The sequence below is a fragment of the Reinekea marinisedimentorum genome (assembly GCF_004341165.1).
Taxonomy (GTDB): domain Bacteria; phylum Pseudomonadota; class Gammaproteobacteria; order Pseudomonadales; family Natronospirillaceae; genus Reinekea; species Reinekea marinisedimentorum.
Map to the genome: position 1 here is coordinate 1 of NZ_SLZR01000019.1, position 56,204 is coordinate 56,204.

The 56,204-nt window shown below is 51.6% G+C and carries 58 protein-coding genes; 28 read left to right on the forward strand and 30 right to left on the reverse strand.

The features are described from left to right. Nucleotides 1-298: 298 nt before the first annotated feature. Both BCF53_RS16205 and BCF53_RS16210 read right to left on the reverse strand, forming a co-directional pair. Nucleotides 299-1,273: a calcium/sodium antiporter gene (locus BCF53_RS16205; protein WP_132703269.1), complete on the reverse strand. Its 975-nt coding sequence runs from the start codon at nt 1,271-1,273 to the stop codon at nt 299-301. A gap of 215 nt (nt 1,274-1,488) precedes the next feature. Further along, complete coding sequence (locus BCF53_RS16210) at nt 1,489-1,836, reverse strand: DUF3316 domain-containing protein (protein ID WP_132703271.1); 348 nt, start codon at nt 1,834-1,836, stop codon at nt 1,489-1,491. A 505-nt stretch (nt 1,837-2,341) separates the two neighbouring features. Here BCF53_RS16210 and msuE point away from each other — a divergent pair. Next, on the forward strand, nt 2,342-2,881 hold the full coding sequence (gene msuE / locus BCF53_RS16215) for an FMN reductase (protein WP_132703273.1): 540 nt from the start codon (nt 2,342-2,344) through the stop codon (nt 2,879-2,881). Nucleotides 2,882-2,929: 48 nt separating this feature from the next. Here the strand turns inward: msuE and BCF53_RS16220 are convergent, their stop codons facing one another. From BCF53_RS16220 to BCF53_RS16235, 4 genes are all read right to left on the reverse strand, one after another. Next, a complete protein-coding gene (locus BCF53_RS16220; protein ID WP_132703275.1) occupies nt 2,930-3,292 on the reverse strand; it encodes a hypothetical protein in 363 nt (120 codons plus the stop codon). Nucleotides 3,293-3,403: 111 nt separating this feature from the next. After that, a complete protein-coding gene (gene puuE / locus BCF53_RS16225; RefSeq protein ID WP_132703277.1) occupies nt 3,404-4,318 on the reverse strand; it encodes an allantoinase PuuE in 915 nt (304 codons plus the stop codon). 108 nt (nt 4,319-4,426) lie between these two features. Continuing rightward, nucleotides 4,427-5,434, reverse strand: a complete 1,008-nt coding sequence (locus BCF53_RS16230) for a CobW family GTP-binding protein (protein ID WP_132703279.1) — start codon at nt 5,432-5,434, stop codon at nt 4,427-4,429. A 248-nt stretch (nt 5,435-5,682) separates the two neighbouring features. Then, nucleotides 5,683-6,570 (reverse strand): LysR family transcriptional regulator, encoded by an 888-nt coding sequence (locus BCF53_RS16235; protein WP_132703281.1) that lies wholly within the window; start codon nt 6,568-6,570, stop codon nt 5,683-5,685. 115 nt (nt 6,571-6,685) lie between these two features. Between BCF53_RS16235 and BCF53_RS16240 the strand changes: the two genes are divergently transcribed. Together BCF53_RS16240 and BCF53_RS16245 are read left to right on the forward strand one after the other, a co-directional pair. Continuing rightward, nucleotides 6,686-7,423 carry an SDR family oxidoreductase gene (locus BCF53_RS16240; protein WP_132703283.1) on the forward strand — a complete coding sequence of 246 codons (738 nt, stop codon included), beginning with the start codon at nt 6,686-6,688 and terminating at the stop codon, nt 7,421-7,423. A 68-nt stretch (nt 7,424-7,491) separates the two neighbouring features. Beyond that, nucleotides 7,492-7,992, forward strand: a complete 501-nt coding sequence (locus BCF53_RS16245; protein ID WP_132703285.1) for a GNAT family N-acetyltransferase — start codon at nt 7,492-7,494, stop codon at nt 7,990-7,992. A 16-nt stretch (nt 7,993-8,008) separates the two neighbouring features. Here the strand turns inward: BCF53_RS16245 and BCF53_RS16250 are convergent, their stop codons facing one another. From BCF53_RS16250 to BCF53_RS16260, 3 genes are read right to left on the reverse strand one after another with little or no spacing between them, the layout of a single operon-like run. Next, complete coding sequence (locus BCF53_RS16250; RefSeq protein WP_132703287.1) at nt 8,009-8,812, reverse strand: ABC transporter permease; 804 nt, start codon at nt 8,810-8,812, stop codon at nt 8,009-8,011. Nucleotides 8,813-8,815: 3 nt separating this feature from the next. After that, a complete protein-coding gene (locus BCF53_RS16255) occupies nt 8,816-9,622 on the reverse strand; it encodes an ABC transporter permease (protein WP_132703289.1) in 807 nt (268 codons plus the stop codon). Continuing rightward, a complete protein-coding gene (locus BCF53_RS16260) occupies nt 9,606-10,589 on the reverse strand; it encodes an ABC transporter ATP-binding protein (protein WP_132703291.1) in 984 nt (327 codons plus the stop codon). Before BCF53_RS16260 ends, BCF53_RS16255 begins: the two co-directional genes overlap by 17 nt. A gap of 242 nt (nt 10,590-10,831) precedes the next feature. Here BCF53_RS16260 and BCF53_RS16265 point away from each other — a divergent pair, with 242 nt between their 5' ends. The 6 genes from BCF53_RS16265 (at nt 10,832) to BCF53_RS16290 (ending at nt 18,484) form a co-directional block, all read left to right on the forward strand. Further along, complete coding sequence (locus BCF53_RS16265; RefSeq protein ID WP_132703293.1) at nt 10,832-12,040, forward strand: M48 family metallopeptidase; 1,209 nt, start codon at nt 10,832-10,834, stop codon at nt 12,038-12,040. Beyond that, nucleotides 12,033-12,740: a TIGR00266 family protein gene (locus tag BCF53_RS16270; RefSeq protein ID WP_243645851.1), complete on the forward strand. Its 708-nt coding sequence runs from the start codon at nt 12,033-12,035 to the stop codon at nt 12,738-12,740. Before BCF53_RS16265 ends, BCF53_RS16270 begins: the two co-directional genes overlap by 8 nt. A gap of 15 nt (nt 12,741-12,755) precedes the next feature. Further along, on the forward strand, nt 12,756-13,439 hold the full coding sequence (locus BCF53_RS16275) for a TIGR00266 family protein (RefSeq protein ID WP_132703297.1): 684 nt from the start codon (nt 12,756-12,758) through the stop codon (nt 13,437-13,439). Between the two features lie 12 nt (nt 13,440-13,451). Beyond that, nucleotides 13,452-14,456: a TIGR00266 family protein gene (locus BCF53_RS16280; protein WP_132703299.1), complete on the forward strand. Its 1,005-nt coding sequence runs from the start codon at nt 13,452-13,454 to the stop codon at nt 14,454-14,456. Between the two features lie 307 nt (nt 14,457-14,763). Next, nucleotides 14,764-15,147 (forward strand): PAS domain-containing protein, encoded by a 384-nt coding sequence (locus BCF53_RS16285; RefSeq protein ID WP_132703301.1) that lies wholly within the window; start codon nt 14,764-14,766, stop codon nt 15,145-15,147. Nucleotides 15,148-15,343: 196 nt separating this feature from the next. Further along, a complete protein-coding gene (locus BCF53_RS16290; protein ID WP_165901953.1) occupies nt 15,344-18,484 on the forward strand; it encodes a DUF748 domain-containing protein in 3,141 nt (1,046 codons plus the stop codon). Between the two features lie 14 nt (nt 18,485-18,498). On the opposite strand, the gene BCF53_RS16295 is transcribed toward BCF53_RS16290, so the two are convergent. After that, nucleotides 18,499-21,714 (reverse strand): transporter substrate-binding domain-containing protein, encoded by a 3,216-nt coding sequence (locus BCF53_RS16295; RefSeq protein WP_165901954.1) that lies wholly within the window; start codon nt 21,712-21,714, stop codon nt 18,499-18,501. Nucleotides 21,715-21,895: 181 nt separating this feature from the next. On the opposite strand from BCF53_RS16295, the gene BCF53_RS16300 reads away from it, so the two are divergent. The 3 genes from BCF53_RS16300 to BCF53_RS16310 all read left to right on the forward strand — a co-directional run bounded on the left by BCF53_RS16300 (nt 21,896) and on the right by BCF53_RS16310 (nt 24,462). Then, a complete protein-coding gene (locus tag BCF53_RS16300) occupies nt 21,896-22,744 on the forward strand; it encodes a DNA ligase (RefSeq protein ID WP_132703307.1) in 849 nt (282 codons plus the stop codon). A 76-nt stretch (nt 22,745-22,820) separates the two neighbouring features. Next, the gene (locus BCF53_RS16305) at nt 22,821-23,717 is read left to right on the forward strand and encodes an SDR family oxidoreductase (protein ID WP_165901955.1); all 897 of its coding nucleotides are present in this window, start codon (nt 22,821-22,823) and stop codon (nt 23,715-23,717) included. Nucleotides 23,718-23,793: 76 nt separating this feature from the next. After that, the gene (locus tag BCF53_RS16310; protein WP_132703311.1) at nt 23,794-24,462 is read left to right on the forward strand and encodes a flagellar brake protein; all 669 of its coding nucleotides are present in this window, start codon (nt 23,794-23,796) and stop codon (nt 24,460-24,462) included. Here the strand turns inward: BCF53_RS16310 and BCF53_RS16315 are convergent. Continuing rightward, the gene (locus tag BCF53_RS16315) at nt 24,459-25,427 is read right to left on the reverse strand and encodes a polyprenyl synthetase family protein (protein ID WP_132703313.1); all 969 of its coding nucleotides are present in this window, start codon (nt 25,425-25,427) and stop codon (nt 24,459-24,461) included. The genes BCF53_RS16310 and BCF53_RS16315 overlap by 4 nt on opposite strands. A 230-nt stretch (nt 25,428-25,657) precedes the next feature. On the opposite strand from BCF53_RS16315, the gene rplU reads away from it, so the two are divergent. The 5 genes from rplU to BCF53_RS16340 all read left to right on the forward strand — a co-directional run bounded on the left by rplU (nt 25,658) and on the right by BCF53_RS16340 (nt 29,480). Continuing rightward, a complete protein-coding gene (gene rplU / locus BCF53_RS16320; RefSeq protein ID WP_132703315.1) occupies nt 25,658-25,969 on the forward strand; it encodes a 50S ribosomal protein L21 in 312 nt (103 codons plus the stop codon). A gap of 13 nt (nt 25,970-25,982) precedes the next feature. Beyond that, a complete protein-coding gene (gene rpmA, locus BCF53_RS16325) occupies nt 25,983-26,237 on the forward strand; it encodes a 50S ribosomal protein L27 (RefSeq protein WP_132703317.1) in 255 nt (84 codons plus the stop codon). A gap of 186 nt (nt 26,238-26,423) precedes the next feature. After that, a complete protein-coding gene (gene cgtA / locus BCF53_RS16330) occupies nt 26,424-27,623 on the forward strand; it encodes an Obg family GTPase CgtA (protein ID WP_132703319.1) in 1,200 nt (399 codons plus the stop codon). Between the two features lie 105 nt (nt 27,624-27,728). Then, nucleotides 27,729-28,853 carry a glutamate 5-kinase gene (gene proB / locus BCF53_RS16335; RefSeq protein ID WP_243645852.1) on the forward strand — a complete coding sequence of 375 codons (1,125 nt, stop codon included), beginning with the start codon at nt 27,729-27,731 and terminating at the stop codon, nt 28,851-28,853. A gap of 39 nt (nt 28,854-28,892) precedes the next feature. Beyond that, on the forward strand, nt 28,893-29,480 hold the full coding sequence (locus tag BCF53_RS16340) for a DNA-3-methyladenine glycosylase I (protein WP_132703321.1): 588 nt from the start codon (nt 28,893-28,895) through the stop codon (nt 29,478-29,480). A 44-nt stretch (nt 29,481-29,524) separates the two neighbouring features. On the opposite strand, the gene BCF53_RS16345 is transcribed toward BCF53_RS16340, so the two are convergent. From BCF53_RS16345 to miaB, 4 genes are all read right to left on the reverse strand, one after another. Then, a complete protein-coding gene (locus BCF53_RS16345; protein ID WP_132703323.1) occupies nt 29,525-30,382 on the reverse strand; it encodes an HlyC/CorC family transporter in 858 nt (285 codons plus the stop codon). A gap of 13 nt (nt 30,383-30,395) precedes the next feature. Beyond that, a complete protein-coding gene (gene ybeY, locus BCF53_RS16350; RefSeq protein ID WP_132703325.1) occupies nt 30,396-30,866 on the reverse strand; it encodes an rRNA maturation RNase YbeY in 471 nt (156 codons plus the stop codon). Next, nucleotides 30,863-31,873, reverse strand: coding sequence for a PhoH family protein (locus BCF53_RS16355; protein WP_243645853.1), 1,011 nt, complete (start codon nt 31,871-31,873; stop codon nt 30,863-30,865). Before BCF53_RS16355 ends, ybeY begins: the two co-directional genes overlap by 4 nt. Before the next feature lie 128 nt (nt 31,874-32,001). Next, the gene (gene miaB, locus BCF53_RS16360) at nt 32,002-33,360 is read right to left on the reverse strand and encodes a tRNA (N6-isopentenyl adenosine(37)-C2)-methylthiotransferase MiaB (RefSeq protein WP_132703327.1); all 1,359 of its coding nucleotides are present in this window, start codon (nt 33,358-33,360) and stop codon (nt 32,002-32,004) included. A gap of 147 nt (nt 33,361-33,507) precedes the next feature. Between miaB and BCF53_RS16365 the strand changes: the two genes are divergently transcribed. From BCF53_RS16365 to BCF53_RS16385, 5 genes are all read left to right on the forward strand, one after another. Then, complete coding sequence (locus BCF53_RS16365) at nt 33,508-33,834, forward strand: DUF1820 family protein (protein ID WP_132703329.1); 327 nt, start codon at nt 33,508-33,510, stop codon at nt 33,832-33,834. A gap of 511 nt (nt 33,835-34,345) precedes the next feature. Next, the gene (locus BCF53_RS16370) at nt 34,346-35,161 is read left to right on the forward strand and encodes a glucosaminidase domain-containing protein (RefSeq protein WP_132703331.1); all 816 of its coding nucleotides are present in this window, start codon (nt 34,346-34,348) and stop codon (nt 35,159-35,161) included. Nucleotides 35,162-35,251: 90 nt separating this feature from the next. Beyond that, nucleotides 35,252-35,863 carry a riboflavin synthase subunit alpha gene (locus BCF53_RS16375; protein ID WP_132703333.1) on the forward strand — a complete coding sequence of 204 codons (612 nt, stop codon included), beginning with the start codon at nt 35,252-35,254 and terminating at the stop codon, nt 35,861-35,863. Next, nucleotides 35,863-36,345, forward strand: coding sequence for a GNAT family N-acetyltransferase (locus tag BCF53_RS16380; RefSeq protein WP_207902761.1), 483 nt, complete (start codon nt 35,863-35,865; stop codon nt 36,343-36,345). The genes BCF53_RS16375 and BCF53_RS16380 overlap by 1 nt, the downstream gene beginning before the upstream one ends. Before the next feature lie 47 nt (nt 36,346-36,392). Then, nucleotides 36,393-39,179, forward strand: a complete 2,787-nt coding sequence (locus BCF53_RS16385; protein ID WP_132703335.1) for an FAD-binding and (Fe-S)-binding domain-containing protein — start codon at nt 36,393-36,395, stop codon at nt 39,177-39,179. Nucleotides 39,180-39,200: 21 nt separating this feature from the next. Here the strand turns inward: BCF53_RS16385 and yjgA are convergent, their stop codons facing one another. The 12 genes from yjgA to BCF53_RS16445 all read right to left on the reverse strand — a co-directional run bounded on the left by yjgA (nt 39,201) and on the right by BCF53_RS16445 (nt 48,554). Next, nucleotides 39,201-39,728 (reverse strand): ribosome biogenesis factor YjgA, encoded by a 528-nt coding sequence (yjgA, locus tag BCF53_RS16390; RefSeq protein WP_132703337.1) that lies wholly within the window; start codon nt 39,726-39,728, stop codon nt 39,201-39,203. Between the two features lie 11 nt (nt 39,729-39,739). Further along, complete coding sequence (mgtE, locus tag BCF53_RS16395) at nt 39,740-41,098, reverse strand: magnesium transporter (RefSeq protein ID WP_132703339.1); 1,359 nt, start codon at nt 41,096-41,098, stop codon at nt 39,740-39,742. A 32-nt stretch (nt 41,099-41,130) separates the two neighbouring features. Further along, a complete protein-coding gene (locus tag BCF53_RS16400; RefSeq protein ID WP_132703341.1) occupies nt 41,131-41,400 on the reverse strand; it encodes an HPr family phosphocarrier protein in 270 nt (89 codons plus the stop codon). Then, entirely contained in the window at nt 41,397-42,269 is an 873-nt protein-coding gene (rapZ, locus tag BCF53_RS16405) for an RNase adapter RapZ (protein WP_132703343.1), read from the reverse strand. The genes BCF53_RS16400 and rapZ overlap by 4 nt, the downstream gene beginning before the upstream one ends. 23 nt (nt 42,270-42,292) lie before the next feature. After that, the gene (locus BCF53_RS16410) at nt 42,293-42,745 is read right to left on the reverse strand and encodes a PTS sugar transporter subunit IIA (protein ID WP_132703345.1); all 453 of its coding nucleotides are present in this window, start codon (nt 42,743-42,745) and stop codon (nt 42,293-42,295) included. Between the two features lie 7 nt (nt 42,746-42,752). Then, nucleotides 42,753-43,052, reverse strand: coding sequence for a ribosome hibernation-promoting factor, HPF/YfiA family (gene hpf / locus BCF53_RS16415; protein WP_132703347.1), 300 nt, complete (start codon nt 43,050-43,052; stop codon nt 42,753-42,755). Between the two features lie 184 nt (nt 43,053-43,236). Further along, nucleotides 43,237-44,742 (reverse strand): RNA polymerase factor sigma-54, encoded by a 1,506-nt coding sequence (locus BCF53_RS16420; RefSeq protein WP_132703349.1) that lies wholly within the window; start codon nt 44,740-44,742, stop codon nt 43,237-43,239. 47 nt (nt 44,743-44,789) lie between these two features. Further along, a complete protein-coding gene (gene lptB, locus BCF53_RS16425) occupies nt 44,790-45,515 on the reverse strand; it encodes an LPS export ABC transporter ATP-binding protein (protein WP_132703351.1) in 726 nt (241 codons plus the stop codon). Further along, nucleotides 45,516-46,043 (reverse strand): lipopolysaccharide transport periplasmic protein LptA, encoded by a 528-nt coding sequence (lptA, locus tag BCF53_RS16430; protein ID WP_132703353.1) that lies wholly within the window; start codon nt 46,041-46,043, stop codon nt 45,516-45,518. Continuing rightward, a complete protein-coding gene (gene lptC / locus BCF53_RS16435) occupies nt 46,030-46,593 on the reverse strand; it encodes an LPS export ABC transporter periplasmic protein LptC (protein ID WP_132703355.1) in 564 nt (187 codons plus the stop codon). The genes lptA and lptC overlap by 14 nt, the downstream gene beginning before the upstream one ends. Further along, complete coding sequence (locus tag BCF53_RS16440; protein WP_132703357.1) at nt 46,593-47,558, reverse strand: KpsF/GutQ family sugar-phosphate isomerase; 966 nt, start codon at nt 47,556-47,558, stop codon at nt 46,593-46,595. Before BCF53_RS16440 ends, lptC begins: the two co-directional genes overlap by 1 nt. Nucleotides 47,559-47,588: 30 nt before the next feature. After that, the gene (locus BCF53_RS16445) at nt 47,589-48,554 is read right to left on the reverse strand and encodes a calcium/sodium antiporter (protein WP_132703359.1); all 966 of its coding nucleotides are present in this window, start codon (nt 48,552-48,554) and stop codon (nt 47,589-47,591) included. Between the two features lie 167 nt (nt 48,555-48,721). Here BCF53_RS16445 and BCF53_RS16450 point away from each other — a divergent pair, with 167 nt between their 5' ends. From BCF53_RS16450 to hisC, 5 genes are all read left to right on the forward strand, one after another. After that, nucleotides 48,722-48,952, forward strand: a complete 231-nt coding sequence (locus tag BCF53_RS16450) for a BolA family protein (protein ID WP_132703361.1) — start codon at nt 48,722-48,724, stop codon at nt 48,950-48,952. Nucleotides 48,953-48,962: 10 nt separating this feature from the next. Further along, complete coding sequence (gene murA / locus BCF53_RS16455; RefSeq protein ID WP_132703363.1) at nt 48,963-50,225, forward strand: UDP-N-acetylglucosamine 1-carboxyvinyltransferase; 1,263 nt, start codon at nt 48,963-48,965, stop codon at nt 50,223-50,225. Between the two features lie 64 nt (nt 50,226-50,289). Next, the gene (gene hisG, locus BCF53_RS16460; RefSeq protein WP_132703365.1) at nt 50,290-50,940 is read left to right on the forward strand and encodes an ATP phosphoribosyltransferase; all 651 of its coding nucleotides are present in this window, start codon (nt 50,290-50,292) and stop codon (nt 50,938-50,940) included. A 26-nt stretch (nt 50,941-50,966) separates the two neighbouring features. After that, nucleotides 50,967-52,274, forward strand: coding sequence for a histidinol dehydrogenase (gene hisD, locus BCF53_RS16465; protein ID WP_132703367.1), 1,308 nt, complete (start codon nt 50,967-50,969; stop codon nt 52,272-52,274). Then, nucleotides 52,267-53,370, forward strand: coding sequence for a histidinol-phosphate transaminase (gene hisC / locus BCF53_RS16470; RefSeq protein WP_132703369.1), 1,104 nt, complete (start codon nt 52,267-52,269; stop codon nt 53,368-53,370). The genes hisD and hisC overlap by 8 nt, the downstream gene beginning before the upstream one ends. 95 nt (nt 53,371-53,465) lie before the next feature. On the opposite strand, the gene BCF53_RS16475 is transcribed toward hisC, so the two are convergent. Further along, nucleotides 53,466-54,542 (reverse strand): S1C family serine protease, encoded by a 1,077-nt coding sequence (locus tag BCF53_RS16475; RefSeq protein ID WP_132703371.1) that lies wholly within the window; start codon nt 54,540-54,542, stop codon nt 53,466-53,468. Between the two features lie 38 nt (nt 54,543-54,580). On the opposite strand from BCF53_RS16475, the gene BCF53_RS16480 reads away from it, so the two are divergent. Continuing rightward, the gene (locus BCF53_RS16480; RefSeq protein WP_132703373.1) at nt 54,581-55,330 is read left to right on the forward strand and encodes a Nif3-like dinuclear metal center hexameric protein; all 750 of its coding nucleotides are present in this window, start codon (nt 54,581-54,583) and stop codon (nt 55,328-55,330) included. Nucleotides 55,331-55,339: 9 nt separating this feature from the next. Here BCF53_RS16480 and BCF53_RS16485 read toward each other — a convergent pair whose 3' ends face one another. Both BCF53_RS16485 and BCF53_RS16490 read right to left on the reverse strand, forming a co-directional pair. Continuing rightward, a complete protein-coding gene (locus BCF53_RS16485; RefSeq protein WP_132703375.1) occupies nt 55,340-55,675 on the reverse strand; it encodes a hypothetical protein in 336 nt (111 codons plus the stop codon). 10 nt (nt 55,676-55,685) lie between these two features. Further along, nucleotides 55,686-56,153, reverse strand: coding sequence for a Z-ring associated ZapG family protein (locus BCF53_RS16490; RefSeq protein ID WP_132703377.1), 468 nt, complete (start codon nt 56,151-56,153; stop codon nt 55,686-55,688). Nucleotides 56,154-56,204 lie beyond the last annotated feature (51 nt).

Genomic DNA, 56,204 nt, shown 5'->3' on the forward strand with positions numbered 1-56,204 from the left:
GGTCGTTATCAGAAATATGTAGTGGCGATGATGTTCTCATGCGGCCATTGTACTACAATCTTTTTAATTACTTAACTTTCCGCATGGCCCACTAGCCTATCCCACAAAAAATAAAGCCAGGCCGAGCCTAACGCTGAAACGTCGCCCTGCGCGGTCACACAAAGGACCTTCAAATATCTGACCAATTGCCATGACAAAAAAGTAAATGCTCACGGTAACGGTAATGGCAACTACAAAAACGACGATGCCACCACTAAGGTTGTATATGCAACAAAATTCAGATCCATTAAGAACACCTCTACGCCGAAAGCGCTGTTCTAATCAGCCAGGCGCTATAGCCAATATAAACCAGAACCAGTAGGGCACCTTCAGCCCGGTTAATTCGCCCGTGGCGCCCTCTGAAACCGTAGCCCAGCAAAAATAGTGACAGGGTTAATAGCCCCATGACAGCCATATCCCGTGAAAGGGTTTCCGGAGCAACCGCATAGGGGTGAATCGCACCGGAAATACCGACAACGGCCAGCGTATTGAACAGGTTAGAGCCCAGCACGTTGCCCAGTGCAATATCGTGCTCTCCCTTGCGTGCAGCGATCACTGAAGAGGCCATTTCCGGCAGCGATGTGCCCACGGCAATAATGGTTAAACCGATGATCATATCGCTAACACCAAGCTGCTGAGCAATGCTAACGGCGCCCCATACCAGTATGCGGGAGGAAACGATGAGCGCTACCAGGCCAGCAATTAGCCAGAAGAGCGCGGTTTTCAGCGGCATCGGGCTTTGAGCCGTTTCAGCTTCTATCTCAATGGCCAAAGGGTCGCTCTTTTGCTGCAGACCCTGAACGATGGTCCAGGCCATTAAACCGCAGAACACCAGCAGCAACGCCAGTGCATCCAGCTGAGATAATTCAAGATCTGCCAACAGCGCAATACTGCCGACCGTGATCAGCATCAGTATCGGCAGCTCTTTGCGCAGAATTGATGAATGAACGATGATCGGGCTGATCAACGCCGTGACCCCGAGTATCAGTGCAATATTGGCGATGTTAGAGCCGTAGGCATTACCCAGTGCTATGCCAGGGTTACCGCCCAGCGCGGCCAATACCGAAACCACGATTTCCGGTGCCGAGGTGCCAAAGCCCACAATCAGCATGCCTATTAACAGGGGCGGCATCCCGAAAGTCCGTGCCGTGGCGGTTGCGCCTTCTACAAAGCGATCTGCACTCCAAACCAAAAGCCCAAGGCCTGCGATTAATGCAGTAAATGCCCATACCATTGTTGAAAGACCTTATTCAAAGTGAACCTTTACAGGCGGCCGGGACGGCCGATTTCTGTGACGGAATTTGAACGTAAAACCGTTGGTTTACAAGAGGGGCAGGGAAATAAAAAAGTAAGAGTCTGTGAGCGGGGAGTAGGGAGCAGTTATAGGATCACGGCTCCTGCAAGGCTCTTAGTCGAGGTTTGCTGGAGCTGTGAGTATTTAGGTGTCAATTAGTCGTTTTTGTTAGTTTCATAGTGGAAGTCTACATCGACTGTTGCACGGTAAACGATGTTGTTACGGCCCAGTGCGAACTCTTCTACGGTCACTTCGGCATCGTCCAGAGCGATATCGCGTACCACACCTTCACCGTAAAGCTTCAGAGTTTGTTTCAGCTCGCCTTTAGATGCTGAATCTACCTGGTCAATAACATCGAAACCTGCGTTGTAAGCTTCAGCGGCAGTGCTGTAGGAATCTGTGTAAAGCGTCGTACTTTGGGTTTTAACAGTACCGGCAGTTGCAGCGGCGCTGATAAGAAGAGCGGCAGTTAAAGCAGTAGAGAATTGAGCAATCTTTTTCATGGTTAAATCCTTAATGTGACTAACGTCATATCTGTTTGTTTAGTGATGATTAAACAGCGCTGATCAATGTGTTGAATTGAGTTCAGTTGCTGCCTCATCGGGACCACTAAAGAATGCGTCTGCTACCGCTTAACCACCAGTAAAACAATATTAATCGTTATTTTTTGGTATTTATTGAGTTGCCTGAGGCACTTTTGGTCATCTGGGGGGATGACCCACTCTACACAGATCTAATGGCTGTCAGCCATCTGAATACGGGGTCTCCGGGGGAGTTTCGAGCATGTGTTTAAAATCGGAATTTATGTTTTTTTATAAGTTTATGAGCCAAAATTTAGAATCGCTGATAAGTTTTGATAGAAACTTTAGGCTGATTCGCTGGAAATTCTCATTGAATAGAGCTCGAATGATTCGTTGAAAATAATTTAGGCTCATGTCGCCTCAGATTATGCTCCGTTTGGGTGGCATATTTTCTGCAAATTAGCCCGGTTCACAGAGGAGAAATTTAATGTCAAAACTGAAAGTCGTCATCCTGAATGGCAGTATGCAGCAACCTTCACGCACCCATGTGCTGTGTCAGGCCTTGTTTGACGAGCTTGCGGAACACCTGCCCGGCGCCGATTTGCATTGGGTAGAAATCTCACAAATTGGCCGCTCTTTGGGCGCTTGCCTACAACGCCAGGAACTGCCGCGTGAAATTGAGGCGGATTTACAGGCCATCGAAAATGCCGATTTGCTGATTGCTGCCAGCCCGGTTTACCGCGCAACCTTTACCGGTCTATTCAAGCACCTGGTCGATTTCTTGGGTATGACCGCGCTGGTCAACAAGCCGGTTCTGTTAGCGGCGACCGGTGGCAGCCCGCTGCACGGCCTGATGCTGGATCACCAAATGCGCCCGCTGTTTGCGATGATGCAGGCGCTGACCCTGCCGATTGGCGTTTATGCTACCGAGTCGGATTTTTCTGGCGATTACGAGTTAGCCAGCAGCGCGGCAAAAGACAGAGTGAAATTGGCGGTGGAAATGGCGCTGCCGAACATTTCGCGCTAAGGGCAGGGCTGCCGGCTGTGTGGCAGCACAGAGCATCTGGAATAAGAATTAGGATTCAAGGCCGAGGTAATGAGCAATTTCAAACATATCCGGCCTGCCTTCTTCATAACCGAAATAGCAGACATCCTGATAGGCTTCGCCTTCAATCTGGCCGACCACAAATTCACACTGGTGCGTTTTTGCCAGTGAGTACAGAAAGTTCAGCGGTTCTTTCAGCTTCTGTGTTTTGGAGATGCTGATCTCATAACCCACTTCATAATCACGCTGCGTTCTCGACGGTGTTTCCGTTTCAATGCCTCTGAGCACCGTTGTTACCGTGGTTTTCGGCTCGGCCCAGGCGGCCAGCTCTTTATGGATGGCACTGAAGAGATCTTCAATTTCGTCGTGTTCTGCAAAAAAGTAAACGTTCAATGGTGGGCCCTGAATTGTTGGAATTAAGTGTGGCTCATAATTATAGCGCGGTCGTGACAGGCCGGGTATCGGCCTTGTCACTGCAAATGCCGCGTCACTGAGCTGTGCTCGTCAGCCCTTGCTGACAGGCGGGAAATTCCGGTGCCAATGCTCAGCAATATCAATACGCCGGCAAAGCCAGACATCATCAAAGCCTTTCACATAATCGAGGAAGCGCTTCAGCGCCATGGCTCGTCCGGGTCGGCCAACCAGCCGGCAATGCAGGCCAATGCTGAGCATCTTAGGTGTATCCGCGCCTTCTTCACGCAGAAAATCCACGCTGTCTTTCAGGTAGTTAAAGAACTGGTCGCCGGCATTAAAGCCTTGCGGTGTGGCAAAGCGCATGTCGTTGCTGTCCAGCGTATAGGGGATGGTTAGCAATGGTTCGTCGAAGTCGTAGCACCAGTAGGGCAGATCGTCGGCGTAGGAATCGGCGTGGTATTTAAAGCCGCCTGCTTCTGCAACAAGTTGACGGGTGTAGGGGCTGTCTCTTCCGGTATACCAGCCCAGTGGCCGGCTGCCGGTGACCCGTTCATGAATGGCGATGGCTTCTTGCATCAGGGCGCGTTCCTGCTCGATGGGCATATCCTGATAGTGCAGCCACTTCAGGCCGTGGCTGGCGACCTCCCAGTCGGCATCCAGCATGGCTTGTACCGCATCCGGGTTGCGTTCTAACGCTTTGGCCACGCCATAAACAGTTACAGGAATGTCGCGTTCGGTGAACAGCCGGTGCAAGCGCCAGAACCCCGCGCGGCTGCCGTATTCGTAGATTGATTCCATGCTCATGTGGCGCTGGCCCTCATAGGCCTCGGCACCGACGATCTCAGAAAGGAACTTTTCAGAGGCGGCGTCGCCATCGAGTACGCAGTTTTCGCCACCCTCTTCATAATTGATGACGAATTGCACGGCCAGCTTTGCGCCATTAGGCCATTGCGGGTCGGGTGGGTTTGCGCCGTAGCCGATAAAGTCGCGGGTGTTTTTGCTCATCATTCAGTACCGTGAGTAACAGAGGGAATAGCAGTTATCTAATCACCCACGGCTGTGATGTACAAACCCGGGGGGTTAAATCGGGCTCGTATTTCTGTAGGAGGCTGGCTATTCAATGAGGCAGGTGAGCAGCTCTTCTTCCCAGTATTCAGATTCTTCATCGCTGATAATTTCAATACGGCTTTCAGAATATTCATCGAGCGCTGTTTCGGTAATACCATCCCGGGTTTTGTTGTAGCTGTAAATGCCTTCCGTGGTGATAAAGACCGCCTTTAAGCGTTCAACATCCGGGCTGGCGACGAACTGACGAACCTTAAATAAACTGAAGTGTTTTTCAGGCGTAAAACGCCAGCCGATGCTGACATAGCCTTCACCTTCATTGACGGCTTTGATGAAGCCGGATTCGGGGAATTTCTTTTCACTGGCCAACGGGCGCGGGTCTGCGTGGTGATGATGGTGAGCGTGGTGATTCACAATCGGCGAGCGGGTGCTGCCCTGAAGCTGTTCAGGCTCAATAACACCAAATTCGCCAAAGATGACCTCGGTGCCGGCAGCGGCTTTTTTGGCAACGTATTCGATCAGCTGTTGCTTGTCTTCAGGTTGGTATAAATCGGCCTTATTGCCCAGCACAATATCGGCAATCGCTATCTGCTGATTAAAGGTTGTGTTGGTGGTGTAGCGCGCGTCAGCAAGCCTGCGGGCATCGACCAGGGTTAAGGTTTTTTGAATATCCAGAATGCCCTGATAGTGTTCGTCGGATAAAACCTGCAACACTTCCTTGGGGTGACCTAAGCCGGTGGGCTCAATTAACAGGCGGTCGGGCCGGGCCTTTTTCAGCAATTCGTTGAGGGCTATTTGCATGGGTAAACCAGCGGCGCAGCACATGCAGCCACCGGGGACTTCGGAAATGAAAATACCGTTCGCCTCGGTTGCCTGCCCCTTCATAATGGAGCCATCTACACCGATTTCACCGAACTCATTAACCAGCACGGCCCAGCTTTCTTGCCCGGGTTTATTCTTCAGCAGGTTTAATATGGCCGTAGTTTTACCCACACCCAGAAAGCCTGTAATGATGTTGGTAGGCACTTGCGAAAGTGGTGCAGCTGTGTGATTCATTTAAACATACCCTTATCTGGTGAGGTGCCGGCGGGTTCACTCTGTGTGCAGGCGCGGTTAGTTTGCTCAGGTCTTATTAATAGGTCCGCTTTTCATGGCTTCAATGGTTGAATCGCAATGCGCGCCCGTAGCGGGTATTTCCACGCTGTTTAAAGATTGCCATGTTGCCCAACCAGTATTTTAGCTCTTATTAATCCGTATTCAGCGTAAATATCCAGGGGCTTAATCTCTGCAGCTTTTGCTGGTGGTTAAACTGCCGAAAACCGCTCAACCAGCCAGTCAACAAACACGCGCGTACGCGATGAAAGCTGTCGGTTGTGGGTCATCAGCGCCGAAACCGGCATCGGCGGTGGTGGTGTTTGCGGCAGTATTTCCAGCAGCTGTTTCTGCTGCAGCTGCTGCTCTATGCGGTAGCGCGGAACCTGAATAATGCCCAGGCCAGCCAGTGCCGCACCGGTGTACAGGTCGGCGCCGTTCACAATCAGGCTGGCGGGTAGGGTGACTTCGGTGAGTTGCTGATTCACCCGGAAATCGAGAGTTGTCTGTTCGCCGTTGCCGTGCGGGTTATAGGCGATGGCGCGGTGGTTCGCGAGTTGCTCAAGAGTTTTCGGTGTGCCGTTGGTTTCAAGGTAATCCGGGCTTGCCACCGTTACCTGGGGCATGTACGCCAATGGCCGGGCGATGAGGGTGGAATCGTGCAGGGTGCCGGCACGCAGTACACAATCGACGCCTTCGCGCACTAAGTCGATGAGCCGGTCGTCTTCTCCGATGTGCAGGCGAATGTTGGGGTAGCGGCGGGTAAAGTCCCCAAGGTAGGGGGTGACAAAGTGACTGGCCAGCGTGCCCTGCAGGTTGACCCGCAACAAGCCACTCGGGTTCTTTTCCAGAAAGGTGCGCTCGGTGTCTTCCACGTCGCTGAGTATCTGCAAACAGCGCCGGTAAAAATATTGGCCTTCCTGCGTTACCCGCACCTGCCGGGTGGTGCGCTCAAGCAGGCGGCAGTTCAGCCGGGCTTCGAGGCGCTTGATCATGTTGGTCACGGTTGCCCGGGGCATCTGCAGGTCATCAGCGGCCAGCGTAAAACTGCTGCGCTCTGCGACCCGCACAAACACCTGCATTTCCTGAAAACGATCCATGCTTGGCCTATTGTTGTTGAAAATGAAACAGTGATGATTACTTTATCGTAATTATTAATGATTAGTGAAATATTAATCTGGCCTTCCATCAATCAATCCTCTGTAAGGAAGGCTTATGAATAACGCAAAACCTGTGGCAATTGTGACCGGTGCATCACGCGGTATAGGGGCAGAAATAGCGCTGCGCCTGGCGAATGATGGCTACGCGGTGGTTGTGAACTATCAAACCAACAGCCAGCAAGCAGAACAGCTGGTGGCCGAGATTATCCGCAAGGATGGCCTGGCGTTGGCTGTACAGGCGGATGTATCTAGCCTGCCGGATGTAAAGCGGCTGTTTGAAGAAACCAAAGCGCGCCTGGGCCGCATCGACGTTCTGATCAATAATGCGGGTGTTTTGCAGGTAGTGCCGTTTGCGCAAACGTCGGCAGAGCAACTGGCGCGTACCTTTGAGATAAACACCTACGGCAGCTTTTTAACCATGCAGCAGGCCGGTGAGTATCTGCAAACGGGCGGGCGTATTATCAATGTTTCCAGTACCACACTGGCGTTGAACATGCCGGGTTACGCCCTGTACAACGGCTCTAAAGCCGCGGTGGAAGCCTTTACCCGGGTGCTCGCCAAGGAATTACGCGGCAAGGAAATTACCGTCAATGCAGTCGCCCCCGGACCCGTGGCGACGGAATTATTCCTGAAGGGTAAAACCGAGGAGCAGATTGCCCAGTTTGCCAAAATGCCTCCGCTGGAGCGATTGGGCCAACCCGAGGATATTGCGAATGTGGTGGCCTTTTTATGTTCCGAGCAGGGCGGTTGGGTGAATGGCCAGGTGCTCAGGGCGAATGGCGGGATTGGTTAAATAATCAGCCGCTGGACAAGCGAAGGTCAGCGCGTGTCTAATCTGGTCTGAATAACAGAGAGGCCGTAATGAAGCTAACGATTCGAATGGTACAGACTTCAGATGCTCAGGGTATCTTGGATATCATTAATCCTATAATTGAAGATGGGTGCTATACGGTCTTAGACCAACCCTTTACCTTGCAACAGGAAGTTGATTTCATTGATGGCTTTGATGAACGCGGGGTATTCAACATTGGTATCGATGAAAGCAGGGGTGTGATTGCTGGTTTCCAGAATGTTGAACCTTTTGCCGCCTTTACAAGTGCATTTGATCATGTCGGTATTATAGGTACCTTTGTCAGCAGAAATTACCGGCGGAAAGGTGTTGCTAGCCAATTGTTTGAAGAAACATTTAGCAGCGCCAGATTAAATGGTTATGAAAAACTGTTTGCGTACGTCAGGTCAGACAACCCCAATGCTCTTGCAATATACGAAAAGCATGGATTTAAAACTATTGGCACGGCTAAAAAACAGGCAAAAGTAAACGGTCATTATATAGATGAAGTGTTTATTGAAAAACTTCTCTAGGGCATTCGCCCCCGTTTTAATTCCCGGTACTTTTATAAAACTGCAGGCTGTAACGCCAGTACAGCATGGCCAAGCCAAACAGTGCAAAGCCAACCGCTGGGGCGATGTACATATACAAGGCCGGGAACTCTGCCATATCTGTTTTATGCAGTAAAAACTGCGATGGAAAGTAATTTACGAAGGCAAATGGCACGATGTATATCAGCAGGATTTTTATTGAAGCGTGGAAAATACTGATCGGGTAGCCGGCAAACTTTCGGGTATTCCAGTACAAAATTTGGCGCAGGTTTGAAACGCTGATAAAGGTAAAACTCAATGATGCCATCAGCAGGAAAATGGCGGCCTGAATAAGGACGCCGCCGATGATCGCCAGCGCGCAGTACGTAATATTTATTGCGCTCCAGCTAACGTTTACCTGAAATGCAGAATAGAGGAACAGTAACAGACCTAAACTGCCGTGGCCGATGGCCGCAAACCAATCAACCTTTGCCACAATAATCTGGAAAATAAGACCGCGCGGCCGCAACAGGTAGCGGTCGAATGAGCCGATTCTGACCAGCCCTTCAAAATCGCGCAGGCCGGTAAAAAACAGTATGAACAAGCCATAGGTGAAGAAAATATAGCTGTACAGAAACAGCAGCTCGTACATTTCCCAGCCGTTAATTGAACCAAAGCGCAACAGCATAAAATAGATGACGGCAATGGTAGCGCCCTCGCGCAGAAATACGGCAAGCGACACCAGAATAGCGTTCAGCTTGTACTGAAAGCGTTCTTTGATTGTCAGTACAGAGTAGTGTTTAAACAGACTCAACCATTCCATTATTCAGCCTCCCTGAACGACGATACGCTGTTTACCCATAGACCACAGCAGGTGACTGATGCCCAACATGGCGATAATCCAGAGCAGTTGCTGGGTAAAGTAGATGCCGGCTTCGGCCGGAGGAATGTCGCCCAGATACAGCCGGGTGGGAATAAAGTAAATAGCGCCAAAGGGGGTGTAGCTGACAAAGCTGGCTATTTTTTCCGGCAAAAACCAGATGGGGATGACGGCACCGGAAAGTACGGTGATCAGCACATTTTTAATGGTGGACAGGCTCCAGACATTCATGACCCAGAACGATAAAAACTGCACAATGGAACTGAGCATCCACAATACGCCAAAGCCCAGTGAAATGCTGATTAAAAACAGCAAAAACGGCAGCACACCCGCGGGTGGAAGAACATCGGTTGCGAGGCTGAAGATGATAACCGCCGGTAAGAAGTTCGATAATATCCGGAAGGTAATTTCACCCAGTGCCTCAGCCAGTAATTGCAGGCGGAAGCTGACCGGCTTCAGCAGCGTAAAAGAAATAGAGCCATCCTTAATCAGCTTAGAAACCGCCTGGTCATTAATAAAGTATGCATTCGATAAGCCCTGGCCGATGACAATGGTGGTAATGACCATGGGCAGGCTGATGCCTTCAACGCTGGCATTGCCGCCGTAGAGTGTTTGCCAGATCAGGCAGGCGATAAACAACTGAATGCAGGTGTTCAGCAAACCCAGAACGTAGTCGAATTTATACACCAGCTTGCTTAGAAAAATGGTTTTGGTGTACATCAGGTACACGCTAAAATTAAATTCCTTTTTCATAAATTTCCCGAATAATTTGCTCAATACCCTGCTCGGTAATGCTGATGTCTAAAACGGCATGCTCTGCCAGCAGCGCCTGCACCAGGTCTTTCACGGCGACCTGGTCACTGGAGAAAGAAAACTCAATCACGTGGTTTGGCTTGAGTTTTTGGCTGACGCCGGGAATGCTGTATACGCAGGCAGGGGATTCAAACTGAACAATCAGCTTTTTTTCGTTACCGAACGTGCTTTTTATACCCTCAACGGTACCGTCATAAAGTTTTCGGCCCTTGTCGATAATGATCAGCCGTTGGCAAACCTGTTCAATATCCTGCATATCGTGGGTTGTGAAGATAACGGTCACCTGCATCTCACGATTGAGGTAGCGGACAAACTCGCGGATTTTTTCTTTCGCCACCACATCCAGGCCAATGGTAGGCTCATCAAAGAACACCAGCTCGGGCTTATGCAGCAGCGAGGCGGCGATATCTGCACGCATTCTTTGGCCTAAAGAAAGTTGACGAACGGGTTGTTCGATAAAGCCCGACATATCCAGAATGTCGGTGAACTGCTCGAGTGTCTGGTTAAATTGCTGATCGGGTATCTGATAGATTTTTTGCAGTAAATAGAAGCTATCGAGCACGGGTAAATCCCACGACAGCTGAGACTTCTGCCCAAAAACGGCGCCTATTTTCGCGACATACTGCTTACGGTCTTTTTGCGGGTGAACCCCTAATGCCGTAATAGAACCCTCGGTTGGGGCCAGAATGCCGGTCAGCATCTTGATGGTCGTGGATTTGCCCGCGCCGTTAGCACCAATAAAACCAACAGCATCGCCGCGGTTAATGCGGAAGCTGATGTCAGAAACCGCCTGCTTGTATTCAAATTTCGGAACAATCAGGTTTGCCATATGGCCGAGAAACCCCTTCGGCCGCTTATTGATTTTAAACTCTTTCTTCAGGGCGCTGCATTCAATGACCGTATCCATTGTCTCGCCATATCCCTATTGTCAATTTGAGCAGGGAATGGTAACCCGAACGCAATTAGAAAATTTGATTCGGGTCACTGGCAGCTAAGACAAAAAACGACAGCGCTACACGAAAACTGCACAATACGTCGCAAAATCGGTATAAGATAGCCGCAATTAAAGGCGCCTTGCTACACTCAATTTTAGCGCTGTTAGAACAGCGGCGAATTAGAACCCGTCGTATCAGGGGTGTTACCAGAAATATGACTAAAGATTTAACAGTGCTTGCTGCTCAGAGCAGCTACGACTGTCATGCGTTTCACGAAAGCCTGAAAGGCGGTAAGTCGTCAGGCACTCTGGCCATCAGTGCCTCCGGTTTAAAATTCAACATTCAGGGCAAAACCGTCAGCCTTCCCTTTGAACGCCTGGAAATAAAGATGGGCGGTGCCAGCAACCGGCTGGTGTTCTTCAGTCATCCGGCCTTTCCCGACTGGTCTTTCTACAGCAGCGATCGCAAGGTTTTAAAAGACCCTCAGTTAAAACAGCACAATGCGCTGGCGCGGCATGTGAAGCGTGCAACCAACGTGCGTAAAAAGGCTTGGGCGGTTTTCTGGGCAGTCTGTTTATTAATTATTGCCATACCGGCGTTGCTGCTGCTTCGCATGGACATTCTCACGAAATACGTTGCCGCCAAAATACCTGCGCAATGGGAGGAAAGCCTGGGTGAGTCTGCTATGGCTCAGTACCGTATTGGGCAGCAGCTTATGCCTGAAGACGAGGCAAACGAGATTTTACAGCCGCTGCTGGAACCCTTAATGGCGAACCTCGCTTCTGATCGCTATCAGTATGAGTTTCACATCGTCAACGACAGCAGTGTTAATGCCTTTGCCTTGCCGGGCGGCCAGGTGGTGATTAATTCTGCATTGATATTAACGGCGGAGTCGGCTCCGGAATTGCTGGGTGTGGTCGCGCATGAAATCAGCCATGTGCAGGAACAGCATGGCGTGCGCAATGTCATCGGCAGTGCCGGTACTTTTCTGGTGGTCTCGGCACTGGTAGGCGATGCCAGTGGTTTAATCGCCACGCTCAGTGGTGCAGCCCCATTGCTGCTTAATCAGAGTTACTCGCGTCGCTTTGAAACCGAGGCCGATGTGAAAGGCTTCGGGCTGCTGGTCGATGCCAATATTGACCCACAGGGTTTAACCAATTTTTTCGAGCGGCTAATGCTTGAAGAGCAAAAACAATTAGAGAGCATCGACAACGAAGATGCCCGTAATGCACTGGAAGCCGTAACGGCGCTTTTATCAACGCACCCGACAAACGATGCACGTATTCAACGGTTGAATAAGTTAACCGCAGAGCTGGCATCAAACAGAGAGTTTTTGGATTTATCCAGGGAGTTTAGTCAACTGCAATCACTGGTTAAGCAGTTTGTAACTGAAAACAATGAAGAGGAATTGTTGCGTGAATAGTGAGCAAGAAGATCTGCACGAAGTTGCCCTTAAAGGACACCTATCCGGCAAAATTCGTGGTTCTCAGGCTTTTTCTTATGTCGATATCGATTTAGAGCCTGGCGAGTCACTGACAACGGAAACCGATGCTATGTCGAGCATGGATGCCGATGTTGATTTAACGGCAGCCTTTAATGGCGGTTTTTTCAGTGGTCTGGCGCGTAAGTTTTTTGGTGGTGAATCGCTGTTTATCAGTCGTTTTACCAACAATACCGATCAGTCGCGTCGCGTTACCTTTGTGCAACCAAACCCGGGGGAAATACGCTGTAAAACCCTGAACGATGAAACACTCTATTTGCAGCCGGGGGCTTATCTGGCATCCAGCGACGGTGTGAAGCTGGGGCTTTCCTGGGCGGGGTTCATTTCATTTATTTCACGCGAAGGCCTGTTCCGGTTGAAGGTCAGCGGCACGGGTGATGTGTTTTATGGCGCCTATGGCGCGTTACTGGAAAAGGAAGTAGACGGTGAGTACATCGTCGATACCAGTCACTTGGTTGCCTACGAACCGGGCGTCAGCCTGAAGCTGCAACTGGCCGGCGGCCTTTTTTCCAGCTTCTTCGGCGGCGAAGGCCTGGTCACACGAGTTGAGGGGCAGGGCAAAATTGTTGTGCAATCGCGCAGTATTTCCGGCCTGGCGGGTTGGTTAAACCCGAAGTTCTGATAAAGGATTGAACGCATGAATATTGAATTGTTACATCGCCCCGGAAACACCGCTGCCAAGGTTACCCTGCAGCCGGGCGAAACCTGTACGGCCGAGTCCGGAGCCATGATCGCCATGAGCGGTCACATGGAAATTACCACCACGACCCATAAGAAAAAATCCGGCAGCTTGTTGAAGGCTGTAAAACGCGTTTTTTCCGGTGAGTCGATTTTTCTTAACCACTTTGAGCCAACAGATAAACCGGGAGAGGTGTTCTTCGGTACCGATCTGGCCGGCGATATGATCGATTTAACGCTCGATAACGAAAACCTGATTGTGCAGAGCGGCTCTTTTCTGGCCTGTGAAGATTCCATCGATATCGGCTTTGGCTGGCAGGGTTTTAAAACCTTGTTTTCTGGTGAACGGGTGTTTTGGCTAAACCTGAAGGGTTCCGGAAAGGTGGTGCTTTCCTCATTTGGCGCTATCTACCCGGTTGAGGTGGATGGTGAATACATTGTCGATGGTGGTCATATCGTAGCCTTTAATGAAACGCTCGATTTCAGCATCAGTAAAGCCGGTAAGAGTTGGATTCACTCCTTCCTTGGCGGTGAAGGTCTAGTGTGTAAATTCAAAGGTAAGGGCACGGTCTGGTGCCAGTCTCATAATCCGGGCAGCTTCGGACCGTTGCTTACCCCTAACTTACGTGCTCGCAAAGCCTAAAGGAGAACAGCAATGACAACGGAAACTTGCGATATCGTACTCAGCGGTAAGTTAGTGAATGGAGCGGATAAAGACCAGGTACAGCAAAAACTGGGTACCTTGTTTAAAACCACCGAAGCAAAGATTGCAGAGCTGTTCACGCGTGCGCCAGTGGCGATTAAAAAATCGGTTGATGTCAGCACCGCTCAGAAGTATCAGCGCGCAATTGAAAAGGCCGGTGCTGAATGCGTTTTGAAAACACAGCAGCCCCCGGTTGCCAAAGAACAGCAGGAACCCTCATTGAGCCTGGTTCCGATGCCGGAGCAACAAGCCGAAAAAGTCGAGCCAACGGGGGTGCAGAAACCGAAGAAGCCGGGTTATGACTTTGAAATTACCGGTCAGCCCGATTACAGCTTTTTAACGGTGCAGATCCCGGCAAACGAAACGCTCAAGGTGGAAGCCTCGGCCATGGCGACCATGGACACCAACATCGAGATGAAAACCAAGCTGAAGGGTGGCTTTGGTCGATTCCTCACCGGTGAAAGCCTGTTTATAAACGATTTCACCGCCGCCAACGGCCCGGGCGAAATTGGCATAGCACCGGGCGCTCCGGGAGATTTACTGCACCAGTATCTGGATGGCAATACCATCTATCTGCAGAACTCAGCGTACGTTGCCTCAACGGCCGACGTGACGGTTGAAAGCAAGTGGCAGGGCATGGTGAAGGGGTTCTTCTCCGGTGAAAGCTTGTTTTTAATTCGCTGCAGCGGCAAGGGTGACCTCTGGTTTAACACCTACGGTGCCATTATCGAGATCGACGTTGAAGACGACTATGTCGTTGATACCGGCAATATCGTTGCTTTCACCGAAGGGCTGGAATATACCATTCGCAAGGTTGGCGGTTATAAATCGCTGTTTTTCTCCGGCGAAGGGTTAGTGTGCCGCTTCAGTGGTAAAGGCAAGGTGTGGATTCAGACCCGCAGTGCTGCGGCCTTTGTTTCCTGGGCGCACTGGTTCCGCCCGGTTAAGCGTAAATAACCCACTATTTGATGCGGCCCGTGGCGTCTGTCACTGGCTGCGTTCTTTTCATGTTCAAATTCTGCCTTTCTATCCGGCTTAATTACCCGGCTCGAATCATCAATTACCCGAGTCATCAATAAATTGTCATTTGTCTGTTCACATCAGAACGCACAGAGCCACTGCCTGACCAATACTTATGGATGCCTGTCTGAATGGGTCAGTAGCATCTATAATTAAGTCATCATTATGATCAGGACGGCTGAGCGTTGTTCGACGACAATGGATGGCACTGATAGGGCTTTAAAGGATTGACCGGGAGGTTTACTTGATTACAGACAGAGAAAAACTCATGGAGACCCGCAGGCACTGCAAGGATCTAAAACATACCGAAATAGCAGTGCAATCGCTTGATTTCAGCGGGTCAATACTGGATGTCAGCCCGGCCTGGCTGGATGCGATGGGTTACCAGCGTGAAGAAGTCATTGGCCGGCATTTTTTTGAATTTCTGGATAAGCAATCGCTGATGAAGGTCGATAGTTGCTTTCCGCGGTTAAAAGACTTTGGCTATGTAGATGCCGTGCCGTTGGGGTTGATGCGTAAAGATAAGTCCGTACTCAAGGTTACCCTAACCGGCACCTCCCTTTATGGTCCAAACGGCACTTTTATTCGTACCTTTTGCGAGCTGACACCCGCTGCGAATGAACAATAGGCGTTGGATTTCGTACGGTGAGTGAATTCAGGCGTTCACTCTTTAAATCATCATATTTAACCGTTAGTCTGAGCCTTGGGTACTTCTGAACAGTTCACTTACGCAATGGCTCTGACTCATGTCTGCTCTCAGCCTGTTCAGGCAAAGCGTATTGTTCAGAGGAACCCTCGTTGCAGATTATCGTACTGGGGTTGTTATGAAACTTGTTAGATACCTGACCATTGGTCTTATTACCTTTGTTCTGGCGGTGTATTCGCTGGTTTGGTTGTTGTCGCCTGTTGCTGTGCGCATGGCCGCTAAAAAGCCTTTGGCAGAGTACGGTTTAACGCTCAGTTCCGATTCTGTGGTGCGCCTGAACCTCTTCAATTCTACGCTTTCCGTTCAGGATTTTGTGTTGCTGCACAACGAGGCACCCACCTATTCACTGGACTGGCTGCACGTTAAGTACAGCCTGCTGAAGCTGCTGGTGAAAGAGGTGCGCATTGAAAGCGTTGAGCTGGATGGCATGTCGCTGCTGGCAAGCAATAATCAGGGCGAAGTTACGGTTGCCGGTGTGGCTGTGCCGCAGGCAACGGAGCCGGCTGTTGGCGAGCCGGTAGCAGAACAGCCCGAAGCCGAAGAAGAGGCCGGCATGGCCGTTTCGGTTAACGTGCCTGAGGTGCTGTTGCAGAACCTGCGCTTAACCTTCGAGAACCTTGGCCATGCGCACGAGCTGAAGATTAATGAGCTGCGCATTACCGATACGCTGTTTAATGAAGGTGCCCTGAGCACTGCATTGCAGCTGGATGCCCAGCTTGATGGTATGGCCATCAACCTGAGTAATCGCCTGCAGCTTGATGAGCAGGATATTCAGGCACAGGTTAACCTGCAGCTGAGCAGCCTAACGCCAGAAAGCCTGCTGTACCTGTTACCGGAAAACATCGCAGCGCTGAACTTCAGCTCCGACCTTGAACTGAGCAGCGACATTCATTTCAGTGGAAACCGCCTGAACATCCGTAATACTGATTTGGCTGTTGCTCTAGCGCAGCTTGATTTGCAGGAGCAGCAGGTGAGTGCCGGGCTGGAGACCTTTGCCTTCTCGGTGTCGAACCTGGCCGCTGAATACCACCTTGATACTGCCTTCGCCAGCGCTAATGGTGAATCGGCGATTCAGCTGGCAGGGCTTGCGGCCGATATCACGGCAACCGGCAACCCGCAGCTGACGCTTGGTTCCTTCGACAGCGGAACCATCGCTTTTGATCTGGATAGCCAGAGCCTGGCCGAAACCCTGAAGCAATTCGACATGGAATCTTACCTGACTGCGCCAGCATCGACGGAAGCGGAGGACGAACCTGTTCCTGAAACGGCTGCCAGTGCAGCTGCGACCATTAAGCCGCTCTCCATCTCCCTGCCAAAGCTGCAGTTACAAAGCCTTGGCTTGAGCCTGGAAAACCAGGGGCAAGTGCATGAGGTGCAGGTTGATGACCTGCAGATTGCCGATACCCGGCTGAATAACGATACCTTCAGCACGGCGCTGACCCTTGCCGGGCAGTTAGATGCCATTCAGGTTGGTTTGAGTAACAGCATCAGTGTGAACGCCCAGGAAATGCAGGCGCTGGTCGATCTGAACCTGAGCAACATTACACCGGAAAGCTATGGCTATCTGTTACCCGGGAATATTACTGAGCTGGGTTTCAGCTCAGACGTTCAACTCAGCAGTGAAGTGAAGCTGAATGGCGGTGTGCTCAATATAGCGGGCGCTTCTGCGGCGTTGGCTTTATCTGCACTAAATGTTCAGGAGCAGCGGCTCAGCGCCGGTTTGCAGAGCCTTTCATTCTCGCTGAGCGATGTCGCGGCAGAGTATCAGCTGGAAACGCTTGTCGCGCAGGCAACGGGTGAAGCCTCAGTGCAGCTGGCAGGGCTGAATGCAGCTATGGCAGACAGCGGTGACACCCTGATAAAGGTGGGGTCGTTCGATAGCGGCACGGTAGCGTTCGATATCAACGATCAGGATTTCTCGGCGCAGTTAAACCAGCTGACGGTGGAATCTCTGCTGGCGTCACAGGTGATGTCGGTAGACGGCATGCCGGCCATGCTGGTGATGGATTCGATCAGTGTGAAGGATGTCGCCGCCAGTAATCAGGCGGTGAGCATTGCCACTGTTGAGCTGGGTGGAGGCCGTATATCGGTGATCCGCAATGCCGCCGGTGAACTGACCACGCTGGTGGATACCGCGGCCCTTAGCCCCGCAGAAAGCCTGCCGGGTGAAGAAACCGAGCCGGAGGTGGCTGAACAGCAGAATGCAGAAACCGAATCTGCAGCGCCCGCACCGGCCATTCAGCTGGGCCAAATCCTGTTAACGGTGCCTGTTAAGATCAGCATTGAAGATCAGAGCAACCGCACGCCTTTTGCGAAAGTCTTTGAGCTTCATAAGGCTGATATCCGCTCGGTTGACAGCCGTCAGCCGGAGCTAAAAACGACCTTCGATGTCGCCTTGAAAGACGCCGACTATTTCACCCTGCAAACCGATGGCTGGGTGCAGTTGTTTACACCAGAGATCAACCTTGCAATGACCGCAACCGCCCGGGAGTTTCCGATGAATGAGGTCGCGCCCTACCTGAAGGATACGCTCGGTTTCGAGGTGAAATCCGGTCAGTTGGATGCCGACATCACCGCCGAAGTGGTGGCCGACCAGCTCGACAGCGATGTATTGCTGTTGATGCGAGGCGCTAACTTTGCCGCCAGTGAAGCGTCGGATGAGGGCAGTAACTTCATTGGCCAAACGGCGATACCGCTGAATGTCGCGCTGAACATGCTGAAAGACGGCGACGGCAATATTGAACTGAAAATACCGGTGAACGGCGACATCAACGACCCGAGTTTTGGCTTGCAGCATGTGCTGGGGCTGGTCGTGAAAAAGGTTGTGCTGGCGCAGGCAAAGAATTACTTGCTGACCACCCTGGTCCCTTATGCAAAGGTGGTTTCGGTGGCCGTTGTCGCCGGTGAGCAGGCGCTGAAAGTCCGCTTTGAAGACCTGCCCTATGCCGAGAACCAGATTGAATTACTGGCGGAACAAACAGAGTTTGCAGATCAACTGGCAACGCTGATGACCGACAAGCCTGAGTTAACCGTTAATGTCTGTGCGGTAGCCATTGCCTCGGAATCTGTAGCCGCACCGACGGCTGAAAACCCTCAGTTGGTTCTGGATGCCTCGGCAGTGGCCTCGGCGCGTGCGCAAACCTTTAAGAGCTACCTGGTGAATAATTATGCCGTGGCCTCATCCCGGTTGTTGCTTTGTTCACCGGAAATCGACAACGGCAAAGAACCACAGTCCAGAATCAAGTTCTCTGTTCTGTAGCTGTCGGCGGGCTGTTACGACAGGATGGCCTTATTTTTACCGGTCGTTTTTGCCTGATAAAGCGCTGTGTCGGCCCGTTTGAATGCACTGGCAAAGGTATCACCCATCGTGAATTCGGTGATGCCTGCGCTGAAGCTGATGTGGCCGACCGTTTCAAAGTTCATCTGATCAACAAACTCTCTCAGGTTCTCAGCCATGGCCAGCGTCTGCTCGCCGGCGGAATGCGGACATATGATCAAAAACTCTTCGCCGCCCCAGCGGCCGACATAATCGGTGCTGCGGGAATTTTGTTTCAGTATGGTGGCGAGCTTTTCCAGCACCCTATCACCGGTGTCATGACCGTAGGTATCGTTGATGGTTTTAAAGTTGTCGATATCCAGCAGCGCGATGGAAAAGCTGACATTGTAGCGCTCAAAGGTAGAAACCTGCTCCGCGGTAATCTCTTCCAGTTTTTTGCGGTTATAGAGACCGGTCAGGTGATCTTTGACTGAGAGCTCTTCAATCTGCTTTTTATCGGTAATGTCTTCAAGAATGGTCCGGTAGCCGACCTTCACACCGTCTTTGTAGATGGCATTGATATAGGTATTGAAGTGAATCTTTTTCAACGCTTTCGAATGGGTATAGGCCTCGCCTGCCCAATGATCGTGCCTGTTTTCTGCGCGCTGTACGTTTTCGATAACCTTATCGCTGGCATCGTGATGGATAATCTCGGAGTGTGGCAGGTTGATCAGTTCTTCCATTGTATAGCCAGTAGTGCGGCAGAAGGCTTCGTTGGCAAAGCTGATGATGCCGGAGGAGTTGGTTTCCAGAATCAGTACGTACTGGTTGACCATCGACTGTTGCTCGGCAATGTCGATGTTGGCTTTTTCCAGCTTTTTATTAACCTTGCGAATAGAGCGGTTGTGGTACCCAAATACCAGAATGATCAGGGCAAAGATCAGTGAGATATAGATAACCCGTTTGTAGTCGGGCTCCTGGTGGTAGCGCACAGAAATCCATTTGTTGAGAATTTCCTGATGCTCTTCTGTGCTCATGCCGGCGATGGCTTTATTGAAAATGCTGTGCAGCAGGGGCTCATCGTTGCGAACACCCACGCCCAGGCTCCAGTTTTCATCAAACTTGCCGGTGATTTTTAATTCGCCGATGAAGCCCTGTTGAATCTGGTAGCCCAATGTGGGCAGGGTGCCAATAAAACCGAACAGCTCACCGGCATAGAGTTTCTCCAATCCTTCTGTCTCGTTGTTCACCTCAATAAGCTGAATGTTTGGGTATCGGTCTTTCAGCAGGCTGGTGTAGGCGTAGCCCTTTACGGTGCCGATTTTTTTGTCGGTTATTTGAGTAATGTCGTCGATAAAGGTTTCCGAGATATCGGTCGCTATCACCAGTGGTACGGTCAGGTAGGGGTCGGTAAACAGCAGATACTCTTCACGCTCCGGTGTGCTCATGACCATTGAAAATATATCGCACTGTCTGGATTTGCCAAGCTCGAGCGATTCTAGCCAGTTATCGGCCGGCACCATTTCAATGGGGATGTTCAGCCGGTTTTCGAACAACTTAAAGTAATCAGCAGACATGCCAATGTGTTTGCCGTTTTCGTTTTTCTCAAAAGGCATCCAGTCCGGATCGATGCACATGGATATCCGGCGTTTTTCGGTCAGGTAGTCCTGTTCTTCCCGGGTCAGCGCCAGCTGGTTAAGGCCCGGTCGAACATTCATCCAGTGGCTTTTAAGTTCGGATTGCTCACCATTGGTAACCGCGTTTTGCGCCTGCTCCAGAATAGACAGCAAAGTAGCGTTGCCTTCTTTTACGGCCATTTTCAGCTGACTGCTGCGGGTTGCCATCTCATCGCCCGATTCTACGGTTTTTAAATTGCTGAGCCAGCTTCGTTGGATGTGATACTCCAGCACCGGAAGAATGCCAAAAACAGCATCAGCCTCGCCGCTCACGACGGCACGCAGCGCATCCGGGGTGGAGCTTGCCAGGTAGAGTTTCTGGTTGGGGTATTCATCGGTGATAATACCCTGCAGGGTGGAGCCTTCGGTCACCGCCAGAACCTTGTCTGCCAAACTGGTCATCGAATGGATACTGTTCTCCGTTTTTTGAACAGCAAAGCCCGATTTAAAGTTAATGATATTGGTGGCGGAGTAGTTGAGCAGGGGCTTGCGGTCCTGATGCTCTGCTACCTGCGGTAGAATATCCAGTTCACCGTTATCGAGCATATCAAAGGCCTGACTCCAGTTTTCCGGCACGATGAACTCAACCTCGATACCCAGCTTACCGGCAATCATGCGCATGTAGTCTATAAAAAAGCCGGTGGGCCGCTCTTCCGAGATAAAGCTGAATGGCGGCAGATTGGGATAGGTCATGACCTTCAGTTGTGGATTATTAACCAGCCACTGCTGCTGCTCCTGGCTGAGCGTGATGCCGTTTCTTGTTGGCGGCAGTATGGCCGAATAGTAGAACCACTTGTTGTAGATCTGCTGCTTGACTTCATCGGGGATAGCCGCAAGGCCCTTGTTCATGATTGACAGGGCTTCCGGGAAGTCATTTCTGATTGAGAAGACCAGATCGAGCCGGCTGCCCGGAACGGTATCAAGAAGGATCAGCCCGGATTCCGATATACGGTTAGCGGCCAGTAATGCGGAATGGCTGCCGATGAGGGCATCTACCTGCTCATTCAGCAGGGCATGGGTCAGTGCCGGTGATGAACTGAACGGAACTGCGACTGTGCCGGCCAGGCTTTCAATGGTCTTCTGGGTGGCCAGATCACCGGCCTGATAACCAATGCGAATGCCCTGCAGGTTTTCCGCGGATTTCAGATTCTTCGGGTTCTTGCCGGAAACAATCAGGTGCTGATAACGGGTTATATAAGGCTCGGAAAAATTAAAGTATTGCCGGCGTGAGTCATGCACTGCGCTGGAGCTTAACCCGTCTATGTCAAAGTTCATGGCCTGCCTGAGCACGTTTTGCCAGGTTCCGGTCTGCAGTTGGAAGTTGGCTCCGGTCAGGGTGTTTACCTGCTGCAGAATTTCCACATCGTAGCCGGAAACAGAGCCGTCGGTATTGGTGACGACAAACGGCATCCAGTTGCTGTCGGAGCCCAGAGTGATCACCGGATGTTCGGCTAAAAATTGTTTTTCCTGGTCGGTCAGTTTCAGCTCCGCTGCGTGCAGGGCGTGAAGTGACACTAATAACCAGATTATTAGAGTATGGAGTAGCAGTTTGTACATCTTGGAATTCTGTCTTAGCTTGGCAGGCGTCATGTTCAGTATAGGCAGCTATTTGAAGGCTGATGTGCGCGCTGATCAATTTCCTTACTTTTAAGCCAGGCATGAGCGGCCTTGCCGGTGGTTTTCAGGGCGGGTCAATTAGCGTTATCATGCCGTTGTCTTTTTCAAAGGAGTGAACAAGATGCCCGCAATTTTCTGCGTTTTGCTGTTTTGCGTTTTGGTAACGCTACCCGTGGCCGTTGTGGCCGCCCAATCTGACCTGCCGTTAATGAAAGCCCGAGAGCTGACGACTGAAGTCGATATTCGGCAATTTTCCGTGTCTGAAAAATACGATGGTGTTCGTGCGCTGTGGACCGGCCAACATTTGCTGACCCGTTCCGGCCATGTCATCGCGGCACCAGAATGGCTGACCGCCGGCCTGCCGGAGGCTACGGCTGTGGAGGGTGAGTTATGGCTTGGGCGAGGCCGGTTTGATGAGGTTTCTGCGTTGGTGCGCCGTTATGACGCATCAGATGCTGGCTGGCAGCAGGTACGCTTTATGGTGTTTGATCTGCCCTACAGTACGCTGAATTATTCACAGCGCATGGCGCAACTGGAGCAATTGCAGCAGAGCTTTATCAGCCCGGCTCTGAAGTTGGTGCCGCGTTTTACGGTTGAGGATCAGGCGGCTCTCGATGCTGCCCTGGCTAAGGTTGTGGCCGACGGAGGCGAAGGCTTGATGCTCAATCGTGTGGATGCCCTGTATCAGCCGGTTCGCAGCGGTGCGATTCTGAAATATAAACCCGAGTACGATGCCGAGGCGGAAGTCGTTGGTTATTCACCCGGTCAGGGAAAGTATGCCGGCATGATGGGCTCGCTGATTGTGCGCGATGAGCTGGGCCGCAGCTTTAAAATAGGCACCGGCTTCACCGATGCAGAGCGGGCAAGCCCGCCGGCCATTGGTGAGCGGGTGAGTTATCAGTATTCCGGTTTTACCTCTTCCGGGCTGCCGAAGTTTCCGCGTTTTTTGCGTGTTTACCGCGAGATCTGATAAAAGCTTAATCTGAGATTTCGCTCAGCGCCGAAGGACTTTATACTGAGCGCAAATATCTGTTAGCGAGTTTTCAGTGATCGACATATCCCCAACCCTGGCTTTCTTGGTAATTGGTAGTGATGGTCAGGTTGGATCATCTCTGGTTGAATTATTGGCATCGCGCGCTATTCCTTATTACCCCTTAAGCAGCGAAGCGGCGTTTAATCACGAGCAACTCACCGCCTTTCTGCAGCAGCATGGGGACGTGCGTTTTATCGTCAATACGCTCTTTGAAGAACCGGCCGAAGGCCTGGAAACAGACTATGCGCAGTGGCATGCCGTTGCCGGCACACTGGCGGAGCACGCCCATGGCCATGACCAGATACTGTTGCAGCTGTCTTCTGCCATGGTTTATTCGGGCAATACCAGCCGGGCCTATAAGGAGTCTGATCTGCCGGATGCAACCTCCGACTTCGGGCGAGCGATGCAGCAGATTGAAAGTGCCACGGCAGAAATAAATCCTAAAACCATTAGCCTGCGTGTTGGCTGGCTGTTCAGTGATCAGGTCGGTAACTTTTTAACCTATCTGGTGGGTGCTGCCATCAGTCAGGAGACGCTGAGTTTTTCCGGCAAGCTTCGCGGTTGCCCGACAGACTCTCAGGCGGTCGCCAAGGTGATTTTGGCGATGGCCGAGCAATTGGATTGCGGTGTTGATGAGCCGCCGTTGTGGGGGATATATCACTACGTCGACAGCGACGCCTGCTCTATGCATACCTTCGCCAAGACGGTGATTACCGTGGTGAAATCGATGACCGAGGTGCGGGTGGAGACGATCGGTGAGGGTGACTCTCCGGAAATGATCGATGCCGTGCTCGAGCCTGAGAACTACGAGCTTAACTGCAAGAAAATTCTTTCGACCTTTGGTATTAAGCAGCGGCCCTGGCGCCGTTCTGTCCATGAGGTGCTGAAGAAGAAGTTTTCCAGCCACTGAGTGTGCATCGGCCTTAAGTTTTAGCATTTATGACCGATGAAACAGTCACTACTTAATTTAACAGGAACAACGCTTAATGGCTGCCGATGAACTAACCCGCTTGCGACTGGCCCCCGGCCTGGCTATGAACCTGGAGGTTTTGGGTGGCGACGGGCAGCGCCACAAGGGCGTTTTTCTGGGTATGATCTCCGGTCGCTCGGTGATGATGTCGACCCCCCTCGTCGGTGAAAACAGACCGCTGCTGCTGCGAAAAGATCAGCCGGTTGTCTGCCGTTTTTTTGATCAGAAGATAGCCTGTGCCTTCCGCAGCCAGGTATTGTACCTCTGTACTACGCCGATTCACTACCTGCACCTGGCCTGGCCGACGGATGTTGAAGTGGGTCATGTACGGGTGTCTGAGCGGGTGGTTGCGAATCTGCAAATGAATGTCGTCAATCAATCTGATATCAGCTGGGACAAAAGCCATGGTGCTATTGTCGATCTTTCTATCTCCGGTGCCCGGCTCGAAACCGTGGAGCCGGTTGGCAATATAGGCGATAAGATCGTGCTGTCGGGCAGGGTTGTTGTTGGCCATGTCGCCCGCTTGGTAACCATTGAGGCCACCCTGCGCGCCGAGCTGGATAAGTTTGAACTTTCAAACAGCACGGCGGCGTACGGCATAGAATTCAATTACATTTCAGATGTCGACTTCCTGGCATTGAAGGCATTCGTCAATGGCCAGTTGGTCAAGGGCGCAGCGCGTTAGCTGCGTCTTTCTACGGCGATATCCGCCAGGCTGAGCAGGGCTTCTTTGTATTTGTTGTCGGCAAAGCCCTGTAAGGCATCTTTGGCAATTTGTGCATGTTTTTGCGCCAGAGCTTCCACATATTCAATCGATTCGTTGTTTTTAAGGATGGCCTGGACGGCTTCCAGCTGATCCAGACTGCCTTTGCGGATACAGCTGCGAATCAGTTTGGCGTCGTCATCGCTGCCATGCTCCATTGCATGAATCAACGGCAGGGTTGGCTTGCCCTCGGCCAGATCGTCGCCGACATTTTTGCCCAGAGCCTCGGCGTCTCCGCTGTAATCCAGCACGTCATCGATCAGCTGGAATGCCAGGCCGAGATTCAGGCCATAAGCCGCCAGTGCTTCAATCTGTTCAGCGGAGCAGCCGGAGATAATGCCAGAGGTTTTGGCGGAAGCCTCGAACAGGATCGCCGTTTTGCCGGTGATCACATCCATATACTGGGCTTCAGTGGTATTCGGGTTTTTCACGTTCATCAGCTGCAGGACTTCACCTTCAGCGATTTTTCGGGTGGTGCTTGCCAGGCTGTTCATGACCTCCAGATTGGCGATCTTCACCAGCAGTTCGAAAGAACGGGCGTATAGAAAGTCGCCGACCAGAACGCTGGGTGCATTGCCCCACTTTGCGTTGGCTGTCTGACGGCCACGGCGCATGTCGGAGGTATCTACTACATCATCGTGCAGCAGGGTCGCGGTGTGCAGGAACTCGATCACCGTGGCCAGTTCACAGTGGGTTTCGCTGGTCTGGCCGTTCATGCCGGCGGTCAGCAGCACCAGGGTGGGGCGCATACGCTTGCCACCGCTGGAGATGATATACTCCGCCACCTTCTCCACCATGGGGACGTGCGAGGCTAATTGCTGGTAAATGATGTTGTTGACGGTGTCGAAGTCGTCGGAAACTGTCTGAAATACGGCTTTTGAGTCCATTTTTATAGGGTTCTGTGATTGGCTATTCTGTGGATGCTAGGGAGCACTCTATTTGCTGTCAAGATGGTTAAAAAAACGGCTTGCATAGAACTGGTTGAGTCCGTATTATCTGCGCCCCGATCGAAGTGCATCATTCCCTGCCATAGGGTGCCAACAGCGTAGGCGTCGCCTTTAGAAGCAGGTAGAAATGAATATTACGGTCGGTTAATTATTTAATTTTGGAGAATTACATGTACGCTGTAATCGTATCTGGCGGTAAGCAATACCGCGTCAGCGAAGGCCAAACGGTCAAGCTGGAAAAAATTGAAGCTGAAACTGGTGCTTCAATTGATTTCGAAAAAGTATTATTAGTAGCAGATGGCGACAAGATCAATATCGGTCAGCCAACTGTTGCTGGTGCTAAAGTTACCGCTGAAATTGTTGCTCAGGGTCGTCACAAGAAAGTGAAAATCCTGAAGTTCAAGCGTCGTAAGCACCACATGAAGCAAATGGGCCACCGTCAGTGGTTCACTGAAGTTAAAATTACAGGCATTAGTGCATAACGGGAGATAAATCATGGCTCACAAGAAAGCTGGTGGTAGTACTCGCAACGGTCGTGACTCAGAAAGCAAACGTCTCGGCGTTAAAGCCTTTGGTGGTCAGACCGTTTCTGCAGGCTCTATTATTATTCGTCAACGTGGTACTCGTTTCCACGCTGGTGACAACGTAGGTATGGGCAAAGACCATACCCTGTTTGCGAAAGCAGATGGCAAGGTTGAATTCGTTGTAAAGGGTGCGGGCAACCGTAAGTACGTCAACATCGTTGCGTAATTAACACCCTGACCGAAAAGGCCTCGCTTTATAGCGGGGCTTTTTTGTTTCAGGTACTGGATAAATAAAACGTCTGTAAAGCAGACAGGCGGGCTATAGCTGGTGTTTTATTGAGCATCTCAAAAAAATACCAGCTATAGGCCGACAGACAGATAAACTTAGCGGATCAGGTAAAAGAGACAGAATATGAAGTTCGTAGATGAAGCAACAATCGCAGTTGAAGCAGGACACGGCGGCAAAGGCTGTTTGAGCTTTCGTCGCGAAAAATTCATTGCCAAAGGCGGCCCGGATGGTGGCGACGGTGGTTTTGGTGGCAGTGTTTGGGTGAGGGCAGATGAAAATGCCAACACGCTGATCGACTACCGCTACACCCGGCGCTACAAGGCCGAAAACGGCCAACAGGGTATGGGCTCTGATATGACCGGTCGCGGCGGTAAAGATATCTACCTGACCGTACCGGTGGGTACGACAGTGATTGATGTCGATACAGATGAAGTTCTGGTTGACCTCAACAAGCATGGTGATGAGTTTAAAGTAGCCGAGGGCGGAGCCCGTGGTCTGGGTAATACCCGCTTTAAATCCAGTACCAACCGCGCGCCACGTCAGACCACGCCGGGTAAAGAGGGCGAAAGCCGTAACCTGAAGTTTGAGCTGAAGGTTCTGGCCGATGTCGGTTTACTGGGGTTGCCGAATGCCGGCAAGTCTACCCTGATCCGTGCAGTCAGTGCCGCTAAGCCCAAGGTTGCAGACTATCCGTTTACCACCATGGTGCCTAATCTGGGCGTAGTGCGTGTTGATGAGATGCGTTCGTTTGTTATGGCTGATATTCCCGGCTTAATTGAAGGCGCCTCTGAAGGTGCCGGCCTGGGTATCCGCTTCCTTAAGCACCTGGTGCGTACCCGTGTGCTGCTGCATGTTGTCGATATGTTCCCGTTTGATGAAACAACACCGGCGGATAATGCGCTGGCGATTGCCAATGAGCTGGAAGCCTTCAGCCCGACGCTGGCCGAGCGTGAGCGCTGGCTGGTGCTGAACAAGATTGACCTGGTGCCGGAAGAAGAGCGCCAGCAGCGTATCGACTCCGTGATTGAGGCGTTGAACTGGCAGGGCCCGGTGCATGTTATTTCCGCCATGTCGCGTCAGGGCACTGCGGAACTGGCCGCTGACCTGATGACCTGGCTGGAAGATCGCAACGCCGCGCTGAAGGAAGACCCTGAGCTGGCTGAAGAAGATGAAGCCTTGCGTCAGCAGGTGGAATTTGAAGCCCGTGAGCGCATTGAGATGCTGGCCGCAGAGCGCAAGGCTGCTCGCGCCAAAGCCAAGGCTGATCAGGAAGATGATGATGACGATGACGACCACGATATGGAAATCATCTATCAACCTTAAATGGTGAATTTTTAGAAAAGCCTCAACCAGTAATGCTTGAGGCTTTTTTATTGCTGTCCGGTTTCTTATAAAATCCCGGTTACGAATTGAATTGAAGGAAAGACATTGGAACGCGCGCGCTTATCACTGACAAAGGGTCAACGTTGGGTCGTAAAAATAGGTTCTGCACTGCTGACGAATGATGGTGCAGGTCTGGATGTAAAGCGGATCCAGGGCTGGGTACAGCAGATGGCCGAGCTGAAGCAGGCAGGTGTTGATATTATTCTGGTCTCATCCGGTGCGGTTGCGGCCGGTATGACGCGGCTTGGCTGGTCTGAGCGCCCGGACAGTATGGAGCTGTTGCAGGCTGCCGCTGCCGTTGGGCAAACCAAGCTGGTACAAACCTATGAAGATCTGTTCCAGCCATTTGGTCTGCATACGGCACAAGTCTTGTTAACCCATGAAGATCTTTCAGACCGTAAGCGCTACCTGAACGGCCGTAATACCTTGCGTGCGCTGCAGGAAATGCCGGTCATTCCGATTGTGAACGAAAACGATACCGTGGTGACCGATGAAATCCGCTTTGGTGATAACGATACCTTGGGCGCTCTGGTGGCCAATCTGGTTGAAGCTGATGCCCTGATTCTGCTCACCGACCAGGATGGGCTGTACGATGCCGATCCGCGTTCAAACCCTGATGCGCAGTTAATTGCGACGGCCAAATCGAATGACCCCCGGTTGGTATCTGTTGCCGGCGGTGGCGGTAAGCTGGGTCGTGGCGGTATGGCGACTAAGATCCGCGCGGCCCGTTTGGCTTCCCGCTCCGGTACCGTTACCGTGATTGCCGGTGGCCGTATTGAAAATGTCTTGTCACGGCTGCGGGCTGGCGAACAGGTGGGCACGCATCTGGTGCCGGATATGGAGCCAATTACCGCACGCAAGCAATGGCTGGCCGGGCACCTGCAAATGAAGGGTGAGCTGGTGATTGATGCCGGTGCCAGCAAGGCGTTGCTGAATAAGGGTAAAAGCCTGTTGCCGGTTGGCGTTAAAGCCGTATCCGGGCGCTTCCAGCGCGGAGAGTGTGTCGCCGTGGTGGATGAATCTGGCCGTGTGATTGCTCGTGGTCTGGCCAATTACAGCGCGCTGGAGGCTTCGAAGATCTGCGGCCGCAACACCCAGCAGATTCAGCAGGTACTGGGCTATATCAGTGAACCTGAGCTGATCCACCGTGATAATCTGGTGGTTCTCTGAACGGGCGTTTGCCGGTTACCAACCTCTGAGGTGTTTGTTATGAAGCGATGTGGCTGGTGTGGTGAAGACGCTCAGTATCAGCGCTATCACGATACTGTTTGGGGTCGCCCTGAGCGTTGTGGTCGTGAACTGTTCAAGAAGCTGTGTCTCGATGGTCAGCAGGCCGGACTCAGCTGGATCACCATTCTGCGTAAGCAGGAGGCCTATGAGCGGGCGTTCTTTGATTTCGACCCGGAACAGATGGCGCTGATGACCGAGGCTGATATTGAGCAGCAAATGCAGAATACCGCCATTGTGCGTAACCGCCTTAAAATAGAGTCCCTTATTCGCAATGCCCGGGCCTATCTGAATTATGAACAGCAGGGCGATTTTGCTGAATTTATCTGGTCGTTTGTGGGTGGTGCGCCGATTGTGAATCACTGGCAGAGCCTGTCGGATGTGCCGGCACAGACGGCGGAGAGCGTGGCGATGTCTAAGGCTCTGAAGAAGCTTGGTTTTAATTTTGTGGGGCCAACCATCTGTTATGCGTTCATGCAGGCCTGTGGTCTGGTTATCGATCACCTGACGGATTGCAGCAGTTATACCGACTGTAAGCAGCTGGCGCAGGGTTTTAGCTTAACGGATTAAGGGGCAGGCAAAGACGCGCCTGACCGGCGCGTCGATAGGTTTTATCAGCTGACAAACCGGACTTCAAAAGAGCGAACCCGGCGGTTGTCTGCCGTGGTGACGCGTACTTCCAAAGCGCCAATCTGAATGGTGTCGTCCCGCTTGGGAACACGCCCGAAATGGTGCATCACGATACCGCCGATGGTGTCGAACTCTTCGTCGCTGAAATCGGTCGCAAAGTGGTCGTTAAAGTCGTCAATCGGGGTGAGCGCCTGCACGACGTAAGAGCCGTTACCGGTAGAGGAAATGTTGGTGATGGTTTCATCGTCGTGTTCGTCTTCGATTTCGCCGACAATTTCTTCCAGTACGTCTTCAATGGTCACCAAGCCGGAAATGCCGCGGTATTCATCAACGACAATGGCCATGTGATTGCGGTTCATGCGGAAATCGCGCAGCAGTACGTTAACCCGCTTGCTTTCAGGCACAAAGGTTACGTTGCGGATGATCTCTTTCACATGCCTTTGCATGGCTTCTTCGTTGAAGTCGTGCTTCAGCGTCAGGGCCAGCATGTCTTTTGCTAATAATACGCCGACGACCTCGTCCGGGCTTTCACCGAGCACGGGAAAGCGGGAATGGCCGGATTCAACGACTTTAGTAGCCCACTGCTTAACACTTTCATCGTGCTCAAGGCAGGCCATTTGTGAGCGCGGAATCATAATGTCCCGCACGTGGAGGTCAGAAACATTCATTGCGCCGTGAATAATGCGCAGTGAATCATCGTCAAGAATCTTATTTTGATGTGCTTCCTGGATGATCGCGAGCAGATCTTCTCTGTCTTTCGGCTCCCCGGTAAAAGCGTCTCCCAGTCGTTCAAGAAATGTCTTTTTACCGGGGTTTCTACTACTCGGTCGTTCGTCACTCATTGTGGTTGTGTCCTCAGTGGTCAGTTAAATATGGATCCGGAATGGCCAGTGTTGCCAGAATTTCCCGTTCCAGTTGTTCCATAATTACGGCTTCTTCATCGGTCAGGTGGTCATACCCCAACAGGTGCAGTGTGCCGTGAATTACCATATGAGCCCAGTGGTTTTCTTCGGGCTTATCTTGTTGTTGTGCTTCTTGCTGGATTATGGGGGCACAAATTACTAAATCACCCAGCAAATGGTTAATTTCTGATTCCGGAATGCCCGGAGGTGCTTCAAAGGGGAAAGACAGCACGTTGGTTGGCTTGTCTTTGCCGCGGTATTGCGCGTTCAGTTCCTGGCTTTCCGGTGCATCGACCAGACGAATGCTGACTTCTGCTTCGCTGCGGCGACCTTCAAGTGCCGCGCTGAGCCAGCGGGAAAACGCCGACTCGGCCGGCGTAGAAAAATTTTCTGCAGCGTTCTGCAGATCAAGTGTTATGTTCATTCCTGCTCTTTTGATTCGTAGGCATCGACAATGCGTTGCACCAGTGGGTGACGCACCACGTCCGCGGAGTCAAAATGGGTGAAGCTGATGCCGGGAACATCGGCGAGGACTTCCAGGGCATGGCGTAAACCGGATGACTGGCCGCGCGGCAGGTCGATCTGGGTTGGGTCGCCGGTAATAACAGCGGTCGAACCAAAGCCGATGCGGGTCAGGAACATCTTCATCTGTTCCCGGGTGGTGTTCTGGCTTTCATCCAGAATGATGAAGGAATGGCTGAGCGTTCGGCCACGCATGTACGCCAGCGGCGCTACTTCGATGACATTGCGTTCAATCAGCCGGTCGACCTTTTCAAAGCCGAGCATGTCGTAAAGCGCATCGTAAAGCGGGCGCAGGTACGGGTCGACTTTCTGGCTCAGATCGCCGGGCAGGAAGCCGAGCTTTTCACCGGCTTCGACTGCAGGTCGAACCAGCAGAATTCTGCGTACTTCATCCTGTTGCAGGGCCTGAACAGCGCAGGCCACCGCCAGATAGGTTTTACCGGTACCGGCCGGGCCTACCCCGAAATTAATGTCGTGGTTGAGTACATTATGAACATAACGCTTCTGGTTGCCGCCACGCGGACGAACGACCAGCTTAGGCGTGTGCACAACATAGAGTTTGTCGTCATGCATCTTCGGCGCAGGGCTGCTCTGGCGCAGGCTGTTGGTCTCAGAGGGCTGCAGGCTCAGATGGATGGCATCCGGCGTTAAATCGCGGCTGCCTCTGGTTTCCTGGTACAGCTGCTTCAACGCTGTTTCCGCGATGGCAATTTGCTCGGGTTCGCCCCGCACTTCAAACTGATTGCCCCGGTTATGAATGCGCACATCGAGCCGCTCGGCAATCATTTTCAGATTGTCGTTGGCCAGGCCGCACAGGGATGCAAGGCGTTGTGGGTGATCGGGTTCTAATGCGAATTTTACTGAGGAGACAATGGCGCCGGGCCTGTCTTCGACCGAAGGGTTGTTCAAATGGGGTAGTTCCTTAGATGTTTGACTCAAGAATACCCAGCATAGATGTCATGTCAAAAAGTCTTTTAGTAAAACTGGTCGATTTTCAGACAAAACAGCTATAACCGGGTGCTTCGTAGCGTTAAACCTTAATAAGCCAGGTCCGCGTTGATAATTTCACCGCGCAGGCTGTTGGCGTAGGCATCGGTGATGCGTACCTGTACAAACTTGCCGATCAGCTCGTCATCATCGCAGGTGAAGTAGGTGTTGCGGTTGTTTTCGGTACGACCATAAAGATCTTCAACATCGCGCTCGCTGCGGCCTGCCACCAGAACAATCTGGGTGGTACCCACCATGCGTCGGGCAATCTGCGCTGCCTGCTGGTTAATGCGCTGTTGCAGGATGCTCAGGCGCTGCTTTTTGGTGTCTTCGGGCAGATCACACTCGTATTCCGCCGCCGGAGTGCCCGGACGTGCGCTGAATATGAAGCTGAATGAGTGATCGAAGCCAATACGCTGAATCAGGTTCATGGTGTCTTCAAAATCCTGATCTGTTTCGCCGGGGAAGCCCACAATAAAATCGGAAGAGAAGCTGATATCCGGGCGGTTGGCGCGGATGCGCTCCATCTTTTCAATGTACTCTTCAACCTTATGGCCGCGCTTCATCGCTGCCAGAATGGTGTCAGAGCCGCTCTGTACCGGCAGGTGCAGGTGACTGACCAGCTCAGGGACTTCTTTGTAGATGTCGATCATGCTGTCGGTATATTCAACCGGGTGACTGGTGGTGAAGCGGATGCGGTCAATGCCATCAATGTGAGAGGACAGGGTAATCAGCTCTGCCAGATCGGCGATGCTGCCGTCGTGTTTTTCACCACGGTAAGCGTTGACGTTCTGCCCCAGGAAGTTAATTTCCCGAACGCCCTGTTCAGCCAGGTGCATGACCTCGGCCAGTACATCATCGAATGGTCGGCTGACTTCTTCGCCACGCGTATAAGGCACAACACAGTAAGTGCAGTATTTTGAGCAGCCTTCCATAACGGAAACGAAGGCTGAGATGCCATCACTTGAGGGTGCTGGCAGGTGATCAAACTTTTCGATCTCAGGGAAGGTGATGTCGACCATAGCAATGCGGCCATTTTTGGGGGCTGCGGCATCGGTTGCATCAATCATCTTAGGCAAACGGTGTAGGGTTTGCGGGCCGAAGATCAGGTCAACATAGGGGGCTCGCTTAGAGATAGCTTCGCCTTCCTGTGAAGCTACGCAGCCGCCGACACCGATCTTAAGGTCAGGATTCTTGTCTTTCAGTGATTTCCAGCGGCCCAGTTGATGGAACACCTTTTCCTGAGCTTTTTCACGAATGGAGCAGGTATTCAGCAGAATGACATCTGCTTCATTCTCATCATTCGTCAGCACATAACCATGGCTGTCATTCAGTAAGTCGCCCATGCGTGATGAGTCGTACTCGTTCATTTGGCAACCGTGAGTTTTGATAAAGAGTTTTTTGGTCATTGCTACTTTTAGGGTCTGAAAATATGAAGGCGCGAAATTATACCTGCGGCTGGGTAAATTCCAAACAAACTCTGTAAATATCGGTTTTAGTGTGTAGACTTACGCCGGAATTTTTGACCCCCAGTAACAGGTAGCACGCTAAAGTTTATGAAGCCAAAGAAGTCTATTTATCGCGTTATTTTTGTGAATCAGGAAAAACTGTACGAAATATACTGCAGCCAGGTTTTTCAAAGTGATATGTACGGGTTCATTGAGGTTGAAGAGCTGATTTTTGGTGAACGCAGTCAGCTGTTGGTCGACCCGGGTGAGGAGCGGCTGCAGAGCGAATTCGCCGGAGTGAAGCGTTCCTATATCCCTATGCCTTCAATCGTCCGGATTGATGAGGTTGAGAAGGAAGGGACGCCCAAAGTAACTGACTCTAAAGGATCCAATATTTCAGCCTTTCCTGGCGCTATGCCCAAGAAAACTGACTAGTCAAAACCCTATATCCGGGCCCTGAAACCTCAGGGCCACAGCTTTTTACGGCAGGCTGCTGTTTAGAAACCGCATTCAACACGTCAGCGTAACGGTTCGTTATCGTAAAAAAGTAGGGTTAAATATCGCTGCAGGCCTCGATTTTAGCGGTGTATCTGCCAGCTCACCGTTCTGGAACTATATGATGAATGGAGAATCCAACCCCTCGGGCTATAATTACTGGTGAATTCAGTTGTTATTCAGCCGATAGACCTAATGTATACAGACGTTAGTTAATCGAGATTTGGAGGTGACGTATGGTTATTGCGATTTTGGCCATTTGTGCTGGGGTGCTGTTAGCCTATTCACAGCAAAGCAACCAGGCTGCCAAGCCGGTGCCCATTAAAATTGAACGCGACGAAGACAAGCGCCGTTAATACATAATCTGTAGCTGCTCATAGGGTGGTTGATTGAGATTTGAGCAGCTTTGCTTATAATCGCGCGCCCTTTGTCTAATGAGTGAAGCGCTACAGTGAAACTTTCCTTATTGAATATTCTTGTTGTTGCCGGTCTGGCTGTGAGCCCTTTGCAGGCGCTGGCAAACAATTCTGATTCGGCAGAGCCTGTCATGGCTGCCGAAACCGTTGAGCTGCCTGAAATGGCGGCCATTGAGAATGTTCAGGAAAAGAAAGAAACCTTTTTCGCCTTCCTGGACCCGATTGTTGCCTCTGTTAATGAGCGTATTCAGGCCGAGCGAGCCTGGCTTAAGGTAGTCGAGCAAAAATTTAAGCGCAACGAAGTGCTCGACTACTGGCAGCAGTCTTTGCTGAACGAGCTGCTTGCCTACTACAAGGTCGACGAGCCAGCCGGATCATCAGCCTCCTTTGCAGAGCTCTACCGAAAGGTAGACACCATCCCCGCGTCACTGGTTTTGGCGCAGGCTGCTAACGAGAGCGCCTGGGGAACCAGCCGCTTTGCCGTGGAGGGCAATAACCTGTTCGGTCAGTGGTGCTTTGTGAAGGGGTGTGGCCTGGTGCCGTCCGGCCGTGCAACAGATGCTTCTCATGAGGTGAGGGTGTTCGATTCAGTCACCGAGTCTGTAGAGGGTTATTTCCGTAACCTGAATACCCACGATCAATACGCATCATTGCGCTCTATCCGCGCGGAATTGCGCAGGTTAACGATTCCGCTGGACAGTACATACTTAGCCTGGGGTCTGGAAGGCTACAGCAGCCGGGGTGAGCACTATATTCAGGAGTTGATCGATATGATCCAGTTTAATCGGCTGCAAACCTACGATCAGCCCGCTTTTTATGCGTTTAACGGTGTTTCTGTTCAGTTCGATTAAGTCTCTGCCGTATAAATAGCTATTTCCGGATTGGTAAATCCTTTCTGTTTCGAGTAAAACAGTGTCTCTTTTACCTGTTTGGAGTGCATTGTGTTTACCGGAATAGTTCAGAATAAAGCGAACGTTCGAGTTGAGCGATCAGAAAACCAGTTAAAAACCTTTTCAATTGAACTGACGGAAAAGCAGGAAGACGGCCTTTCCATTGGTGGCAGTATTGCTCTGAATGGCGTCTGTTTAACGGTGACTAAGGTTGAGAACTCACGCGCTTTTTTCGATGTCATGATGGAAACTCTGCGTGCAACCAACCTTGGTCAGCTGCAGGATGGTGACGCGGTAAACGTTGAGCGGGCAGCTAAGTTCGGTGATGACATTGGCGGTCATGCGGTTTCCGGCCATGTTTCATCCACCGTGAAGGTTGTTGAGATTCAGAAGCCGGAAAACAACTGCATTATCTGGTTTGAAATCTCCCCTGAGCAGCGTAAGTACCTGTTCAACAAGGGCTTTGTTAGCCTGAATGGCTGCAGTCTGACCATTGGTGAGGTTGAAGATGATCGCTTCAACATCTATCTGATCCCGGAAACATTAGCGGTAACTACCTTTGGCGAAATGGCCATTGGAACAGCGGTTAACATTGAATACGATGCCAATACTCAGGCCATTGTCGATACCCTGACCCGGATGAAGCAAGAGGGTGCGCTCTAGTGGATTTGCGTCAACCCAGCAGTGAGTTGATATTCCGGTGTGTACCGTTTGATCAGCTTGATAACCACACACTCTATGACTTATTGGCGTTAAGAACCGCAGTGTTCAGCGTTGAGCAGAATTGCGCTTATCAGGATATGGACGGTAAGGATGCGCTGGCTTGGCATCTGCTGGCTTACATCGATGGTGTCCTGGTGGGTGTAGCCAGACTGCTGATGCCCGGTGAATCTTATCCGAACGCCAGTTCCATCGGCCGGATTGCCTGCCATATCGACTATCGCGAACTGGGTGTCGGTAGAAAACTGATGGCCGAAGCCGTGCGCCTGAATGAAAAGCTGTTCCCAGGTTTTGCCATTACCATTGGTGCGCAACGCTATCTGACCCAGTTTTATAGCAAGTTCGGGTTTGAGCAGATGGGTGACGCTTATCTTGAAGATGGCATCGTTCACGTCACCATGACCCGCGAGCCTATCGATAACTGAGAATAACAATTAACGTAACCTAGCCTTTAGAGATAGCAAAAATCCGTATGAGCTTTGAGTCATTTGTCAGCAGTGTGCAGCAGCTTTTGCCCGCCGAACGCATCATTACCGATGATTTCCGCTGCTTTGCCTTAGGCGGTGACGCCAGCTGCTCGGCATTAAAGCCTAGGGCGGTATTACGCATTAACTCCGAGTTTGAGATGTCTGCGGTCATGCGGCTGGCTCGCACGCATCAGGTTTCGCTAACCTTTCGGGGTGCCGGAACCAGCCTTTCCGGTCAGGCAACCGGCGGTTCGGTGCTGATACAGCTGACGTCGGCCTGGAATGGTCACAAGGTGGAGCCGCTCGGCGAGCGGGTTCATTTGCAACCGGCGGTAACCTGTAACGAGGTGAATCGCCTGCTGGCGCCTTATGGCCGGAAGCTGGCGATGCGTGTTGAGCCACCGGCGATTGCTACGGTGGGTGGTCTGGTGGCAAACGGTGCCCTGGAAATACAGGGTGCCAGGTTGATTCTGGCTGATGGCTCCGTTGTTGATTCCAGAGATGAACAGAGCGTTGCTGATTTTCGTCTTTCGCAGGCAGAGTTGTTAGCGCAGCTGGCCGAACTGCGTCGCGAGATTGTGGCCGATGCGGAATTGGTTCAGGAAATTCAATCTGATTCTGCGCAACAGAGCAGGGCGGGTTACCGGCTCCAGGCTTTTATAGCGTATGAAGACCCGCTGGAGATTCTGTTTCAGCTGATCGCCGGCTCTGAGGGTACTTTGGGCTTTATTTCGGAGGTTGCCGTTGCAACGGTTGATTTGCCGAGGCATCAGGCTGCTGTTATCGCCGGCTTCAACCTCAAGACTGATTACCTCAACCTGGTTGGCTCCTTACAGGGCTTTGATCTTCAGCGTGCTGAAATGATTGATGCTTCGGCCATTCCAGCCTTTAAGCCGCAGCACGAGCTGCCGGTATTTGCTCAGCAGTTGAACGCCGACGGATGCCTGGCGTTTCTGGAGTTCCGGGCAGATACGGCACAGGCACTGCAAAGCGATATTGATCGGTTCACTGCCTGGCTTGCTGATTCTGATTGTGTCGGTTTTAGCGAGTTCTATCAGGGTGCGTCGGGCATCAGCCAGTGTCATTCGCTGGCGAGCTCGTTGGTGAACTCTGTTGTTGCTCAGCGCATGGCAGGCACTACCCCGATTTACCAAAGCTATGCTGTGCCTGATACCGACTTTGAGCCGGCTTTCATGCAGATAAAACAATGGCTGACCGAGTTCTGCTGCGCAGGCTCTTTAGCCTGGGGTGATGTAACGACCGGCCGAATAGGCTTTGTGGTCTGCCCATCGTTTTCCTCAGAGGCTGATAGTGAGTCCTTTGTACAGTTTCGGCAGCAGGTCGTTGCTCTGGTTCAGGCGGCCGGAGGGTGTTTGGCCGCAGACTATGGCGTTGGACGCCTAAATGCGGTGGCTATGCAGGGGATTGCCAGCAATAAAAAGAACTCGCTGCTGCGAGCGCTCAAATCGCTGTTGGACCCTGACTGTATTCTCAACCCGGGTGTGATTCTGGAGGACGAAGGTCAGCCCTTTCAGGTCAGCTTCAAGGCGACACCGGTGGTCAACGCGAAAATCGATGCCTGTACCGGCTGTGGTCTTTGTGAGTCGGTTTGTGTCGGCCGAGGGCTGGAATTTAGCGCACGCCAGAAAATTGCCGTCTATCGCGAGATCGAAACCAGAAAGGAGCAGAAGCGGGAGCTACCGAAGTACTGGGAAGATCAGTTCAAAACACTCGCACTGGACAGCTGCGTCACCACCGGTTTGTGTCAGCAGGTTTGCCCGATGGGCATCAATACTGGCCAGTTGGTTGTGTCACTGCGGGCAATCCACAACTACCGCTACCAGCGATTAGCCTGGGGTTGCGCCCGTCACTTTGCGGCGCTGTCCAGCTGGGCTCGGGGGAGTTTGCAGCTGTTAACCAGCCTGCAGCGATTGTTTGGTGCCGAGCGGGTTGAGGCGTTTTCCCGCCGCATCCGGCGTTTAACCGGTGACCGCACCCCCTTGCTTTTGTCGACGACGCCGGGCAGATCCCGCCCGGTCTATGCCCGTAACGAGCTGATCAACCTGGGTAAGGAAAACACCGTAGTCTATTGGCCGTCCTGTATCAGTCAGACGTTCGGTAAAGCATTGGCGGATGACCGCGAGAATATTCCCGCTGTTGTGCAGCGGGTGCTGAAAAAGGCTGATCTTAATGTGGTACACCCGCAGCCGACGCGAGGTTTGTGTTGCGGGCAAACGCTGGCTAAAAAAGGCTTTGAGGCAGCCGGTGAGCATATGCTAGAGGAGTTGATTGCGGCGCTGTGGGATATCTCCAGTGCCGGTCGATACCCTGTACTGGCCGACACCAGTGCCTGTTCGCTGCGGGTAAAGCAGCGGGCGCTGGAGCGGGGCATTCACCTGTACGACAGCAGTGAATTCATCGATAAATTTTTGCTTAATCGCTTAAAGTTGAACCCGGAAGAGCAACAGGTTGCCGTGCATGTTACCTGCAGTACACGCAAGCTACAGGCGGAAGCCAGCTTTTATCGGGTTCTGAACCGCTTAGCCCCAAGATGGGTTGAGCCTGAAGGTATCGATTGCTGCGGTTATTCCAATGAAAAAGGCTTTGTCTACCCCGAACTCAGTGAGCAGGCGCTAAAGGGCTTACCGGCTGAGCTGAAGGGCTGCGTCTATGGTGTATCCAACAGCCGCACCTGCGAGATAGGTCTGAGTCGCCACAGTGGCCTCACCTATTATTCGTTATTTGAGTTGCTAGACAGGCATTCAGAGGCGTTATCCGAAGCACATCGCTGAGCCTCGGATAACCGAGTGGGGCTACGCCAGAAGGGTATCTTTGATCATCGCTAACAGCTTTTTGGTGTTTTTACCGGCTTTCAGCGGTGCACTTTCATCGTCCGGCTGTTCTTTTTGGGCGGCCCGGACCAGAGCCCGCAGTTGCTGACGGTCTGTCTCCGGGTGCTCATCAATCCATTTGGCAACCGTATCTGAAGATTTCAGCATCTGCAGGCGCCACTGTTCGGCCTGGTTCTGAATGCGTTGATAATAGTCAGATGACGGGTCGAGCTTATCCAGGCAAAGCTGAATGGCATCGACATCGAGTGAGCGGATCAGCTTGCCAATGTACTGCAGGTGGCGGCGCATAGCCTCATGGCTTTTGATGCGTTTGCTCTCTTCAATAGCAGCAAGCATTTCATCGTTCAGCGGAAAGTCTGCTAAGTCGCTTGCTTTAACGTTAAGAAGCTTTTCACCTAACTCCTGAAGCTTATGCATATCGCGCTTCATTTCAGATTTGCTGACCCAGATGATTTCATCATCATCCTGGTCGAAATTGGGGTCTTTCATATCTAATTGCCTTACAGTAAAAACGCGGTTGCCAGACCAAGAAAGGTCAGGAAACCAAATACATCAGTCAGTGTAGTTAAAATAACGCTGCCGGATAATGCCGGATCAATTTTAGCGGACTTCAATATAAAGGGCAGAAGTGTTCCGGAAAGTACTGCGAGGCATATATTTACCAGAATGGCCGCCGCAATGACGAGCGCAAGCGAAAAGCTATGATACCAGATGACGGTGATGGAGCCGATGACTATTGCCCATAAGCTGCCGTTTATCAGGCCAACCCCAAGTTCACGCAGGATCATCCAGCTTAGATTGGAGCGTGTCACGTGGCCGGTAGCCATGCCGCGGATGATCAGTGTCAGTGTTTGGCTGCCGGCAATGCCGCCCATACTGGCAACCACCGGGCTGAGTACCGCCAGTGCCACGATTTCGGCAATCGACGCTTCAAAGCGGCTCATCACGGCGGCAGCAATGAAGGCGGTTGCCATGTTGATGCCGAGCCAGACAGCGCGGTCCTGGCTGCTTTTGATGGCCGGGGCGAAGACATCGTCTTCCTCATCGAGACCGGCCATACCCAGAATGCTGTGGTCGGCATTCTCAATGATGACGTCAACGACATCATCAATGGTGATACGGCCAATCAGAATGCCTTCGCCGTTGACGACCGGCGCGGAGATTAAATCCTGGCGTTCGAAGATCTGAGCAACATGCTCTTCATCGGCATAGGCATCAATGGCCTTGATGGTGGTGCTCATAATGTCGGCGATGGTGACATCCGCTGCGGTAGTCAGCAGCCTGGGCAGCGCCAGTGAGCCCTTGTAGTGAGAGTCCCTGTCCGTGACCCAAAGCATATCGAGGGAGTCTGGCAGCTCAAGCTTTCGGAGGTAGCGCAAAACGGTTTCGACCGTGACATCGGCGCGGATTGCCACCACATCAGTATTCATCAGGCCGCCGGCGGTGTCTTCCGGATAGACCAGCAGGCCTTCCACTTCGGAGCGGTCATCAGAGGGCATCAGCTGCAGAACGCGGTTGGAAACCTCCGGTGGCATCTGCTGCAGCATGTCGGCCAGGTCATCGCTTTCGATATCCTGGGTTGTTTCAACGATCTCTTCGGCCGACATCTTGCCAAGCAGTGCTTGCCGGATTTCATCGTTCAGATAGGAAAGAACGTCGCCCTGATGGATTTCATCAATGAAGCTCCACAGGAACATGCGAACCTTTGATGGGGTTGATTCCAGCAGGTGCGCCAGATCGACAACAGACAGTTCTTCGTTAAAGAGCCGATCTATCGGGACAAAGTTGCCACTGTCGAGCGCCTGCTGGACGATGGACTTATATTTATCAAATTCTGTTTCGTCGAATACTGTTTGCATCGGTTTTCCTTGCACTAACAAGGCGTCAGCTACTACTCATCTTCGTCGAACCGATTACTGATAAGCGTTTTTATGCCTTCCCAGGCACTGGCTTCGTCGGTGCCTTCGATCGTGAATGTCAGTTCAGTGCCTTTGGAAGCGGCTAGCATCATAACGGCCATAATGCTTTTGGCATCGGCCTGACGGCCTTCTTTGGCAACCTGAATGGTACTGGCATAGTGAGAGGCAGTGCCGACCAGCTTGGCAGCTGCGCGTGCATGTAATCCCAATTTATTGATGATGGTGATGTTTTCCTTTATCACGCGGAATCCTGCCCTAAGTCTCGATGCCTGATCTGTGTTGATGAATAGTGTTTGCTGAAGTCAGCATGCAGTCTTTCGGTCAGATAAACCGAGCGGTGCTGGCCACCTGTGCAGCCAATGGCCACCGTAAGATAACTGCGCTGATTTTTTTCGTATTCGGGTAGCCAGCGTGCCATGAAGTCATGAATATCCTGATACATGTCGTTCACGGTCTGTTCTTTCTGCAGGAACTCCTGCACCGGTTTATCTTTACCGGTGAACTTACGCAGGCTTTTATCCCAGTAAGGGTTGGGCAGGCAGCGCACATCGAATACCAGGTCGGTATCACGCGGCAGGCCGTGCTTGAAGCCAAAGCTCATGAACTGCAGTGCCAGGCCATTGGAGCGCTGAATCAACTTTTGTTTAATTTCTGTACGCAGGTCCTGCACCGAAAGAGAGCTGGTATCCAGCCTTAGGGTGGCGCAGGTGGCAATGGGCGCCAGCAGCTTTGTTTCGCTCTGAATCGCTTCTGCCAGTGACTGGTGGCTGTCGGTTAGCGGGTGTTTGCGGCGGGTTGCACTGAAGCGCTGCAACAGAATGGCGTCTTCAGCATCGAGGTACAGAACCTCGGCTTTAACGGTATCGCTGATATTTTCAAGAATTTCCGGCAGCGTGGCGATGCTGTCGGTGGCAATGCGGGCATCAATGCAGACGGCGGCCTGATTGCTGCTGGCCGACTGCTGCATCCACTTGACCAGCTCTGGAAGCATGGCCGGCGGGAGATTGTCGATGCAGTTAAAGCCCGCGTCTTCCAAAGTGTTAAGTACTGTCGATTTTCCGGACCCCGAGCGCCCGCTGATCACTATTAACCGAAAGTTTTTGGAAGTCATGATGTTCTCAGCCGTATGGTTGATTAGTTACCAATAAATAGATTGTACAGTTCTGTAGGTGTTTTGCAGTTCCTGATTTTAGTCAGATTTGCAGGGTCGTTAACCTGTTCAACAACGCTGGCCAAAAGTTGAAGGTGTTCGTCAGTGGCCTCTGAAGGGACAATTAAGGCAAAGATCAGATCAACTGGCGACTTATCGATAGAATCAAAATCGACCGGTTCCGGTATCTTTACCAGCGCGGCAATGGGCTCTTCAAGGCCCTCCAGGCGGCAATGAGGCACGGCAACGCCAGAGCCTATGCCAGTGCTGCCCAATCGCTCGCGTGCGATGAGCTGGTCAAAAAGTTCAAGGTCTGAAATGTTGTCGAGCGTCTGTGAAAGACGCTCGGCTAAAGTTTGAAGGATTCTTTTTTTGCTGGCGCCGAAGCTTTCCATGTAGGTCTGCTCGGCGCTTAGCACCTGACTCAATTGAATCATGGGGTTATTAATTTCCCTGTTTGTGCGCGACGTTTTTCTCTTTGCGCTTAATCAGTTGACGATCCAGTTTATCGTTCATCAGGTCAATAGCTGCATACAAGTCTTCATGTACTGCATCGGCATGAACCTGACCGCCTTTAATATTCACAGAGGCCTCTGCTTTCTGTCTTTCTTTTTCGACACTAAGTGTTACCTGAACGTTACCTATCTGATCAAAGTGTCTCTGGAGTTTTTCTAGCTTGGTAGATACATAGTTGTGGAGGGACTCTGTGACTTCAACGTGGTGACCGCTGATATTAACTTGCATAGGCTGCTCCTTTTGCAGTTTTTCTGCTGACTGACCGTTGCCGGCCAGTACTATTAAGGTGGTGAACCAGTTCACCACCCGGGCTGATGGATCTAATCAGCCGTTGATAAAACTGTCGATTACTTAGTTATAAATATTGCCGTTGCTGAGCAAAACTTCAAGGAGTCAGATGAAATTTTTTAATTTATATCAAACTCTTACGCTCATTTGAGGGAGGCAGGTTCATTGCTTCCCGGTATTTGGCAATGGTTCTTCGGGCTACCTTAATGCCCTGCTCACCGAGCAGGTTGGCGATCTTTGAGTCACTCAGCGGCTTGCGCGGGTTTTCTGCCGCAATGAGTTTTTTGATCAGTGCCCGAATGGCGGTACTGGAGCATTCACCGCCGGAATCTGTGCTTACATGGCTGCTGAAGAAGTACTTCAGCTCGAATATACCGCGCGGGGTGTGCATATATTTTTGCGTGGTCACCCGGGAAATGGTCGATTCATGCATGCTCACGGCTTCAGCAATGTCGTGCAGAACCAGTGGTTTCATTGCCTCCTCACCGTATTCAAGAAAGCCACGCTGATGCTCAACGATGGTGGTGGCTACCTTCAGCAGGGTCTCGTTGCGGCTTTGCAGGCTCTTGATAAACCATTTTGCTTCCTGCAGATGGTCTTTCAGGTAGGTGTTGTCAGAAGAGTTGTCGGCTCTTTTCACCATCGACGCATAGGAGGAGTTAACCTTCAGTTTTGGCGCAATATCCGGGTTCAGTTCAACCAGCCAGCGGTTATTCTTAATGTCTTTGGTGACAATAACGTCCGGAATAACGTATTCGGATTTGCTGGTTTCAATTGTGTTGCCCGGATGCGGGTTCAGGGTTTGAATCAGCAGGAAAACTTCGCGTAGCTCGGGTTCTTTGATTCGGGCCTTACGCATGAGCTGGGCGAAATCTTTGGTGCCCAGCAGCTCAATGTGGTTTTCAACGATCTTGACGGCGGTATCCCTGAACGGGGTCTCAGCCGGCAGTTGTCTTAATTGAATGGACAGGCAGTCTGCCAGATCGGCGGCACAAACGCCCGGTGGGTCAAACTGCTGCAAACGGTGCAGAACGGCGTTCAACTCGTCGGCTTCCAGCTCATCGTCTTCGGTCGACAGCTCTTCTTTCAGGCCGTCGTAGATGTCTTCGATGGTGCTCGATAAATAACCCTTTTCATCGACGCTTTCCAGAATGGCTTCGGCGATGACGCGGTCTTTATCAGACATCGGGGTCAGATTCAGTTGCCAGTTCAGGTGATCGATCAAGGAATCGGTCGTACCGTAGATGTTTTCCAGGTTGTAGTCATCATCGGCGGAGGGCAGGCCGTGGCTGGTCGGTGTGTGAGTGTAGATGTCATCCCAGGAGCTATCGACTGCAAGGTCGTCCGGAATGGTTTCCTGTACCGAAAGCTCTTTGGTGGCGTCGTCCGATTGACTGGACGTGCCTGGCCCATCCTGTTCAGTCTTATGGGTTTCTGTTGACTGTTGTTGCGCATCAGCAGAGGGGGTTGGCTCATCTTCCTTAACTTCAAGCATTGGATTGGTATCCAGTGCCTGCTGAATTTCCTGTTGCAGATCCAGCGTGGAAAGCTGGAGTAACTTAATAGCCTGCTGTAGCTGAGGAGTCATCGTCAGCTGCTGGCTCATTTTAAGTTGTAAGGATGTTTTCATATTTAATTAATACTCACCAGTTGCGGATGCGCGATCCACTCATATCTTCATAGTTTGAAGTTATCGCCTAAATATACCTCACGTACAGTTTTGTTGCTGAGAACTTCTTCAGCTGTGCCGTGCGCAATGATATGGCCATTGCCGACAATGTACGCTTTCTCGCAGATATCCAGGGTTTCCCGGACGTTGTGGTCGGTTATTAAAACGGCGATGCCTCGTTTTTGCAGGTGATAGATGATCTCTTTAATGTCACCTACTGAAATTGGATCGACACCGGCAAAGGGTTCGTCCAACAGAATAACTTTAGGCTCTGTTGCCAGGGCCCGGGCTATCTCGACCCGCCGGCGTTCACCGCCGGAAAGGGCCATGCCCAGGCTTTTTCGAATATGGGTAACGTGGAACTCTTGCAGTAAGTTTTCCAGCTGTTCTTTCTGCTGGGCCTTGTTCAGGTCTTTTCGGGTTTGCAGTACGGCCAGTATATTATCTTCAACGGAAAGCTTTCGGAATATGGAGGCTTCCTGTGGAAGATAACCTATGCCTTTTTTTGCCCGTGCGTGCATCGGCAGTTTGGATATGGCCTGGCCGTCAATGGTTACGGTGCCCTTATCCAGCGGTACCAGGCCGACGATCATATAGAAGCAGGTTGTCTTACCTGCACCATTCGGGCCCAGCAATCCGACAATCTGGGCTTCTTCAACGGCAATGCTGACGTCCATTACGACCGGGCGCTTCTTGTAGCTTTTTGCCAGATTATTTGCTTCGAGCAGTGCCATTTAATCTACCGTACCTGGTTGCAATAACAGTTCTGCCTGGCCCTGGCTGTTGTCTCCGGACAGTGCGCGGGCTGAATAGATCACCATTTGACCAGAGAGCGTGTCGTATTCAATTTTTTCGCCTCGGGCCTCGTTACCCGATTGCGTGATCTGGGAGTTGCCCAGCGTCACAATCAGGTTCTGCTGTGGGTAATATTCAACAGTATCACCGGTAACTTCAACTTCGTCTGCATCCAGTTCTGGTATGTCGGTAAATTGAGCGGGCTTACCAATGGCCTTCATGTAGGTCAGGTCGTTGGTTTCCGGGTCGGTAATGATAGTGACCTGATCGGCAAGAATCTGCAGCTTGCCCTGATTAATGACAACATTGCCGGTCAGTACACTGGTTCCGGTATTGGTATCCAGGGTATTGGTGTCGGCTTTACCGGTAATGGGTAAGTTCCTGTCTTCCGGTAGTGCGAATGTCAGGCTGCTGTGCAGTAAAGCGGCTACAACTACAGGCTTTACAAGGTGCTTAAATGGGGTCATAGAAAAATGTCACCTCATTCTCAAGATGAATAATCGGGCTTATTGTATCAAGATTTACGTTCATACCTACGGCGTTAATAATTTGCTTGCCCTGGGTAATCTCAACAGGTTTATCCGTGGTGACCAGATTGCCTTGCTCGGTCACCTTCATATATTCGCTTTTTACAATCGATGCTGGCGTGGTATTCAGTTGGGTGACAACAACATCGGTAAAGAACTCAATGTCCTCGTTGTCATAAACCACGGCGTTGCGGGCGGTTATCTTCCAGTCATTTTCCTGATCTTTCAGCAGTGTCACAACCGGAGCGGTGAGGATGCTTTTTCCTGAATCGTTATAGGTGGCAACAGAGCTGGCCAGTACCTTAAGGGTAGGCACTCCGGTCGCCGAGTAACGGGTGAGGTCCATGTCTGTCATGTAGACATCCGGAATTTCCTCGGGAAGTTCGAGCGCAGATTCAACCGCAGGGCCGCGGTTGCTGTTCAGCCAGATGAAGGCAGCCCCGACAATTGTTATGACCGCAACTATTAAATACTTGCGCAGGAATTCCATCAGGCAACGCCGGCTTTCAATATGTCATGCATGTGAAGGACGCCGGTAACTTTGCCTGCATCAACAACGACCAGGGAAGTAATTTTCTTTTCTTCCATAATAAACAGCGCCTGAGTGGCCAGTTGTGCAGAGCCGATGGTGCGGGGGCTGGTATGCATCACTTCGCTGATATGAGTGGTTTTGAAGTTGACGTCTTTATCGATGGCGCGGCGCAGGTCGCCATCCGTGAATACGCCCAGTAGCTGGTCGTTATTCTGGACAGTCACCATGCCGAGGCTCTTCTGGGTCATTTCCAGTAAGGCTTCAGAGATCATGGTGTCTGCGCTGACCACCGGAATGCGGTCACCGCTGTGCATGATGTCTTCGACCTTCAGCAATAGCTTGCGGCCCAGGCTGCCGCCCGGATGAGAAAAAGCAAACTGTTCGGCGGTAAAACCACGTGATTCCAGCAGTGCGATTGCCAGGGCATCGCCCATGACCAGCGCAGCCGTAGTGGAAGAGGTTGGTGCCAGGTTCAGCGGGCAGGCTTCCTGCTCGACGCCACAATAGAGGTGAACATCAGAGGACTGTGCCAGCGTGCTTTCCGGATTCCCGGACATGCCGATCAATTTTGCACCCAGCCGTTTAATCAACGGCAGCAGGGTGATAAGTTCGGGAACTTCTCCGGAATTTGATAATGCGATAACAACGTCATCCCCGGTAATCATGCCCATATCACCGTGACTGGCTTCGCCGGGGTGAACTGCAAACGCCGGGGTGCCGGTGCTGGCCAGAGTAGCAGCCAGTTTATTGCCGATATGGCCGGATTTGCCCATGCCGGTAACAACTACGCGGCCTTTACAGCTGAGGATCAATGCGCAGGCTTTTTCGAATTGATCATCGAGTTTTTCAGCCAGTGTAGTGAGCGCTTTTATTTCAAGCTTGAAGGTGCGCTTTGCAATATCGAGGACATTGGTATCGGTCATAGTTCTCTATCAGGTCGTTTGTTGAACACATTACAACGAAGTTGCTGCCTGATATGCAAGGTAGCCGTAAGCGGCGTACATTACAACAAATATCGTGCCAATTACTCTTCCTAAAGACTTTCCTCGCTTGCCCTGTACAACCAGCAGAATGAACAGCAGTGCGCTGATCGCGAGCATGAAGCTGTAATCGCGGTGCAGCAGTTCGGCTCCGAACTGCGAAGGAGCAACCAGTGCAGGAACGGCGATCACCGCCAGCATATTAAAGATGTTGGAGCCCAGAATGTTACCGATAGCGATATCGTGATGCTTTTTAATTGCGCTCATGGCAGAGGCGGCAAGCTCGGGCAGGCTGGTGCCGATGGCAATGATCGTAGCGCCAATGATGGCATCGCTGATGCCGTAGGTTGTAGCGATGCCAACAGCACCCCAAACCAGCATGCGGGCGCTGCCGACCAAGACGACCAGGCCGAGTACAAACCAGCCAAGCGCCACCGGTGTCGACATGTCGTTCGGGATTTCATCGTCGAACTCGTCTTTTTCTTCATCAGAATATTGGTTCTGAAAGTAAATCCAAGCCAGGAAGCCGGTCAGGGCGGCCAGGAGCAGCAGGCCTTCGTATATTTCCAGCTGCAGGTTAATCAGGATAAGGCCGACACCAAGCGTGACCAGCAGCATGATCAGGTTTTCATTGGTGATCAGTCGTTTGCTGATCGGAATGGGCGCGATTAAGGCCGTTGCCCCGAGCACCAGGCCGATGTTAGCTATGTTAGAGCCAATGGCATTGCCCATGGCCATATCCACGCGGCCTTCAATAGACATGAGCGTGGCAGCGATGATTTCAGGGGCGGAGGTTCCCAGAGAGACAATCGTGACACCAATAATAATGTGAGGTACGCCGAAATTGTTGGCGATGGCGGCGCTGCCAGCAACAAAGCGGTCTGCACTGAGTACCAGAAATACCAAGCCAACAATAATTGCCAATGAGAACAGGAGCATTTTTAAGCCTTATTTATATTTATGGAAAATGGCGCATTTAACTTATTTTGTCTGACAATTGCAATGGTTCAGGGCAAGGGGGCAGTTCTTAGTCGGATAGCCTTTCCGATTGAGCCCCAGTTTGCGTATAATCTCCGCCCTTTTTTAATGCATTGTTGAGAACCCCTATGACTGCTGAAGACCTGAAAAAACTAGTTGAGGCCAATTTTGCAAATGCTGCCGTTGAAGTGAGCGGTGAAGGTGCAAATTTTACTGTGAATATTGTCTCCGATGCATTTGAATCCAAAAGACCCGTTCAGCGGCAGCAAATGGTCTATGCCGTACTGAATGAATTTATCGCTTCAGGCGAGATTCACGCAGTGACGATGAATCTTAAAACCCAAACTGAAGCGGCCTGAGGAAAACTCGTTGGATAAACTATTAATTACAGGCGGTGCGACACTCAATGGTGAGGTTCGTATCTCCGGCGCTAAAAATGCTGCCCTGCCTATTCTGGCGGCTGCCCTGCTGACCAAAGAACCGGTAACCATCAGTAATCTGCCGCATTTGAACGACATTACCACCATGATCAGCCTGTTGGGCTCTATGGGTGTGTCGGTTGTACTGAATGAAGACATGAGTGTCGAAATCTGTACCGAAACCATTACCGAGCTGGAAGCCCCGTATGAGCTGGTTAAAACCATGCGCGCTTCGATCGTTGTGCTCGGGCCTTTACTGGCGCACTTCGGTAAAGCCCGCGTGTCGTTGCCCGGTGGCTGTGCGATTGGCAGTCGTCCGGTCGATCTGCATATCAAAGGTATGGAAGCGTTGGGCGCCAAGGTTGAAGTGGAAGGCGGCTATATCAACGCCTCTGTTGACGGTCGCTTAAAGGGTGCTTCTATATTTTTCGATAAGGTAACCGTACTCGGCACTGAAAACGTGATGATGGCGGCTGTGCTGGCGGAAGGTAAAACCGTTCTGGAAAACGCCGCAAAAGAACCTGAAGTCGTTGATCTGGCCAACTGCCTGATCGCCATGGGTGCCAAAATTCAGGGCGTAGGTACCGATACTATTACCATTGAAGGTGTTGAGGCCTTACATGGTTGTCATCACCCGGTAATTCCTGACCGTATTGAGGCCGGTACTTATCTGGTGGCCGGTGCCGTTGCCGGTGGCAAGGTGCGTATTAAAGAAGCGATACCAGAGCATCTGGAAGCGGTGGTAACCAAGCTGAAAGAAGCCGGGGGTATCGTTACGCAGGGTGATGACTGGATTGAGATCGATATGAATGGTCAAACCCTGAAGGCTGTGGATATTCGTACCGCGCCTTATCCGGCGTTCCCGACCGATATGCAAGCGCAGTTTACCCTGCTTAATGCGGTTGCCCGTGGTACAGGTACCGTCGAAGAAACGGTATTTGAAAACCGCTTTATGCATATCAATGAGCTCGAGCGCATGGGTGCCAAGGCTAAAATCAAGGGGAATACGGTGGTCATCGAAGGGCAGGAAACCCTTAAGGGTGCCCCCGTTATGGCGACAGACCTGCGGGCTTCCGCTTCTCTGGTGCTGGCTGGTCTGGTCGCTGAAGGTGAAACGCTGGTTGACCGCATTTACCATCTGGACCGCGGCTATGAGTGCATCGAAGAAAAGATGGCTATGCTGGGTGCCACTATTCGCCGGGTTACTAACTGATTCGTTAATTTTGAGGGCCTCAGCGGGGCCTTTCTGCTAATTTCTAAAAATGCTGTGAGCTACTATGCAACCGAGTTCCGATACCATCACCATTGCGCTTTCCAAGGGGCGCCCGTTAAAAGAAACACTGCCGCTGTTTGCTGCGGCGGGCATCGAGCCGTTGGAAGATGTGCATACCTCGCGCAAACTCATTTTTGAAACCAACCGTCCGGATGTTCGCATGATCATTATCCGCTCGTCGGATGTGCCAACCTACGTTGAGTACGGTGTGGCCGATCTGGGTGTCACCGGGAAAGACGTGCTGATGGAATACGGTGCGCAGGACATGTACGAGCTGCTTGACCTGAACGTTTCGCGTTGCAAACTGATGACTGCAAAAATCAAGGGTGAACAGTTGCCGCCGGGTAAAATCAAGGTCGCGTCCAAGTTTATTAATGTTGCGCGCCGTTACTTTGCCAATCAGGGTCGTCAGGTGGAGCTGATTAAGCTTTATGGTGGCATGGAATTGGCGCCCATCATGAACCTGGCGGATGTGATCGTAGATATTGTGGATACCGGTAATACTCTGCGAGCAAACGGGCTGGAAACGGATGAGTTTATTGCCGACATCAGTGCGCGCGTGATAGCCAGCCGTCTGGCGCTGAAAATGAAAGATGAAAAAATCAAACCTATCATTGAAATGCTGGCAAACGCCGTCAATAACAATGGTAACTAGTGAAAGATAGATAACGAAGGCTAACTATGTCTGAATTGAACCTGAAATACTTAACGCTTGGCGAAGAGGGCTTCGACCAAAATCTGGCTGATATGTTGTCATGGGAGTCTGTTTCTGACGGCGACATGCAAAAGCTGGTTGCAGATATTATTCATCGTGTTCGTAAAGAAGGCGATGCAGCGTTAATGGATTATTCGGCAAAGTTTGACCATTTTGAAGTTGAATCTATGGATGCTCTGGTGCTGGGTGCGGCAGAAATTGAAGCAGCCTTCCATCGCTTGCCGGAAGATCAGCAACAGGCTCTGCAGACTGCTGCCCAGCGTGTTGAGAGCTACCACAGCAAACAGCTTTCAAAAAGCTGGCAGTACACAGATGAGCAGGGCGTTGTGCTGGGCCAGAAAGTGACAGCAATGGATAAGGTTGGCATCTATGTGCCCGGTGGCGTTGCGCCGCTGGCTTCGTCTGTAATTATGAACGCTATGCCGGCGAAAGTTGCCGGTGTCTCAAGCATTGTGATGACAACCCCGGCACCTAAGGGTGAAGTCAGTGATTTCGTGCTGGCCGCGGCTTATGTTTCCGGTGTCACCGAATGCTTCCTGCTGGGCGGTGCACAGGCAATCGCGGCACTGGCCTATGGCACAGAAACGGTTCCCTCGGTTGACAAGATTGTCGGCCCGGGTAATGCCTTTGTTGCCACTGCAAAAGCGCAGGTGTTCGGCAAGGTTGGTATCGATATGATTGCCGGACCGAGTGAGATTCTGGTGGTGTGTGATGGTAAGACCAATCCGGACTGGGTGGCGATGGATCTGTTCTCACAGGCCGAACACTCGCACGATGCTCAGGCTATTTTGATCTCTCAGGATGGTGAATTCCTGAAACAGGTTGAAGAATCAGTAAAAAAACTGATGCCGACGATGGAGCGAGCCGACACCATACTGGAATCTCTCAACAGTCGCGGTGTGTTCATTAAAGTGGATACGCTTGAGCAGGCGATTGAACTGATCAATACCATCGCGCCGGAGCATTTGGAGCTTTCCATTGATGAGCCCGAGCAATGGCTTGATCGCATTCGCCATGCCGGTGCTATTTTCCTTGGCCGGTATACATCCGAGGCGCTCGGTGACTACTGCGCCGGCCCGAACCATGTATTGCCGACCAGTGGTACAGCGCGTTTCTTCAGCCCGTTGGGCGTTTATGACTTCCAGAAGCGCAGCTCTTTGATTGGCGCTTCTGCAGAGGCGGCTAATGAACTGGGCAAGGTTGCGTCAGTACTGGCGCGTGGTGAATTGCTGAGCGCGCACGCTCAGAGTGCGGAGTACCGAATTAATGACTGATTTTCGTGATCGACTGGAAACCGCTGTACAGCGTTGGGTGAGCAGTGATATCCGCAAGTTGAAGGCTTATCAGGTGCCGGATTCCTCCGGCATGATCAAGCTCGATGCAATGGAAAACCCTTACGTTTGGCCGCAGGCATTGCAGGAGCAGTGGTTGCAGGAGTTGTCTTCTGCACAGATCAACCGTTATCCGGATGCCGATGCCAGCGCCCTGAAAGAGCATATTTTCAGCGTGATGGATGTGCCGGAAGGCGTAGAGGTGGTTCTGGGAAATGGTTCAGATGAGCTTATTCAGCTGATCGCCATGGCGGTAAACGGCGCTGGCCGAAAGATTATGGCTCCGGAACCGAGTTTTGTGATGTATCAGATGGTCGCCAAGTTCCTGGGTATGGATTACGTTGGCATCTCACTGGATTCAGATTTTGAGATTGATCTGGAAGCGATGCTGCGCAAGATCGAGATCGAAAACCCGGCCGTGATCTTTCTGGCTCAGCCGAATAATCCAACCGGTAACCTCTGGGGCGATGAAAAGCTGCGGCGCATCCTGGAGGCGGCTAATGGTTTGGTCGTTATTGATGAAGCCTACACACCTTTTGCTGATGCCGATTACCTCGGCTGGCTGGATCATTATCCAAACCTGCTGATTATGCGAACGTTCTCCAAGGTTGGTTTGGCGGGCTTGCGTTTGGGCCTGCTGTTCGGTCATTCGCAATGGATTTCTGAAATCAATAAGCTGCGTTTGCCATACAACATCAATGTGCTGACGCAGAAGAGTACCGCTTTTGCGCTGGAACACTACGATGTTCTGCTTGAGCAGGCTCAGGAAATTGTTCGCCAGAGAGACGGGCTTGTCAGTGGTTTGAAGGCTATTGACGGCCTAACCGTTTACCCGAGTGCGGCCAATTTTGTGCTTGTCCGGTTAACAAAAGGCTCTGCCGGTGATGTTCATGAGGCGCTGAAATCGCACAATATTCTCATCAAGAAGCTGGACGGTGCGCATCCTTTGCTGGAAAACTGTCTGCGCATTAATGTGTCTACCGGTGAAGAGAATCGCCTGCTTATCGAGGCGCTATCTCAGGTAATGTCCGGCCTTTAGGCCGACTGGTTATTGCGGTTCATACTTGTCGGGCTGAAGCCCGACCTAAAAACCCCAATTAAACCGAGTTGTTTACCCGGCCTGTAGCCGGGCTACTACTGGCGATAACCCGGAGTGACCGTTATCGCCAGTCTTTCTCCTTTTCTCGATACTTCCAGCGTTTCCGGTTGTTCCGGTATCAATTGGGCAATCAGCCGGGCTACCTGGGTTCTGTTTGAAAGTGGTTGGCCATTCAGGCTGAGCAAAACATCGCCCGCCAGTATGCCTGCTTGTTCAGCGGGGCTGTCGGGTGCAACAGAAATCACAATAATTCCTTCGGCACTGCCCTGATTGCTTTCTTTTAATTCGGTGGCCGACAGTTCTCGCACATCGATGCCCAGATAGCCCCGCGAAACCATACCGTTTTCCAACAGGGTGCCGGCAACCTTTTGAACATGGCCGATAGGAATCGCAAAGCCAATACCCTGTGAGCCTCCGTTGGAGGAGTAAATAGCGGTATTCATGCCGATGACCTCTCCTTGGGCGTTAACGAGGGCGCCGCCGCTGTTCCCCGGGTTGATTGCTGCATCCGTTTGAATGAAGTCCGTCAGGCGGGTCAGGTTGGGTTGCATTCTGGCGGTGGCAGAGATTATGCCCATAGAAACCGACTGGCCGATACCAAAGGGGTTGCCAATAGTGAAGGCCAGGTCGCCTACTCGTATGGATTCGATGCTGGCGGTTCTCAGCGGCGTGGAAATGGTCAGTCCGGTTTGAAGCACGGCGATGTCCGTATCCGGGTCGATAAAGGTACGTCGTACTTCGGCCTGCGCGCCGTCACTTGCCACGACAATAATCTGCTGTGCACCTTCTACCACATGTGCATTAGTGACGATGTGGCCTTCGGTGTCTAGAATGATGCCCGAACCAAGGCTGGTTTTCTGATAGCTGCCTGGTTGTACATACTGGGAAAAGAACGGGTCGTCATCCAGTGGTGACTGGCCCAGATTGATGGTCTGGTTCGTATAGATGCTGACGGTATAGGGAAGCACGGGGGCCAGCGTGTCTGCATAGCCTGTGGCCGTGTTTGGGCCGCGGTTGTTCAATTGCTGGTTCGCGACGACCAGAACCAGCCCCAGTATCAGGCCAGCGGATAGAGCCCGCAACCAGTCGACAGTAAAAGGTTTCTTTTTCATATTGTTGTAATTAATCGGATAAGTACCGGGAGTGTAACATGGTCATCAGCCGAACAGAGCTAGCCAACTATCTGTCTTCTTTCTTAAAGGTCGATATGTATAAAGACTATTGCCCAAACGGTCTGCAGGTAGAAGGCAGTATGGAAATTGAGCGCATTGTGACGGGCGTGACCGCCAGTCAGCGGCTCATCGAGGAGGCGATTGCACACAACGCTCAGGCAATTCTTGTTCATCATGGTTATTTCTGGAAGGGGGAAAGCCCGGTGGTTACCGGTATTAAACGGACCCGGATAGCCACGTTACTAGAGCACAATATAAATCTGTTTGGCTATCACCTGCCTTTGGATGGTCATGATGAGCTTGGCAACAATGTCCTGCTGGCCAGGCAAATGGGTTGGACGGTGAGTGGTACGCTGGCAGATACTATCGGCCTTACCGGCCGTGTAGACGGTAATGAAACCGGCTTTAGCCTGAAGCGAAAGCTTTCGGAAACACTTGATTTCGATGTACTGCATATCGGCGAAGAGCAGGATGATATTGAGACCATTGCCTGGTGTACGGGTGGCGCACAGGATTATTTAGAGCAGGCCATTGATGCCGGGGTGGATGCCTTTGTTTCGGGTGAGATCAGTGAAAGAACAGTGCATCTGGCTGAAGAGAGTGGTGTCCATTATTTCTGTGCCGGTCATCATGCGACCGAGCGTTACGGTATTCAGGCTCTGGGCGAGCATTTAGCAAAAAGGTTTGGCATCGATGTGCAGTTTATTGATTTGCCAATACCGGTATAGGTTTTTTGGTTAGTCTAGGTTATTCAACAGTATCTGCTGTTCAATCAGCTGTGCAATGATCTCGCTGGTATTGTTGCTTTCAAAGTGAAGTCCAAAAGGGATGGGTGACTGATTGCCCGCGACGATGGCAATTAAGCCTGCTGCCTCTACATAAGGGCAGACAGCAAGCGCATCTTCGGCGCGGACAACTACCGCTGTATGGCCTGAGCGAAAGAGCTGCTGCTCCAGTGCAACAGCGGTTTCGATGGGGTCTTCGCAATTTAAGATGATTGAGATCGGGTTCTGGAGGTGGCGTTTCTGGCGGTCCTGCTCACTGACCATCGGCAGCTGGCTGTGTATGGTCATAGTGATGAGCCTACTTATTCACGGCCTTTTTGGTTGCGGTGCTGTCTTCAGGTTTCTTAAAGCCGTAGTTTTCTGAAAGTGTTCCTTCCTCTTCAGGGCCTTTTGCCACGTAATCCAGAGGGCGGCTTGGCTTTGCGTCGGTTTCGTCAGCGGGTGCCAGGTCTTCCAGGCTCGGCTCATTCGCCGAACTGGTCAGGCGATATTCAGGCTTAACGAATTCTTCCGCGCCCCGGGTCAGGTGATCCTGAATTTGCTTATAGCTTTCGCTGAGTTCAGATATAAGTTCAGTGGTACGGCTGAAGTGTTCAGTTACATTAATCTGGTAGGTCTGGTGTTCTTTCTTGAGCTCGTTAAGATCGCGCTTCAGCGACATGCGGTCTTTACCGCCGGTTTTCAATATCAGTTGAGTAAGCAGGCCGCCGATGATTAGCGCCACGACGATGGATGCAGAAAAAGAAAGCCAGGATAATTGCAGCATGGAGTGCTCCGCTGATGTAAATGATTGTTCGACTTATAGAGTATAGCGATT

Bases quoted from the DNA above. Each gene is read 5' to 3' on its own strand.
- BCF53_RS16205 (WP_132703269.1), bottom strand. From the start codon at position 1,273: ATGGTATGGGCATTTACTGCATTAATCGCAGGCCTTGGGCTTTTGGTT.
- BCF53_RS16210 (WP_132703271.1), bottom strand. From the start codon at position 1,836: ATGAAAAAGATTGCTCAATTCTCTACTGCTTTAACTGCCGCTCTTCTT.
- msuE (WP_132703273.1), top strand. From the start codon at position 2,342: ATGTCAAAACTGAAAGTCGTCATCCTGAATGGCAGTATGCAGCAACCT.
- puuE (WP_132703277.1), bottom strand. From the start codon at position 4,318: ATGAGCAAAAACACCCGCGACTTTATCGGCTACGGCGCAAACCCACCC.
- BCF53_RS16230 (WP_132703279.1), bottom strand. From the start codon at position 5,434: ATGAATCACACAGCTGCACCACTTTCGCAAGTGCCTACCAACATCATT.
- BCF53_RS16235 (WP_132703281.1), bottom strand. From the start codon at position 6,570: ATGGATCGTTTTCAGGAAATGCAGGTGTTTGTGCGGGTCGCAGAGCGC.
- BCF53_RS16240 (WP_132703283.1), top strand. From the start codon at position 6,686: ATGAATAACGCAAAACCTGTGGCAATTGTGACCGGTGCATCACGCGGT.
- BCF53_RS16245 (WP_132703285.1), top strand. From the start codon at position 7,492: ATGAAGCTAACGATTCGAATGGTACAGACTTCAGATGCTCAGGGTATC.
- BCF53_RS16250 (WP_132703287.1), bottom strand. From the start codon at position 8,812: ATGGAATGGTTGAGTCTGTTTAAACACTACTCTGTACTGACAATCAAA.
- BCF53_RS16255 (WP_132703289.1), bottom strand. From the start codon at position 9,622: ATGAAAAAGGAATTTAATTTTAGCGTGTACCTGATGTACACCAAAACC.
- BCF53_RS16260 (WP_132703291.1), bottom strand. From the start codon at position 10,589: ATGGATACGGTCATTGAATGCAGCGCCCTGAAGAAAGAGTTTAAAATC.
- BCF53_RS16265 (WP_132703293.1), top strand. From the start codon at position 10,832: ATGACTAAAGATTTAACAGTGCTTGCTGCTCAGAGCAGCTACGACTGT.
- BCF53_RS16275 (WP_132703297.1), top strand. From the start codon at position 12,756: ATGAATATTGAATTGTTACATCGCCCCGGAAACACCGCTGCCAAGGTT.
- BCF53_RS16280 (WP_132703299.1), top strand. From the start codon at position 13,452: ATGACAACGGAAACTTGCGATATCGTACTCAGCGGTAAGTTAGTGAAT.
- BCF53_RS16290 (WP_165901953.1), top strand. From the start codon at position 15,344: ATGAAACTTGTTAGATACCTGACCATTGGTCTTATTACCTTTGTTCTG.
- BCF53_RS16295 (WP_165901954.1), bottom strand. From the start codon at position 21,714: ATGTACAAACTGCTACTCCATACTCTAATAATCTGGTTATTAGTGTCA.
- BCF53_RS16300 (WP_132703307.1), top strand. From the start codon at position 21,896: ATGCCCGCAATTTTCTGCGTTTTGCTGTTTTGCGTTTTGGTAACGCTA.
- BCF53_RS16310 (WP_132703311.1), top strand. From the start codon at position 23,794: ATGGCTGCCGATGAACTAACCCGCTTGCGACTGGCCCCCGGCCTGGCT.
- BCF53_RS16315 (WP_132703313.1), bottom strand. From the start codon at position 25,427: ATGGACTCAAAAGCCGTATTTCAGACAGTTTCCGACGACTTCGACACC.
- rplU (WP_132703315.1), top strand. From the start codon at position 25,658: ATGTACGCTGTAATCGTATCTGGCGGTAAGCAATACCGCGTCAGCGAA.
- rpmA (WP_132703317.1), top strand. From the start codon at position 25,983: ATGGCTCACAAGAAAGCTGGTGGTAGTACTCGCAACGGTCGTGACTCA.
- cgtA (WP_132703319.1), top strand. From the start codon at position 26,424: ATGAAGTTCGTAGATGAAGCAACAATCGCAGTTGAAGCAGGACACGGC.
- BCF53_RS16340 (WP_132703321.1), top strand. From the start codon at position 28,893: ATGAAGCGATGTGGCTGGTGTGGTGAAGACGCTCAGTATCAGCGCTAT.
- BCF53_RS16345 (WP_132703323.1), bottom strand. From the start codon at position 30,382: ATGAGTGACGAACGACCGAGTAGTAGAAACCCCGGTAAAAAGACATTT.
- ybeY (WP_132703325.1), bottom strand. From the start codon at position 30,866: ATGAACATAACACTTGATCTGCAGAACGCTGCAGAAAATTTTTCTACG.
- miaB (WP_132703327.1), bottom strand. From the start codon at position 33,360: ATGACCAAAAAACTCTTTATCAAAACTCACGGTTGCCAAATGAACGAG.
- BCF53_RS16365 (WP_132703329.1), top strand. From the start codon at position 33,508: ATGAAGCCAAAGAAGTCTATTTATCGCGTTATTTTTGTGAATCAGGAA.
- BCF53_RS16385 (WP_132703335.1), top strand. From the start codon at position 36,393: ATGAGCTTTGAGTCATTTGTCAGCAGTGTGCAGCAGCTTTTGCCCGCC.
- yjgA (WP_132703337.1), bottom strand. From the start codon at position 39,728: ATGAAAGACCCCAATTTCGACCAGGATGATGATGAAATCATCTGGGTC.
- mgtE (WP_132703339.1), bottom strand. From the start codon at position 41,098: ATGCAAACAGTATTCGACGAAACAGAATTTGATAAATATAAGTCCATC.
- rapZ (WP_132703343.1), bottom strand. From the start codon at position 42,269: ATGACTTCCAAAAACTTTCGGTTAATAGTGATCAGCGGGCGCTCGGGG.
- BCF53_RS16410 (WP_132703345.1), bottom strand. From the start codon at position 42,745: ATGATTCAATTGAGTCAGGTGCTAAGCGCCGAGCAGACCTACATGGAA.
- hpf (WP_132703347.1), bottom strand. From the start codon at position 43,052: ATGCAAGTTAATATCAGCGGTCACCACGTTGAAGTCACAGAGTCCCTC.
- BCF53_RS16420 (WP_132703349.1), bottom strand. From the start codon at position 44,742: ATGAAAACATCCTTACAACTTAAAATGAGCCAGCAGCTGACGATGACT.
- lptB (WP_132703351.1), bottom strand. From the start codon at position 45,515: ATGGCACTGCTCGAAGCAAATAATCTGGCAAAAAGCTACAAGAAGCGC.
- lptA (WP_132703353.1), bottom strand. From the start codon at position 46,043: ATGACCCCATTTAAGCACCTTGTAAAGCCTGTAGTTGTAGCCGCTTTA.
- lptC (WP_132703355.1), bottom strand. From the start codon at position 46,593: ATGGAATTCCTGCGCAAGTATTTAATAGTTGCGGTCATAACAATTGTC.
- BCF53_RS16440 (WP_132703357.1), bottom strand. From the start codon at position 47,558: ATGACCGATACCAATGTCCTCGATATTGCAAAGCGCACCTTCAAGCTT.
- BCF53_RS16445 (WP_132703359.1), bottom strand. From the start codon at position 48,554: ATGCTCCTGTTCTCATTGGCAATTATTGTTGGCTTGGTATTTCTGGTA.
- BCF53_RS16450 (WP_132703361.1), top strand. From the start codon at position 48,722: ATGACTGCTGAAGACCTGAAAAAACTAGTTGAGGCCAATTTTGCAAAT.
- hisG (WP_132703365.1), top strand. From the start codon at position 50,290: ATGCAACCGAGTTCCGATACCATCACCATTGCGCTTTCCAAGGGGCGC.
- hisD (WP_132703367.1), top strand. From the start codon at position 50,967: ATGTCTGAATTGAACCTGAAATACTTAACGCTTGGCGAAGAGGGCTTC.
- hisC (WP_132703369.1), top strand. From the start codon at position 52,267: ATGACTGATTTTCGTGATCGACTGGAAACCGCTGTACAGCGTTGGGTG.
- BCF53_RS16475 (WP_132703371.1), bottom strand. From the start codon at position 54,542: ATGAAAAAGAAACCTTTTACTGTCGACTGGTTGCGGGCTCTATCCGCT.
- BCF53_RS16480 (WP_132703373.1), top strand. From the start codon at position 54,581: ATGGTCATCAGCCGAACAGAGCTAGCCAACTATCTGTCTTCTTTCTTA.
- BCF53_RS16485 (WP_132703375.1), bottom strand. From the start codon at position 55,675: ATGACCATACACAGCCAGCTGCCGATGGTCAGTGAGCAGGACCGCCAG.
- BCF53_RS16490 (WP_132703377.1), bottom strand. From the start codon at position 56,153: ATGCTGCAATTATCCTGGCTTTCTTTTTCTGCATCCATCGTCGTGGCG.